The organism is Shinella sp. 20P9.1.1, from assembly GCF_057798995.1.
Window position 1 is genome coordinate 332,659 of sequence record NZ_JBYOLC010000002.1, and the last position, 56,351, is coordinate 389,009.

54 protein-coding genes, 1 tRNA gene and 1 pseudogene (2 of these 56 only partly in view) are annotated in these 56,351 nt (G+C 63.4%); 40 read left to right on the top strand and 16 right to left on the bottom strand.

What is annotated here, in order from left to right:
• Positions 1-74 carry the end of a lytic murein transglycosylase gene (locus AC27VQ_RS05210; protein WP_488715571.1) on the top strand. Its footprint begins 1,174 nt before the window's first position, so 74 of the gene's 1,248 nt are visible here — the last part of the coding sequence; the start codon falls outside the window, past its left edge; it ends in the stop codon at positions 72-74.
• 15 nt (positions 75-89) lie between these two features.
• Here AC27VQ_RS05210 and AC27VQ_RS05215 read toward each other — a convergent pair whose 3' ends face one another.
• Entirely contained in the window at positions 90-1,718 is a 1,629-nt protein-coding gene (locus AC27VQ_RS05215; protein WP_421594231.1) for an MFS transporter, read from the bottom strand.
• 247 nt (positions 1,719-1,965) lie between these two features.
• On the opposite strand from AC27VQ_RS05215, the gene rimP reads away from it, so the two are divergent.
• From rimP to AC27VQ_RS05275, 12 genes are all read left to right on the top strand, one after another.
• Entirely contained in the window at positions 1,966-2,583 is a 618-nt protein-coding gene (rimP, locus tag AC27VQ_RS05220) for a ribosome maturation factor RimP (RefSeq protein WP_488715478.1), read from the top strand.
• A gap of 116 nt (positions 2,584-2,699) precedes the next feature.
• Positions 2,700-4,298, top strand: coding sequence for a transcription termination factor NusA (gene nusA, locus AC27VQ_RS05225; protein ID WP_421594233.1), 1,599 nt, complete (start codon positions 2,700-2,702; stop codon positions 4,296-4,298).
• Positions 4,299-4,434: 136 nt separating this feature from the next.
• Positions 4,435-5,091: an RNA-binding protein gene (locus AC27VQ_RS05230; protein WP_488715479.1), complete on the top strand. Its 657-nt coding sequence runs from the start codon at positions 4,435-4,437 to the stop codon at positions 5,089-5,091.
• A gap of 104 nt (positions 5,092-5,195) precedes the next feature.
• Entirely contained in the window at positions 5,196-7,886 is a 2,691-nt protein-coding gene (gene infB, locus AC27VQ_RS05235; protein ID WP_488715480.1) for a translation initiation factor IF-2, read from the top strand.
• A gap of 72 nt (positions 7,887-7,958) precedes the next feature.
• Positions 7,959-8,360: a 30S ribosome-binding factor RbfA gene (rbfA, locus tag AC27VQ_RS05240; RefSeq protein WP_488715481.1), complete on the top strand. Its 402-nt coding sequence runs from the start codon at positions 7,959-7,961 to the stop codon at positions 8,358-8,360.
• 12 nt (positions 8,361-8,372) lie between these two features.
• Positions 8,373-9,305 carry a tRNA pseudouridine(55) synthase TruB gene (truB, locus tag AC27VQ_RS05245; RefSeq protein WP_488715482.1) on the top strand — a complete coding sequence of 311 codons (933 nt, stop codon included), beginning with the start codon at positions 8,373-8,375 and terminating at the stop codon, positions 9,303-9,305.
• A gap of 188 nt (positions 9,306-9,493) precedes the next feature.
• Positions 9,494-11,176 carry a sensor histidine kinase gene (locus AC27VQ_RS05250; protein WP_488715483.1) on the top strand — a complete coding sequence of 561 codons (1,683 nt, stop codon included), beginning with the start codon at positions 9,494-9,496 and terminating at the stop codon, positions 11,174-11,176.
• A gap of 34 nt (positions 11,177-11,210) precedes the next feature.
• Positions 11,211-11,531 (top strand): SH3 domain-containing protein, encoded by a 321-nt coding sequence (locus tag AC27VQ_RS05255; protein WP_313528915.1) that lies wholly within the window; start codon positions 11,211-11,213, stop codon positions 11,529-11,531.
• Positions 11,532-11,673: 142 nt separating this feature from the next.
• Positions 11,674-11,943, top strand: a complete 270-nt coding sequence (gene rpsO, locus AC27VQ_RS05260) for a 30S ribosomal protein S15 (RefSeq protein WP_230807809.1) — start codon at positions 11,674-11,676, stop codon at positions 11,941-11,943.
• Positions 11,944-12,259: 316 nt separating this feature from the next.
• Entirely contained in the window at positions 12,260-14,401 is a 2,142-nt protein-coding gene (gene pnp / locus AC27VQ_RS05265) for a polyribonucleotide nucleotidyltransferase (RefSeq protein ID WP_488715484.1), read from the top strand.
• Positions 14,402-14,494: 93 nt separating this feature from the next.
• Positions 14,495-15,511: a class I SAM-dependent methyltransferase gene (locus AC27VQ_RS05270; RefSeq protein WP_488715485.1), complete on the top strand. Its 1,017-nt coding sequence runs from the start codon at positions 14,495-14,497 to the stop codon at positions 15,509-15,511.
• 113 nt (positions 15,512-15,624) lie between these two features.
• A complete protein-coding gene (locus tag AC27VQ_RS05275) occupies positions 15,625-15,855 on the top strand; it encodes a hypothetical protein (protein WP_488715486.1) in 231 nt (76 codons plus the stop codon).
• A 41-nt stretch (positions 15,856-15,896) separates the two neighbouring features.
• On the opposite strand, the gene fabI is transcribed toward AC27VQ_RS05275, so the two are convergent.
• The 3 genes from fabI to fabA all read right to left on the bottom strand — a co-directional run bounded on the left by fabI (position 15,897) and on the right by fabA (position 18,528).
• Positions 15,897-16,703 carry an enoyl-ACP reductase FabI gene (fabI, locus tag AC27VQ_RS05280; protein ID WP_488715487.1) on the bottom strand — a complete coding sequence of 269 codons (807 nt, stop codon included), beginning with the start codon at positions 16,701-16,703 and terminating at the stop codon, positions 15,897-15,899.
• 5 nt (positions 16,704-16,708) lie between these two features.
• On the bottom strand, positions 16,709-17,932 hold the full coding sequence (gene fabB / locus AC27VQ_RS05285; RefSeq protein WP_488715488.1) for a beta-ketoacyl-ACP synthase I: 1,224 nt from the start codon (positions 17,930-17,932) through the stop codon (positions 16,709-16,711).
• Positions 17,933-18,012: 80 nt separating this feature from the next.
• Positions 18,013-18,528, bottom strand: a complete 516-nt coding sequence (gene fabA / locus AC27VQ_RS05290; protein ID WP_298103844.1) for a 3-hydroxyacyl-[acyl-carrier-protein] dehydratase FabA — start codon at positions 18,526-18,528, stop codon at positions 18,013-18,015.
• Between the two features lie 318 nt (positions 18,529-18,846).
• On the opposite strand from fabA, the gene irrA reads away from it, so the two are divergent.
• A complete protein-coding gene (irrA, locus tag AC27VQ_RS05295) occupies positions 18,847-19,269 on the top strand; it encodes an iron response transcriptional regulator IrrA (protein ID WP_421594247.1) in 423 nt (140 codons plus the stop codon).
• A 6-nt stretch (positions 19,270-19,275) separates the two neighbouring features.
• On the opposite strand, the gene AC27VQ_RS05300 is transcribed toward irrA, so the two are convergent.
• On the bottom strand, positions 19,276-19,911 hold the full coding sequence (locus tag AC27VQ_RS05300) for a trimeric intracellular cation channel family protein (RefSeq protein WP_313528895.1): 636 nt from the start codon (positions 19,909-19,911) through the stop codon (positions 19,276-19,278).
• A gap of 137 nt (positions 19,912-20,048) precedes the next feature.
• Between AC27VQ_RS05300 and AC27VQ_RS05305 the strand changes: the two genes are divergently transcribed.
• Positions 20,049-20,510, top strand: coding sequence for a hypothetical protein (locus AC27VQ_RS05305; protein ID WP_488715489.1), 462 nt, complete (start codon positions 20,049-20,051; stop codon positions 20,508-20,510).
• Between the two features lie 5 nt (positions 20,511-20,515).
• Here AC27VQ_RS05305 and AC27VQ_RS05310 read toward each other — a convergent pair whose 3' ends face one another.
• Both AC27VQ_RS05310 and AC27VQ_RS05315 read right to left on the bottom strand, forming a co-directional pair.
• On the bottom strand, positions 20,516-21,307 hold the full coding sequence (locus AC27VQ_RS05310; RefSeq protein WP_488715490.1) for a YdcF family protein: 792 nt from the start codon (positions 21,305-21,307) through the stop codon (positions 20,516-20,518).
• A gap of 16 nt (positions 21,308-21,323) precedes the next feature.
• Complete coding sequence (locus tag AC27VQ_RS05315) at positions 21,324-22,511, bottom strand: TMEM43 family protein (RefSeq protein ID WP_488715491.1); 1,188 nt, start codon at positions 22,509-22,511, stop codon at positions 21,324-21,326.
• A 173-nt stretch (positions 22,512-22,684) separates the two neighbouring features.
• Between AC27VQ_RS05315 and AC27VQ_RS05320 the strand changes: the two are divergent.
• Positions 22,685-22,945, top strand: a pseudogene (locus AC27VQ_RS05320) (DUF2934 domain-containing protein); the annotation flags it as partial.
• Between the two features lie 52 nt (positions 22,946-22,997).
• Here the strand turns inward: AC27VQ_RS05320 and AC27VQ_RS05325 are convergent.
• Both AC27VQ_RS05325 and AC27VQ_RS05330 read right to left on the bottom strand, forming a co-directional pair.
• Positions 22,998-23,073: transfer RNA gene (locus AC27VQ_RS05325), tRNA-Ala, on the bottom strand.
• Positions 23,074-23,220: 147 nt separating this feature from the next.
• Complete coding sequence (locus tag AC27VQ_RS05330) at positions 23,221-23,607, bottom strand: TIGR02300 family protein (RefSeq protein ID WP_313528887.1); 387 nt, start codon at positions 23,605-23,607, stop codon at positions 23,221-23,223.
• Positions 23,608-23,875: 268 nt separating this feature from the next.
• Between AC27VQ_RS05330 and aroA the strand changes: the two genes are divergently transcribed.
• From aroA to rpsA, 4 genes are all read left to right on the top strand, one after another.
• The gene (aroA, locus tag AC27VQ_RS05335) at positions 23,876-25,231 is read left to right on the top strand and encodes a 3-phosphoshikimate 1-carboxyvinyltransferase (RefSeq protein WP_488715492.1); all 1,356 of its coding nucleotides are present in this window, start codon (positions 23,876-23,878) and stop codon (positions 25,229-25,231) included.
• Between the two features lie 71 nt (positions 25,232-25,302).
• Positions 25,303-25,917: a hypothetical protein gene (locus AC27VQ_RS05340; protein ID WP_488715493.1), complete on the top strand. Its 615-nt coding sequence runs from the start codon at positions 25,303-25,305 to the stop codon at positions 25,915-25,917.
• An 86-nt stretch (positions 25,918-26,003) separates the two neighbouring features.
• Positions 26,004-26,651 (top strand): (d)CMP kinase, encoded by a 648-nt coding sequence (cmk, locus tag AC27VQ_RS05345; RefSeq protein WP_488715494.1) that lies wholly within the window; start codon positions 26,004-26,006, stop codon positions 26,649-26,651.
• 168 nt (positions 26,652-26,819) lie between these two features.
• Positions 26,820-28,526, top strand: coding sequence for a 30S ribosomal protein S1 (gene rpsA, locus AC27VQ_RS05350; protein ID WP_313528881.1), 1,707 nt, complete (start codon positions 26,820-26,822; stop codon positions 28,524-28,526).
• 79 nt (positions 28,527-28,605) lie between these two features.
• Here rpsA and AC27VQ_RS05355 read toward each other — a convergent pair whose 3' ends face one another.
• Complete coding sequence (locus tag AC27VQ_RS05355; RefSeq protein ID WP_488715495.1) at positions 28,606-30,408, bottom strand: hypothetical protein; 1,803 nt, start codon at positions 30,406-30,408, stop codon at positions 28,606-28,608.
• Positions 30,409-30,748: 340 nt separating this feature from the next.
• On the opposite strand from AC27VQ_RS05355, the gene AC27VQ_RS05360 reads away from it, so the two are divergent.
• Complete coding sequence (locus AC27VQ_RS05360; RefSeq protein ID WP_488715496.1) at positions 30,749-32,131, top strand: nicotinate phosphoribosyltransferase; 1,383 nt, start codon at positions 30,749-30,751, stop codon at positions 32,129-32,131.
• Between the two features lie 55 nt (positions 32,132-32,186).
• Positions 32,187-32,528 (top strand): DUF6665 family protein, encoded by a 342-nt coding sequence (locus AC27VQ_RS05365; protein WP_488715497.1) that lies wholly within the window; start codon positions 32,187-32,189, stop codon positions 32,526-32,528.
• Here the strand turns inward: AC27VQ_RS05365 and AC27VQ_RS05370 are convergent.
• Genes AC27VQ_RS05370 through AC27VQ_RS05380 form a run of 3 tightly spaced genes read right to left on the bottom strand, consistent with a single transcriptional unit; the run spans position 32,525 to position 35,338 of the window.
• Complete coding sequence (locus AC27VQ_RS05370; protein WP_488715498.1) at positions 32,525-33,775, bottom strand: hypothetical protein; 1,251 nt, start codon at positions 33,773-33,775, stop codon at positions 32,525-32,527. The two genes, AC27VQ_RS05365 and AC27VQ_RS05370, sit on opposite strands and share 4 nt — an antisense overlap.
• Positions 33,776-33,830: 55 nt before the next feature.
• Complete coding sequence (locus tag AC27VQ_RS05375) at positions 33,831-34,703, bottom strand: DUF817 domain-containing protein (RefSeq protein ID WP_488715499.1); 873 nt, start codon at positions 34,701-34,703, stop codon at positions 33,831-33,833.
• Between the two features lie 8 nt (positions 34,704-34,711).
• Complete coding sequence (locus AC27VQ_RS05380) at positions 34,712-35,338, bottom strand: ribonuclease D (protein ID WP_298099560.1); 627 nt, start codon at positions 35,336-35,338, stop codon at positions 34,712-34,714.
• 109 nt (positions 35,339-35,447) lie between these two features.
• On the opposite strand from AC27VQ_RS05380, the gene AC27VQ_RS05385 reads away from it, so the two are divergent.
• Both AC27VQ_RS05385 and AC27VQ_RS05390 read left to right on the top strand, forming a co-directional pair.
• Positions 35,448-35,732: a hypothetical protein gene (locus AC27VQ_RS05385; protein ID WP_488715500.1), complete on the top strand. Its 285-nt coding sequence runs from the start codon at positions 35,448-35,450 to the stop codon at positions 35,730-35,732.
• A 111-nt stretch (positions 35,733-35,843) separates the two neighbouring features.
• Positions 35,844-36,875 (top strand): hydroxyacid dehydrogenase, encoded by a 1,032-nt coding sequence (locus AC27VQ_RS05390; protein WP_488715501.1) that lies wholly within the window; start codon positions 35,844-35,846, stop codon positions 36,873-36,875.
• A gap of 58 nt (positions 36,876-36,933) precedes the next feature.
• On the opposite strand, the gene AC27VQ_RS05395 is transcribed toward AC27VQ_RS05390, so the two are convergent.
• The 3 genes from AC27VQ_RS05395 to AC27VQ_RS05405 form a co-directional block, all read right to left on the bottom strand.
• Positions 36,934-37,188 (bottom strand): GlsB/YeaQ/YmgE family stress response membrane protein, encoded by a 255-nt coding sequence (locus AC27VQ_RS05395; RefSeq protein WP_313528864.1) that lies wholly within the window; start codon positions 37,186-37,188, stop codon positions 36,934-36,936.
• Between the two features lie 94 nt (positions 37,189-37,282).
• Positions 37,283-38,572, bottom strand: coding sequence for an L-rhamnose catabolism isomerase (gene rhaI, locus AC27VQ_RS05400; RefSeq protein ID WP_488715502.1), 1,290 nt, complete (start codon positions 38,570-38,572; stop codon positions 37,283-37,285).
• Positions 38,573-38,583: 11 nt separating this feature from the next.
• Positions 38,584-40,683, bottom strand: a complete 2,100-nt coding sequence (locus tag AC27VQ_RS05405; RefSeq protein ID WP_488715503.1) for a bifunctional rhamnulose-1-phosphate aldolase/short-chain dehydrogenase — start codon at positions 40,681-40,683, stop codon at positions 38,584-38,586.
• 199 nt (positions 40,684-40,882) lie between these two features.
• Between AC27VQ_RS05405 and AC27VQ_RS05410 the strand changes: the two genes are divergently transcribed.
• The 16 genes from AC27VQ_RS05410 to cheD all read left to right on the top strand — a co-directional run.
• Entirely contained in the window at positions 40,883-41,695 is an 813-nt protein-coding gene (locus AC27VQ_RS05410) for a DeoR/GlpR family DNA-binding transcription regulator (RefSeq protein ID WP_488715504.1), read from the top strand.
• 36 nt (positions 41,696-41,731) lie between these two features.
• A complete protein-coding gene (gene rhaS / locus AC27VQ_RS05415) occupies positions 41,732-42,718 on the top strand; it encodes a rhamnose ABC transporter substrate-binding protein (protein WP_313528856.1) in 987 nt (328 codons plus the stop codon).
• A 123-nt stretch (positions 42,719-42,841) separates the two neighbouring features.
• A complete protein-coding gene (locus AC27VQ_RS05420) occupies positions 42,842-44,365 on the top strand; it encodes a sugar ABC transporter ATP-binding protein (RefSeq protein WP_488715505.1) in 1,524 nt (507 codons plus the stop codon).
• Positions 44,362-45,348, top strand: coding sequence for an ABC transporter permease (locus AC27VQ_RS05425; RefSeq protein WP_488715506.1), 987 nt, complete (start codon positions 44,362-44,364; stop codon positions 45,346-45,348). The genes AC27VQ_RS05420 and AC27VQ_RS05425 overlap by 4 nt, the downstream gene beginning before the upstream one ends.
• A complete protein-coding gene (locus AC27VQ_RS05430) occupies positions 45,341-46,345 on the top strand; it encodes an ABC transporter permease (RefSeq protein ID WP_488715507.1) in 1,005 nt (334 codons plus the stop codon). Before AC27VQ_RS05425 ends, AC27VQ_RS05430 begins: the two co-directional genes overlap by 8 nt.
• 3 nt (positions 46,346-46,348) lie before the next feature.
• A complete protein-coding gene (rhaM, locus tag AC27VQ_RS05435; protein ID WP_488715508.1) occupies positions 46,349-46,663 on the top strand; it encodes an L-rhamnose mutarotase in 315 nt (104 codons plus the stop codon).
• A 4-nt stretch (positions 46,664-46,667) separates the two neighbouring features.
• A complete protein-coding gene (locus tag AC27VQ_RS05440; RefSeq protein WP_488715509.1) occupies positions 46,668-48,029 on the top strand; it encodes an FGGY-family carbohydrate kinase in 1,362 nt (453 codons plus the stop codon).
• A gap of 542 nt (positions 48,030-48,571) precedes the next feature.
• Positions 48,572-50,149, top strand: a complete 1,578-nt coding sequence (locus AC27VQ_RS05445) for a globin-coupled sensor protein (protein WP_488715510.1) — start codon at positions 48,572-48,574, stop codon at positions 50,147-50,149.
• Between the two features lie 144 nt (positions 50,150-50,293).
• A complete protein-coding gene (locus AC27VQ_RS05450; protein ID WP_313532805.1) occupies positions 50,294-50,593 on the top strand; it encodes an STAS domain-containing protein in 300 nt (99 codons plus the stop codon).
• Positions 50,590-50,955, top strand: coding sequence for a chemotaxis response regulator CheY1 (gene cheY1 / locus AC27VQ_RS05455; RefSeq protein ID WP_117368143.1), 366 nt, complete (start codon positions 50,590-50,592; stop codon positions 50,953-50,955). The genes AC27VQ_RS05450 and cheY1 overlap by 4 nt, the downstream gene beginning before the upstream one ends.
• Positions 50,956-50,978: 23 nt before the next feature.
• Positions 50,979-53,264, top strand: coding sequence for a chemotaxis protein CheA (locus AC27VQ_RS05460; protein ID WP_488715511.1), 2,286 nt, complete (start codon positions 50,979-50,981; stop codon positions 53,262-53,264).
• Positions 53,265-53,271: 7 nt separating this feature from the next.
• Positions 53,272-53,736, top strand: coding sequence for a chemotaxis protein CheW (locus AC27VQ_RS05465; protein WP_313532812.1), 465 nt, complete (start codon positions 53,272-53,274; stop codon positions 53,734-53,736).
• Positions 53,733-54,638, top strand: coding sequence for a protein-glutamate O-methyltransferase CheR (gene cheR, locus AC27VQ_RS05470; protein WP_313532811.1), 906 nt, complete (start codon positions 53,733-53,735; stop codon positions 54,636-54,638). The genes AC27VQ_RS05465 and cheR overlap by 4 nt, the downstream gene beginning before the upstream one ends.
• Positions 54,635-55,690, top strand: coding sequence for a protein-glutamate O-methylesterase CheB (gene cheB / locus AC27VQ_RS05475; RefSeq protein ID WP_421594365.1), 1,056 nt, complete (start codon positions 54,635-54,637; stop codon positions 55,688-55,690). Before cheR ends, cheB begins: the two co-directional genes overlap by 4 nt.
• Entirely contained in the window at positions 55,690-56,079 is a 390-nt protein-coding gene (locus tag AC27VQ_RS05480) for a response regulator (protein ID WP_298099611.1), read from the top strand. The genes cheB and AC27VQ_RS05480 overlap by 1 nt, the downstream gene beginning before the upstream one ends.
• On the top strand, positions 56,076-56,351 hold the start of the coding sequence (gene cheD / locus AC27VQ_RS05485; protein WP_488715512.1) for a chemoreceptor glutamine deamidase CheD. The gene runs 279 nt beyond the window's last position; 276 of the gene's 555 nt are visible here — the first part of the coding sequence; its start codon is at positions 56,076-56,078; the stop codon falls past the right edge of the window. The genes AC27VQ_RS05480 and cheD overlap by 4 nt, the downstream gene beginning before the upstream one ends.

A 56,351-nucleotide genomic window follows, 5' to 3' on the forward strand; every position in this document is an offset into this window, starting at 1 on the left:
GCGACTGGCAGGCGAAGAACGGGCTTGCGCCGACCTGCTATCCGGATGCCTCGCTGAAATCCAAGCTGCGGTAAGGTTCTAGCCTACCTTCAGTGCATATCCACCTGCCGCTTGAACCGCTCGTATTCGTGCGGGACGATGGTCTGCCGCTCGATCATGCGGTGGACGCGCGGGTCTTCCGCGCCGCTGTGCAGCTGGCGAAGCTTCTCGCCATTGGCGGCATCCGCATGGGTGCGGCGCTGGTTGTGGCGGACATATTCCACCCAGGTCGGCACGTGGTAGGTCTCGGTCCATATCGTCGGGTTTTCGAGATCGCGCATCAGCGCCCATTGGCCCGCACCGTCGCGGATACGAATGCGCCGGCGTTCGGTCATCGCCTCCAGAAATTCGGGAATGTCGCCCTCGGCGATCTGGTAGTCGATGAGGATGACGATCGGGCCGCTGCGCGGTTTCAGGTCGAGCGGCAGGTCCGGCTCGCTGAAGCGATTGAGCGGATCGACATTGAGGCTCTGCAATTCGGGCAGCGCATAGCGCAGGCCGAGTGCTGCACCGGCGATCATCGCGACGGCGGAGGCGAGCAGCGCGGTCTGCGCGCCGTGCGTATCGGCGGTCGTGCCCCAGATCCAGCTGCCGGCCGCAATGCCGCCGAAAGTGGTGGTCTGGTAGAGCGACAGCGCGCGGGCGACGACCCAGCGCGGGGTGGAGAGCTGCACCGTCGTATTGAACAGCGAGAGCGCCATGACCCAGGAGAAGCCTGCAATCAAGAGCACGGCGCCGGTGATCGCCGCCGAGGTGCTGGTCGCCGAAACCGTGGCTGCGATGGCGAAGCCGGTGAAGGCCATGCGGGCGATGGCCTCGCTGGTGAATTTTTCGCGCAGCCGCGCATTCATGAAGGCCCCGCCGATGGCGCCGAGGCCGAAACAGCCGAGCAGCACGCCATAGGTCAGCGGCCCGCCGGCCACGAGGTCGCGGGCGATCAGCGGCAGCAGCGAGAGGATGGAGCTGGTCGCCAGGCCGAAGGCGAAGCCGCGCAAGAGAACCTTGCCGATATTCGGCGACATCGACACGTAGCGCAGGCCCGCCGAGATAGCGCGGCCGAAGTCTTCGCGCGGCAAGGCGCGCGGCGAAACGTTCGGCTTCCAGCGGATCAGCGCGTAGAGCAGCGCGAAATAGCTGAGCGCATTGGCGGCGAAGGCGGCCGCCGCACCCGCCGCCGCGACGATCGCGCCGCCGATGGCGGGGCCGACGGAGCGGGTGAGGTTGAAGCCCATGCTGTTGAGCGACACGGCGGCGGGCAGGTCCTCGCGCGGCACCATGTCGCCGACGGAGGCCTGCCAGGCCGGATTGTTGAGCGCCACGCCGCAGCCGAGCAGGAAGGTGAAGGTCAGAAGCAGCCAGGGCGTGATGACGCCGTACCAGGTACAGAGGGTGAGGCCGATCGCGACTGCCAGCATGAAACACTGCGCCGTCAGCATCAGCTTGCGCCGGTCGAAATTGTCGGCGAGCGCGCCGGCGGCGACGGAAAACAGCATGATGGGCAGCGAGGTCGAGGCCTGCACCAGCGCCACCATGTTGGCGGAGGGCGAGATGGAGGCCATCATCCAGGCCGCGCCGACGGACTGGATGAGCCCGCCGAAATTGGAGATCAGGCTCGCCGCCCAGATCAGCCGAAAGGTTTCGTTTCGGAAGGGGGCGAGGGGGGATTTCCGGTCCGGCACGGTGGGGCACTCATTCTCGACGCAGCGTTGGCTAGCAATCTAGTCCAAACAACAAAAGCGGCAACCCGGTGGCGGCAAATACGTCGCCCACAGGCGGGCTTTGCGGCCGACCTTGCATTTATGACGAACCCGGTCTATATCACTCCCAAATTCTTGATCGTCAGATGAAGAGTGGGCCCGCAAGGACCCGCTCTTTTTTGTTGCCGCGATCAGGTGCATGATAACGACCATCCCGGGAGGGCATGTCATGTCCGACACGACCCAGACAGAAACTGTAGCGATCGAGCCGCGCCTGATCGTCGAGACCGGCCTCGACCGCCGCGTTGCCGACATCATCGAGCCGACCATAGAGCAGATCGGCTACCAGTTGGTGCGCGTGCGCCTGTCGGCGCAGAACGGTGCGACGCTGCAGATCATGTGCGAGCGCCCCGACGGCACCATGACGGTCGAGGACTGCGAGAAGGTCTCGATGGCCGTCTCGCCGGTGCTCGACGTTGAGGATCCGATCGACAAGGCGTATCATCTTGAAGTGTCCTCGCCCGGCATCGACCGGCCGATGGTGCGCAAGTCGGACTTTTCGCGCTGGACGGGCCATCTCCTGAAGTGCGAGACCTCGATCCTCGTCGAAAGCCGCAAGCGCTTCCGCGGCAAGATCGTCGCCGCAGACGAAAACGGCTTCACGCTGGAACGTGACCAGCTCGCCGCCGGCGAGGAGCCGACGGTCGTCATTCCCTTCACGGCGCTTGCCGAGGGCCGGCTGATCCTGACCGACGAGCTGATCCGCGACGCGCTGGCCGCCGACAAGAAGGCGAAGGCCGCGCAGGCCGCCAACCAGAACGACGAAGACGGCGACGACGAAGAATAAGTATGTGAGTGCGTTTCGCCCGAGGTGGCGGAACGGAGAGGACGGAACCGGAGCGGCCTGGCCGCTCCCGATTGCCGGGGGCGAAAAACCCGGCTCGACCATGGAGACCTGAGACAATGGCAGTCAGTGCGAACCGGCTTGAGCTTCTGCAGATCGCGGATGCCGTGGCCCGTGAAAAGGTCATCGACCGCGAGATCGTGCTTGCCGCGATGGCCGACGCCATCCAGAAGGCAGCCCGCTCGCGTTACGGCACGGAATCGAACATCCGCGCCGACATCAATTCCAAGACCGGTGAAATCCGCCTCCAGCGCCTGCTCGAGGTCGTCGAGGTTGCCGAAGATTACGGCACCCAGATCCCGCTGGAACTGGCGCGCGACCGCAACCCGGACGCCAAGCTCGGCGATTTTATCGCCGATCCGCTGCCGCCGATGGATTTCGGCCGCATCGCCGCCCAGTCGGCCAAGCAGGTCATCGTGCAGAAGGTGCGCGAAGCCGAGCGTGACCGCCAGTTCGACGAATACAAGGATCGTATCGGCGAGATCGTCAACGGCACGGTCAAGCGCGTCGAATACGGCAACGTCATCGTCGATCTCGGCCGTGGCGAAGGCATCATCCGTCGCGACGAGATGATCCCGCGCGAAAACATGCGCTACGGCGACCGCGTCCGCGCCTTCGTCTACGACGTGCGCCGTGAACAGCGCGGGCCCCAGATCTTCCTGTCGCGTACCCATCCGCAGTTCATGGTGAAGCTCTTCACCATGGAAGTGCCTGAAATCTACGACGGCATCATCCAGATCAAGTCGGTCGCTCGTGACCCCGGTTCGCGTGCGAAAATCGCCGTCATCTCGAACGACTCGTCGATCGATCCGGTCGGCGCCTGCGTCGGTATGCGCGGCTCGCGCGTCCAGGCCGTCGTCGGCGAGCTGCAGGGTGAAAAGATCGACATCATTCCGTGGTCGCAGGATCCGGCGTCGTTCATCGTCAACGCCCTTCAGCCGGCGGAAGTCGCCAAGGTCGTTCTGGATGAAGATGCAGAGCGCATCGAAGTCGTCGTTCCCGACGAGCAGCTGTCGCTGGCCATCGGCCGCCGCGGCCAGAACGTACGCCTCGCTTCGCAGCTGACCGGCTGGGACATCGACATCCTCACGGAAGCCGAAGAGTCCGAGCGTCGCCAGAAGGAATTCAACGAGCGCACCAACCTCTTCATGGAATCGCTCGACGTCGATGAGATGGTCGGTCAGGTTCTGGCGTCCGAAGGCTTCGCTGCCGTTGAGGAACTGGCTTACGTCGATCTCGACGAAATCGCCTCGATCGACGGTTTCGACGAAGACACGGCCCAGGAACTCCAGACCCGCGCCCGCGAACATCTCGACCGCCTCGAAGCGGCGATGGACGCCAAGCGCAAGGAACTCGGCGTGTCCGACGAGCTGCGCCAGATCGACGGCCTGACGAGCCAGATGCTCGTGGCGCTCGGCGAAGACGGCATCAAGACGATGGAAGACTTCGCCGGCTGCGCCGCGGACGATCTCGTCGGTTGGTCGGAACGCAAGGACGGCGAGACGAAGAAGTTCGAGGGCCTGTTCTCGAAGTTCGAGGTCTCCCGCGCCGAAGCCGAAGCCATGGTCGTCCAGGCCCGTCTTGCGGCCGGCTGGATCACCGAAGAGGACCTGGTTAAGGAAGAGCCGGTCGTCGAGGGCGGCGAACAGGACGCCTGATCGGCGTCCTCCAGAGCATGTCTCCCGAAAGTGGCTTCCGGTTTCGGGATAAAGACATGCTTGAAACGCTTTAGAATTGGACATGTCGCCCGCTGATTTTGCACAGCGGTTTGCGTTGGCAAGAGCGGAAACCTATATGGGCAAGAAGGACGAGGACGGCGTGAACGACCGCATGTGCATCGTGACGCGCGAAAAGGGCGAGGCGGATGATCTGATCCGCTTCGTCGCAGGTCCCGACGGCAGCGTCGTGCCGGACCTGAAGCGTCAACTCCCCGGACGCGGATGCTGGGTAAAGGCCGAACGGGCGATCGTCGACAAGGCGGTCGCCAAGAAGCTTTTCGGGCGTGCGCTGAAGGCGGAGGCGAAGGCGGCTCCCGACCTCGGCGCCGAGGTGGACCGGCTGATCGCCGCCCAGCTCGGCGGCATGATGAACATGGCGCGCAAGGCGGGCCAGTTCATCACCGGCTCCTCGAAGGTCGATCAGGCCGTGCGTGCACTTGCTGCCCTTGCCGTCTTCCATTCGACGGATGCGGCGGCGGACGGTGTCCGGAAAATAGACCAGGCGCGGAAGGCTGCAAGCTTTCTCACCGAGGACGAAACGGAAATACCCTCCTTCAAGCTCTTTTCGGAGAGCGAATTGGAGGGCCTTTTGGGAAGTAATGCTTTTATCCATGCCGCAGCGCTTGCAGGGCAGGCGGGTGAGGGTGTAGTGAAGCGCGCAATCATGCTCGAGAAATACCGGGGCGACAGCCAAATGATGGCAAAAGGTGGCGCTGGCCAGACAAACCAATGACGCGGTTACCGGCATTCGGCCGGCCGAAATCGCATTGGATGAACACATTTGAACGACAGAGTCTGGTGATACGCATCCGGCTCTGATCTTAGGAACGGAACGGAATGACCGACAACGAAGACGACAAGACGATCAATGTGGCTGGCAAGAAGACCCTTAGCCTGAAGCCCTCGGGGGTTCAGCAGGGAACCGTGCGCCAGGACATGGGTCGTGGCCGCACCAAGGCCGTTGTGGTCGAGACCCGCACGAAGCGCCACTTCAGCCGTCCGGGCGAAGAACGCCAGGCATCGGCACCCGCAGCACCCGTGCAGCAGCGCCAGCCGGAGCCGCAACAGACGCGCCCCGCGCCGCAGCCTTCGCGCCCCGTACAGCAGCAGCCGTCGCGCCCGATGCATCAGCAGCCCTCCCGACCGGGCGAGCAGAACCGCCCGCGCGGCGTGGTGCTGAACCAGCTTTCGCCTGACGAAGTCGAGGCCCGTCGCCGCGCGCTTGCAGAAGCGCAGATCCGCGACGCCGCCGAAGCCCGCCAGCGCGCCGAGGACGAAGCCCGCCGCAAGGTCGAGGACGAGGCCCGCCGCGTTGCCGAGGAAGAAGCCCGCATCGTCCGCGAGAAGGAAGAGGCGGAACGCCGCGCCGCAGAGGCCGCCGCTCCCGCGCCCGTCGTGGAAGAGGTTGTCGCGCAGCCGGTCGCAAGACCTGCGCCTGCCGCTGCCGAAACCCGCCCGCAGCCCGGCCGCACGCCGGCTCCTGGCCCGGTTGCCACGCCGGTCGCCGGCCGCCGTCGCGAAAACGAAGAGGACGACGACAAGCGTCCGCGCGGTGGCGCGCCTGCAAACCGCGGCGCCGTCAAGCGTCCGGAACCGGCAAAGGTTCCGGCCCGCCCGAAGGCCGATGACGGCCGTCGCCAGGGCAAGCTAACGCTGACCACGGCCTCGACCGATGAGGACGCGACACAGCGCGGCCGCTCGCTCTCGGCCATGCGCCGCCGCCAGGAGAAATTCCGGCGCAGCCAGATGCAGGAGACGCGCGAAAAGGTCATGCGCGAAGTCATCCTGCCGGAAACCATCACCATTCAGGAACTGTCGCAGCGTATGTCCGAACGCGCCGTCGACGTCATCAAGTACCTGATGAAGGAAGGGCAGATGATGAAGCCCGGCGATCTGATCGACGCCGACCTGGCTGAAATCATTGCCGGCGAATTCGGCCACACCGTCAAGCGCGTTTCGGAATCCGACGTCGAAGAGGGCATCTTCAACGTCACCGACGATGCCGGCGATCTGGAGAGCCGTCCGCCGATCGTGACCATCATGGGCCACGTCGACCACGGCAAGACCTCGCTGCTCGACGCCATCCGCAAGGCCAACGTTGTTGCCGGCGAAGCCGGTGGCATCACGCAGCATATCGGTGCCTACCAGGTCGAGCATAACGGTCACAAGATCACCTTCATCGACACCCCCGGCCACGCGGCGTTCACCGCCATGCGTGCCCGCGGTGCGCAGGCGACGGACATCGCGATCCTCGTGGTTGCGGCCGACGACAGCGTGATGCCGCAGACGATCGAGTCCATCAATCACGCCAAGGCGGCGGGTGTTCCGATCATCGTGGCGATCAACAAGATCGACAAGCACGAAGCCGACCCGCAGAAGGTGCGCAACCAGCTCCTCCAGCACGAGGTCTTCGTCGAAACCATGGGCGGTGAAACGCTCGACGTGGAAGTGTCGGCCAAGAACCGCCTCAACCTCGATAAGCTGCTCGAAGCCGTTCTGCTGCAGGCCGAAATCCTCGACCTCAAGGCGAACCCGGACCGCACGGCAGAGGGCGTCGTCGTCGAAGCCCAGCTCGACCGTGGCCGCGGCGCCGTCGCCACCGTTCTCGTGCAGACGGGTACCCTGAAGCCCGGCCAGATCATCGTGGCCGGCGATCAGTGGGGCCGTGTGCGTGCGCTCGTCAACGACAAGGGCGAACACGTCAAGGAAGCCAGCCCCTCCATGCCGGTCGAGATCCTCGGCTTGTCGGGCACGCCGGCCGCCGGCGACAAGTTCGCCGTCGTCGAGAACGAAAGCCGCGCCCGCGAAATCTCGGAATACCGCCAGCGTCTCGCCCGCGAAAAGCAGGTGGCACGCCAGGCCGGTTCGCGCGGTTCGCTCGAGCAGATGATGAGCCAGCTGCAGAACTCCGGTCTCAAAGAGTTCCCGCTGCTCATCAAGGGCGATGTGCAGGGCTCGATCGAAGCCATTGCCGGTGCCCTCGAAAAGCTCGGCACGGACGAAGTCCGCGCCCGCATCGTTCACTCCGGTGCCGGTGGTATCACGGAGTCCGATATCTCGCTGGCCGAAGCCTCGAACGCCGCCATCATCGGCTTCAACGTTCGTGCCAACGCCCAGGCCCGCACGGCCGCCGAGCGCGCCGGTCTCGAAATCCGCTACTACAACATCATCTACGATCTGGTGGATGACGTGAAGGCGGCGATGTCGGGCCTGCTCTCGCCGGAGCGTCGCGAAACCTTCCTCGGCAATGCCGAAATCCTCGAGGTGTTCAACATCACGAAGGTCGGCAAGGTCGCGGGTTGCCGCGTCATCGAAGGCAAGGTCGAGCGTGGTGCGGGTGTCCGCCTCGTGCGCGACAACGTCGTCATCCACGAAGGCAAGCTCAAGACGCTCAAGCGCTTCAAGGACGAAGTTGCCGAAGTGCCGATGGGCCAGGAATGCGGTATGGCCTTCGAGAATTACGAAGACATCCGCGCCGGCGACACGATCGAGTGCTTCCGCGTGGAGCACATCACCCGCACGCTGTAAGCGTCCGGCGATCCAAACATCGTGCGAGCGCCGGACCGTTTCGGCGCTCGTATTTTTTTGAAGGTGACGACCATGGTAAGAGCAACAACCTCAGCACCGTCGCAACGCATGCTGCGCGTGGGCGAGCAGGTGCGCGCGGCGATCACCCAGGTTCTCCAGCGCGGCGAAGTGCGCGATCCGCTGATCGAAACGACGGTGATTTCCATCTCGGAAGTCCGCATGTCGCCGGACCTCAAGCATGCGACGGCCTATGTGACGCCGCTCGGCGTGAAGGATCACGACGCCGTCATCGAGGCGCTGAACCGCAATGCGAAATACATCCGCGGCCGCATGGGCTCGCAGCTGCGGCAGATGAAATATATGCCGGATGTCCGCTTCCGCGACGACACCAGCTTCGACAATTACAAGAAGATCGACGAACTCCTGCGCTCGCCGGAAGTCTTGCGCGATCTCTCCGGCGAAGACGACAAATAATCCAGGATACAGATGTCCAGACCCCGCAAACCCAAGGGCCGGCCGGTTTCCGGCTGGCTGATCCTCGACAAGCCCTTCGATTTCGGCTCGACCGAGGCCGTTTCCAAGATCAAGTGGCTGTTCAAGGCGCAGAAGGCCGGCCATGCCGGCACGCTCGATCCGCTCGCCTCCGGCATGTTGCCCATCGCGCTTGGCGATGCGACCAAGACAGTTCCCTATGTGATGGACGGCCGCAAGATCTATGAATTCACCGTGACCTGGGGCGAGGAGCGCACGACCGACGACCTCGAAGGCGAGGTGACCGAGAGCGCCGACAAGCGCCCGACGGCGGAAGAGATCCAGGCGATCCTCGGCGAATATACCGGTGTCATTCAGCAGATCCCGCCGCAGTTCTCGGCCATCAAAATTGCCGGCGAGCGCGCCTATGACCTGGCCCGCGAAGGCGAGGTTGTCGAAATCCCGTCGCGCGAAGTGGAAATCCACAGGCTGACGCTTGTTGGTTCGGACGAGAACACCGCCCAGTTCGAGGTCGAATGCGGCAAAGGCACCTATGTGCGTGCGCTCGCCCGCGATTTCGGCCGCCAGCTCGGCTGCTACGGCCATATCTCCGCGCTGCGCCGCACCTTCGTCGCGCCCTTCGGCGAAGACGACATGGTGCCGCTCGCCGACCTCGTCGCACTCGAGAAGATCGAGGACGAAGCCGAACGGTTGGCAGCCCTCGATGCGTTCCTGATCGATACCGGCGAAGCGCTGTCCAGCCTGCCGCAGATCGTCATCAACGACGATCAGGCGCACCGCCTGCGCATGGGCAACCCCATCATCGTGCGCGGCCGCGATGCGCCGGTTTCGGCTGACGAAGCCTATGCTTCTGCGCGTGGCAAGTTGGTGGCGATCGGTGAGATCGCGGGCGGCGAATTCCGTCCGAAGCGGGTCTTCCAGGGCTAATAATCGGGGGGCGGAACCAACGGCCCCCGACTTGATTTCACCACAAGCTACAGGCTTTATGAGCCGGCGAGGTTCGCTTCATGGCGGGTTGGGCGGCGCTTTGCCGTTTCGGTCTTCCTGGGGAGAAGAGTGGAAAGGGCTGGCCGTTGACGATGTCGCCGACTGACAGATCGGTATCTGCTGGGGATGTGGACGCAAAGCCCGCCGAGGCCCGCCGGCGCATGCATTACCCGGTTGCCTTCTACCTCGTCTGCCTCATCCTCGTCATCGTCATCCCTGCCTTTCTATTCTCCATCGTCGTGCTGAAGCGCACGAACGAAGCACAGGAGCGTATCTTCGAATCGCTGCTGCGCACCTCGACGACCGCCGTGAACCGCGCCGTCGAGCGCGAGATTTCCGGCATGTTCTCCACGCTGAATTTCCTCTCGACGTCGGAAAACCTGCAAAACGGCGACTATGCGGATCTGCATGCGCAGGCTGTGAAGACGCTTGAGGGCACGGACATCAATTTCCTGATCATCGATCAGACGATGCGCCAGCTCCTCAACACGCGCGTTCCCTATGGCACGGCGCTCAGCGCCGCTTCCGACCCGGTGTCTGCCGGCATGGCGCTGGCGCGTGGCGAGCGCATGGTGTCCGATCTGTTCTTCGGTAAGACGGCGCAGCAATGGGTGTTCAACGTCTACCAGCCGATGCGGCTTCCAAACGGCGAACATGTTCTGCTGACGCTGACAAAAAACGCCGACGCGCTGCGGCGCGCGGTCAATCCGGACGTCCTTTCCCCCGGCTGGAATGCCGCCGTGCTCGATAGCCGCGGCACGATCATCGCCTCGACGGACGAGAAGCAGGAGACCGGCAAGCCGTTCTTTCTGCGCGTGGTGCCGGCGCTCCGGCTCGGCGTCAGCACGATGGGACAGGATGGCGTCAATTATCAGGTCGTGACGGAGTTCTCCTCGCTCGCCGGCTGGCGCATGATCGCCTGGGCGAAATCCGCCGATGTGCAGGCGCCCGCCGTGTCGTCGTTCCTTTGGCTGGCCGTCGGCGGCCTGGTCTTTGCGCTTCTTGCCGCCGTCAGCGCGATCGGCATTGCGCGCCTCCTGTCGCGCGATGTGCGCCTGCTCGCTGCCGATGCCCGTCGGCTTGGGCATGGCGAGCGGATTGCGGCGCGCCCCTACGCCATTTCCGAGTTGGAGACCGTCTCGCGCGCCCTGTCTGAAGCGGCAGATGCCCGCGTCAAATCGGAAAACGAGGTGCGCTTCCTGATGCGTGAGGTGGCGCATCGCTCGAAGAACCAGCTCACCGTCATCCAGGCCATGCTGAACCAGTCGGCGACCGGCGCGGAAAATGCCGCGGATTTCGCCGAAACCTTCCGCAGGCGCGTGTCCGGTCTCGCTCGCTCCACAGACCTGATGATCGCCAACGCGACCGACGGCATCAACTTGGTGGAGCTTGCAAAAAACCAGCTGAAACCCTTCACGCCCGCCGATGCATCGCGCGTGCGCATTGCCGGCCCCGCCGTGCTGCTTGATCCGCAGGCATCCCAGACGCTCGGCATGGCGCTGCACGAACTTTCGACCAATGCCACGAAATACGGCGCACTCACCAACGACAAGGGTATCGTCTCGTTGAGCTGGGTGACATCAGGCGAAAACCTTGCCCTCGTCTGGCGCGAAAGCAAGGCGTCGATCGACCGGGAGGCCGTCACCACCCGCCGCAAGGGCTTCGGCAGTGTGGTGCTGGAGCGCATGCTCGGCATGGCTCTCGATGCCAAGCTGGAATTCCTCGTGCACGACGACGGCATCGAGTGGCGGGTGACGATCCCGCTCGCCCGTCTGCGCGACGAGGATGCGCAGCAAGGGGCCGGATATTGACGAAGCCCGCATTTTCCCTTCGCAGGATGATTTCATGACGGTTCTTTTGCGTGCTGCTTTTCTTGCCGGCCTTTTCGCCGCAACACCTGCCTTCGCCGCCGACGAATGCCTAGTAGACGACCCCACGGGAACGCCGCTCAATGTGCGCGCCGAGCCGAATGGCGCGATCCTGACGACATTGCAGAACGGCATGAGCGTCACCGTGATCGAGGAACGGAAGCTCGGTACGAAACGCTGGCTTCTCGTTTCGCTGGAGGGCCGGCAGCTCGGCTGGATCTTCGGCGCCTATGTCGTCTGCCCCAAGGCCGGCGGCGCGGTGGAGGCGGCCCCCCGCCAGCCGGCGGAGCAGCGTTAGAACACCCTTCCCTTTCATGAGGGAATGGTTTATAGGCACCGCCAGCAATGCGGGGCTTTGGCCTCCTTGCCTTCACGGCCATCGCTGGACGACATCCCGGCTTTTGGCGACCCTTAGTTCTCCATTCATGAAAGGACATACGATGTCGATCACTGCTGAGCGCAAGGCTGCGCTGATCAAGGAATACGCAACCGTCGAAGGCGACACCGGTTCTCCGGAAGTCCAGGTTGCGATCCTGACGGAGCGCATCAACAACCTCACCGGTCACTTCAAGGACCACAAGAAGGACAACCACTCGCGTCGTGGCCTTCTGACGATGGTTTCCAGCCGCCGCTCGCTTCTTGACTACCTCAAGAAGAAGGACGAAGCCCGTTACAGCAAGCTGATTGCTGCTCTCGGTATTCGCCGCTAAGCACTTTCGGCGGGCGTTCTTGCGAGCGCCCGCCGCTTTCATTTCCGGGGCGAAAGCCTCGACGTACCGTTTCGCCTGTGCCGGTCGAGGCCGCCTCGTGAAACGGATCCTCCAGCAGGCCGGATGCGCCGGCCCTGCGGAACCAACCGATGACCTGTCATGGGGCAGGATTGCAGGACGCTTCGGGCACGCGCCTTTGAGATTGCGTGCCACTCTCCGGAAGCCTCCCGCTGTCTTGCCCATGATGCGTCATAAATCGGATAGACCACCTGCGCCTTCAGGCGGCGGTGCGCGTATCCGTCAAGAAGGACAAGACATGTTCGATACCCATACGGTTGAAATCGAATGGGCGGGCCGTCCGCTCAAGCTGGAAACCGGCAAGATCGCCCGTCAGGCTGACGGCGCGGTTCTCGCGACCTACGGCGAAACCGTCGTTCTCGCCACCGTCGTTTCCGCCAAGGCGCCGAAGCCGGGCCAGGATTTCTTCCCGCTGACCGTCAACTACCAGGAAAAGACCTACGCCGCCGGCAAGATCCCGGGTGGCTACTTCAAGCGCGAAGGCCGCCCGTCGGAAAAGGAAACGCTGGTTTCCCGCCTGATCGACCGCCCGATCCGCCCGCTCTTCCCGGAAGGCTACAAGAACGACACGCAGGTCGTCGTCACCGTCGTCCAGCATGACCTCGAAAACGATCCCGACGTCCTGTCGATGGTTGCCGCTTCCGCAGCGCTCACGATCTCCGGCGTTCCCTTCATGGGCCCGGTCGGTGCAGCGCGCGTCGGCTACATCAACGGCGAATACGTTCTCAACCCGCATCTCGACGAGATGGATGAATCGGTTCTCGACCTCGTCGTCGCCGGCACGCAGGACGCCGTCCTGATGGTCGAGTCCGAAGCCAAGGAACTGAACGAAGACGTCATGCTCGGCGCCGTCATGTTCGGCCACAAGGGCTTCCAGCCGGTCATCGACGCGATCATCAAGCTCGCCGAAGTGGCTGCCAAGGAACCGCGCGATTTCTCGCCGGAAGACCATTCCGCTCTCGAAGCCGAAATGCTCGGCATCGCGGAAACCGAACTGCGCGCCGCCTACAAGATCACCCAGAAGGCTGATCGCTACGCCGCCGTCGACGCCGTCAAGGCTAAGGTGAAGGCACACTTCTTCCCTGAGGGCGCCGAGCCGAAGTACAGCGCCGAAGTCATCGGCGCCGTCTTCAAGCACCTGCAGGCCAAGATCGTTCGCTGGAACATCCTCGACACCAAGAGCCGCATCGACGGCCGCGATCTCGAAACCGTTCGCGCCATCGTTTCGGAAGTCGGCATCTTGCCGCGCACGCACGGCTCGGCTCTCTTCACCCGCGGTGAAACCCAGGCTGTGGTCGTTGCCACGCTCGGCACCGGCGAAGACGAGCAGTATGTCGACAGCCTGACCGGCATGTACAAGGAACGCTTCCTGCTGCATTACAACTTCCCGCCCTACTCGGTCGGTGAAACGGGCCGCATGGGCTCGCCGGGCCGCCGCGAAATCGGCCACGGCAAGCTTGCATGGCGCGCCATCCGCCCGATGCTGCCGACGGCGGAGCAGTTCCCCTACACGCTGCGCGTCGTTTCCGAGATCACCGAGTCGAACGGCTCGTCCTCGATGGCCACGGTTTGCGGCACCTCGCTCGCTCTGATGGACGCCGGCGTTCCGCTCGCCAAGCCGGTTGCCGGTATCGCCATGGGCCTGATCCTGGAAGGCGATCGCTTCGCAGTCCTCTCCGACATCCTCGGTGACGAAGACCACCTCGGCGACATGGATTTCAAGGTCGCCGGCACCGCCGACGGCATCACATCGCTGCAGATGGACATCAAGATCGCCGGTATTACCGAAGAGATCATGAAGGTCGCGCTCAGCCAGGCGCAGGGCGGCCGCAAGCACATCCTCGGCGAGATGGCCAATGCCATCACCGAAGGCCGCTCGCAGCTCGGCGAATTCGCACCGCGCATCGAAGTCATGAACATCCCGGTCGACAAGATCCGTGAAGTCATCGGCACGGGCGGCAAGGTCATCCGCGAAATCGTCGAAAAGACCGGCGCCAAGATCAACATCGAAGACGACGGCACGATCAAGATCGCATCGTCCTCCGGCAAGGAAATCGAAGCGGCCCGCAAGTGGATCCACTCGATCGTCGCGGAACCGGAAGTAGGCCAGATCTACGAAGGCACGGTCGTCAAGACCGCCGACTTCGGCGCCTTCGTCAACTTCTTCGGCCCGCGTGACGGCCTCGTGCACATCTCGCAGCTCGCTCAGGAGCGTGTTGCCAAGACCTCCGACGTCGTCAAGGAAGGCGACAAGGTCTGGGTCAAGCTGATGGGCTTCGACGAGCGCGGCAAGGTTCGCCTCTCCATGAAGGTTGTCGACCAGGCAACCGGCAAGGAAGTCGCCGCCGAGAAGAAGGGCGACGGCGAAGCCGCCGAGTAATCGTACCTGACCGTATCAAGGGGGCGCGGAGCGGCACGTTCCGCGCCCCTTTTCCTTTGACCAACCCGTTGTCCCGTCCGCCGAAAGCCCGCTATGACCCGCGAAGCCCTGAAGACCCTGTTCCATCCCTTTGCCGCCGGCACGCTCGGCATGCCCGGCGAGGACGAACGTTACCTCTTTCTCGGTGCGGAGGCCGGCCAACGCCCGCCGGAGGGCTTTGGCGCCGCGCTGGAGGCCGTGCAGCCGCTGCGCCCGCTCTATCGTGGGCTGGAAGCCGTTCGCGCACCGGTGAAGCCGGTGATCGAGGGCGATGACTTCGACGGCGCGCTCATCCTGATGACCAAGCACAAGGGTGAAAACGAAAACCGTATCGCTGAGGCGCTGCGTCTCGTGCGCACGGGCGGCCTGATCGTCGTTGCCGGCAGCAAGGAAGACGGCGTGCAGTCCATGCGCAAGCGTCTCGACCAGCTGGGCCTTACCGGCGACTACATGCCGAAATATCACGGCCTCGCCATCTGGTTCGCCCGCCCGGAAGACCCGGCCGATGCGATCGCCAAGCTGGCGGCCAAGCCGGTGCGCATCGTCGGCCGGTTCACGGCAGCCCCGGGCATGTTCTCGCATGACCGCATCGACGAGGGCTCCGAACTGCTCGCCACCCGCATCCCGGAGGATTTCCACGGCCATGCCGCCGATTTTGGCGCGGGCTGGGGCTATCTTTCCGTCATGCTCGGCGGCCGCGCGCCGCAGGTAAAGGGCATCGATATCTTCGAGGCGCATTACGAGGCGCTGGAAGCGGCCAAGGAGAACATGGCGGAGAACTGCCCGAACATCCCGGCGCGCTTCTTCTGGTTCGACCTGACGGCGGAAACGCCGCGCGACCACTATGACCTCATCGTCATGAACCCGCCCTTCCACGAGGGCCATGCCGCCGACCATTCGCTGGGTGCGGGCATGATCCGCATGGCGGCGAAGTCGCTCAAATCAGGCGGCCGCCTGCTGATGGTCGCCAACCGCGGCCTGCCCTACGAGCCGGTGCTAAAGGAAGCCTTCAAGGAAAGCGGCGAAGTCTGCCGCAACGCGCGCTTCAAGGTGCTGTGGGGCAAGCGCTGATAGCAGCGCTTTGACAGGCGTCAGCCCGTGCTGACGCCGATTGCCGCAGCCGATTGCCATTTTTCCGAAACGGGTCCACCATCGACGGACCGTACCCGTTCAGGAGATCCGTAATGGCTTTTGGACCTGCCAGGCCGCCGATCACGGAAGATGTGGCGGATGTTATCGCGAAAGATGTGAAGCAAGGGGAGGGGCACACGCCGACCTCCGAGGTGCCGCTCGCCTTTTTAAGGCGCAACTCCGATGGCAAGCCGCTGGAAATGAACAGCCGCGTGAGGATCGTGTTCTTCGCCATTCTGGCGGCGCTGATCCTGCTTATCGTGGTGCTGATGCTGCGCTCGTAAAAGGAAAACGGCGCGAAGTCCGAGAACTCCGCGCCGTTCTGTTACTCGCTGTCGGCCTTGGCCAGCCGCTCCAGCGTCGGCATGGAGGTGATGTTGTAACCGGAATCCACATAGTGGATCTCGCCGGTGACGCCGCTCGACATGTCGGAGAGCAGGTAGAGCGCCGAATTGCCGACATCCTCGATGGTGACGGTGCGGCGCAGCGGCGCGTTCTTCTGCTGCCACGAGAGCATGGCACGGGCGTCCGAGATGCCGGCACCCGCCAGCGTGCGGATCGGGCCGGCCGAGATCGCGTTGACGCGTATGCCCTGCGGACCGTAGTCGCCGGCAAGGTAGCGCACGGAGGCTTCCAGGGCCGCCTTGGCGACGCCCATGACGTTGTAGTTCGGCATGAGGCGCGTGGAGCCGCCATAGGTCAGCGTCAGCATCGCGCCGCCGTCGGTCATCAAGTCCGCGGCGCGCTTGGCGATTTCCGTAAACGAGAAGCACGAGATCACCATGGTGCGCGAAAAGTTGTCGCGCGAGGTGTCGGCATAGAGGCCCTTCAGCTCGTTCTTGTCGGAAAAGCCGATGGCATGCACGACGAAATCGAGCTTGCCCCATTTTTCCTTGATCGCCGCGATCGTCGCATCCACCGAGGCGATGTCCTCGACATCGCAGGGAATGACGAAGTCCGAGCCGAGCTCGCCGGCTAGCGGCTTCACGCGCTTGCCGAGCGCTTCGCCCTGATAGGTGAAGGCGAGTTCGGCACCTGCACCGGCTAGCTTCTGCGCGATGCCCCAGGCGATAGAGTGGTTGTTCGCGACCCCCATGATGAGGCCGCGCTTGCCGTTCATGATCCCCGTCATGCCAGTCATCCGTTGTGGCGCTGGAAGACCAGCGTGGCGTTGGTGCCGCCGAAGCCGAAGGAGTTCGAGAGAACGGTATCGATCTTGGCATTGTCGATGCGCTTGCGCACGATCGGCACGCCGTCGAATTCCGGGTCCAGCTCGGTAATATGCGCGCTTTCGCCGATGAAGCCGGCCTGCATCATCAGGAGGCCGTAGATCGATTCCTGCACGCCGGCAGCGCCCAGCGAGTGGCCGGTCAGCGACTTGGTCGACTGGATGTGCGGGATTTTGTCGCCGAAGACTTCGCGGATCGCGCCGATTTCCTTCGAATCGCCGACGGGCGTCGAGGTGCCGTGTGTATTGATGTAGTCGACATCGCCCTTCACGGTAGCAAGCGCCTGGCGCATGCAGCGCGCAGCACCTTCGCCCGACGGGGCCACCATGTCGTAGCCGTCGGAGGTCGCGCCGTAGCCGACGATTTCCGCATAGATCTTCGCGCCGCGGGCCTTGGCGTGTTCCAGCTCTTCGAGAACCAGAACACCGGCGCCGCCGGCAATGACGAAGCCGTCGCGGCTGACGTCATAGGCGCGCGAGGCCGTGGCCGGCGTGTCGTTGTACTTGGAGGACATGGCGCCCATGGCGTCGAAGAGGTTCGACATGGTCCAGTCGAGATCTTCGTGGCCGCCGGCGAACATGATGTCCTGCTTGCCCCACTGGATCATCTCGGCGGCATTGCCGATGCAATGTGCCGACGTCGAGCAGGCCGAGGAGATGGAATAGTTGACACCGTGGATTTTGAACCAGGTCGCGAGCGTTGCCGATGCCGTCGAGGACATCGCCTTCGGCACGGCGAACGGGCCGATGCGCTTGGGCGAATTGTTCTTGAGCGTGATTTCGGCCGCTTCGATCAGGGTGCGGGTGGACGGACCGCCCGAACCCATGATGATGCCGGCGCGCGGATTGGCCGCGTAATCGGCTTCTTCCAGGCCGGAATCGGCGATCGCCTGCTTCATGGCGACGTGGTTCCACGAGCCGCCCTGCGAGAGGAAGCGTGCCGCACGGCGGTCGACGAGCTCGGTCGTGTCGATATTGGGCGAACCCCAGACCTGGCACTTGAAGCCGTGGTCGGCGAAATCCTGGCTGAAGCTGATGCCGGAGCGCGCATCGCGCAGCGATGCCGTCACTTCGTCCGCGTTGTTCCCGATGGAGGATACGATCCCCAGACCCGTGACAACTACCCGTCTCATATTCCTGCCCTTTTCTAGAACGTCTTGTTGTGAAGGCGGCTCAGGCGCCGCCCTCAGGCTTTCGACAGCTTGCGCCGCCTTTAAGCGTCTTTGTCCTTCGACAGGCCGACGCGCAGGTCGGTCGCCTGATAGATGGTCTCGCCATCGGCCTTCAGCCAGCCGTCCGCCGTGCCGAGCACGAGGCGGCCGCGCATGACGCGCTTGAAGTCGATGCCGTATTCGAGAAGCTTGGTGTCCGGACGGACCATGCCCTTGAACTTCACTTCGCCGGTGGAAAGCGCCATGCCGCGGCCGGGCTCGCCGAGCCAGCCGAGGAAGAAGCCGGTGAGCTGCCACATGCCGTCGAGGCCGAGGCAGCCCGGCATGATCGGGTTGCCCTGGAAGTGGCAGGGGAAGTACCAGTCATCGGGCTTCACGTCATAGGCCGCGCGGATATAGCCCTTGTCGAAGGCGCCGCCGGTTTCGGAAATGTCGGTGATGCGGTGGACCATCAGCATCGGGGGCAGAGGAAGCTGCGCATTGCCGGGACCGAAAAGCTCGCCGCGGCCGCAGGACAGAATTTCCTCATAGTTGTAGCTGGATTGCCTGGTCGTCATCTGAATGTCTCATCCCCGGTCGTGTTCACGCTTGTTCAGCGTTAGATTTAGCGGAGGACGGATGCGATTTGAAGCATCTCGGCCGCCTCGTTTTTTCTGCCCCATCCTTTGCGGATGAGACGTCCATTCAGCTGTCCGCATACATGATGCCAGCGGTCACAGCCAGTGCAAAGTGGCGGAGGCCAAGCAAAGGCCCCGGTTTTTCCGCATGTTGCGCGCCTTGCGGATGCCGCATTCCTATTGAATCCCGCTTCCGCTAAAGTTATATCGAAAGTTCAAGATTGTTATTCAAGGCTAAGCCGAGCGGACCCGTCGCCCATGACGCATGCACACGAGATGCCCATCGAAACGCGCCTGCGCCATTCCGGCCTGCGCCCGACGCGCCAGCGCGTGGCACTCGCCGACCTGCTTTTCGCCAAGGGTGACCGCCACCTGACCGTCGAGGAACTGCACGAGGAGGCGGTGACCGCCGGCGTGCCCGTGTCGCTGGCGACCGTCTACAATACGCTGCACCAGTTTACCGAGGCGGGCCTCATCCGCGTTCTCGCGGTGGAAAGCTCGAAGACCTATTTCGACACGAACGTCTCGGATCACCACCATTTCTTCGTCGAGGGTGAAAACCGCGTTCTCGACATTCCCGTCAGCAACATCGCGATCGACAACCTGCCGGAGCCCCCGGAAGGCATGGAAATCGCCAATGTCGACGTGATCATCCGCCTGCGTCCCTGCAGGAAGGACTGAGACCCTTCACATCACATCGTCGGGATGCCGCCCCGGCCGGGGCCGGTAAATCGGGAAACGCCAGCCGAAGCGCAGCGCGCCGCCGCGCACCGCGAAGGCTGCGGCAATGCCGATGGCCGAGGCGAGCCAGAGCGGTGCGCCGGCAACCGTCGCAGCCGTGAAGCCGGCCGCGCCGATCAGCGCCGCCGTCACATAGACCTCCGGCCGCAGCAGCACGGACGGTTCGTTCGCCAGGAGGTCCCGGATGATGCCGCCGAAGCTTGCGGTCAGCACGCCCGTGGTGATGGCGACCGTCGGCGAGTTCGTCGCCGCATAGCCCTTGGCAGCCCCCATCACGCAATAGGCCGAGACGCCCATGGCATCGAGCCAGAGCAGCAGGCGATAGCGCGACTCGATACGGTGGGCGAGCACGAAGACGAGAAGGGCGACGGCGACGCAGACGATAAGATAGGTCGGGTTGACCACCCAGAAGACCGGTGTCGCGCCAAGAATGACATCGCGGAACGTGCCGCCGCCGATGCCGGTGGCTGCCGCCAGGAACAGGAAGCCGATGATATCGAGCTGTTTGCGCGAGGCCGAAAGCGCGCCGGTAGCCGCAAAGACCGCGACGCCGGTATAGTCGAGCAGTTCCAGGATCGTCACGCGTTTCTCCCCTCCGGCCAAGCTTCGCGACAGCTTGGCAACGGTAAAGTCGCGCGCGACAGAATCAATTCGTGCGCCCCGCAGCGCATAATGACCGAATCGCCTGCCATGGAAAGGTTTGAGAGATGGCCATCCGCATGAGAATCCTGGCAATCGTCTCCGCCGCGCTGCTTTCGACCGGCGGGCCGGCCCGTGCTGCCGAGATTGTGCAGGATCCGCTGGCGACGGTGCAGGCCGAAGTGGCCACGCGCTGCAAGACGCCGATCTATGGCGAGGATTTCGCCGACAATATCGATTTCAACAACGACACGCTGGTCGATGCGATCTTCAATCTCGGCGCTGTCAATTGCGACGGCGTGCCCGGCGGCCTCTGCGGCGATGTCGGCTGCCCGCACCAGTTCTACATTCATGTCGCGGAAGGCGGATATTTCCTCGCCGCCAATGCCGATCTCTATGGCTACGAGATGAAGAAGCGTTTTGGAAACATGGTGTTCGAGCTCAAGGCCAATGCCGCAAGCTGCGGCCGCGACGACAGCGAATACTGCACGATGACGGTGCGCGTGCGCGGCGCCGATTTCGAGACGATTTCCAAGAAATAAACCGCTTACTGCGGGAAGAATGCCTGCGTGCGGCCGGCGAGATAGTTGAACAGCAGGCCCGTCCATTCGCGGACGGCCGTCGTCATCAACTGGGTATTGACCGAAGGCTGCGTGAAGTCGAGCCCGAGGCTCGCCTTGCCCGTCGTGCGATAATCCGTCGGCCAGGGCAGCACGGTAAGGCCGAGCTCGCGGAAGAGGCCCATGGAACGCGGCATGTGAAAGGCCGAGGTGACCAGCAGGCAGTTTTCCAGCCCGTTCGATGCGAGCAGCGTTTCCGTGTTGGCCGCATTCTCGAAAGTATCGCGTGATTCTGTCTCGCGGATCAGCCGGTCGGCGGGAATGCCGAAGGCGGCGAAGAAACGTTCGGCGATGACGGCATCCCCCTCATAGGCGCCGCTCAGCGAGCCATCGCCGCCGGAAACGAGAATGCGCGCCGCTGGGAAATCCCGCGCCAGCCGGAGCGTCTCCACGAAGCGGTCGCCGGCCTGTGTCATCTCGAAACCGCCGCGCGCGGTCACGACCTCCGATTCGAAGCCGCCGCCGAGCGTGATGATGCAGGTCGGCCCGCCCTCTGGGAGATCGGCGCGGGCAAAACGGTTCTCCAGTTGTTGCAGCAGCACGGCGCCGGTCGAGGTGAAGAGCGTCACGAAAAGGACGAGGGCGGCGGCAACGTTCGCCCAGGTCCGGCTGCGGGTCCACTTCAACAGCCCCGCGAAGAGGCCGATGACGAGGAGCAGGAGGGCAAGCGAGAGCGGCTGGGCGACGAGCCAGAAAATCTTCGAGATATAAAAGGTCACCCGTCGCCCGCTCCTGTCACTGTTGCCTGCCAAGCGCCCCCGTCGTAACCGGTGCGGAAGCCGCCTTGCCCTTGCGCAGGTAAAGGATGCCGGCCGCCAGCGCAACGCCGATCACGAGAACCGCGATGGCGACAAACGGGCGGTAGGCGATCCAGGCGATGGCGATCACCGTGGGGCCGATCAGCAGTGTCAGGATCAGCGCGATGATGGACGTGCCGAAATTGACGATGGAACCGATGAACGGCACGACATCGCCGATCACGCCGAGGATCGAGAAGATGAAGGCAAAGCCGATGAAAAGGCCGACGAGCCCGCCCACGCGCACCGCCCAGGTGATGATCGTGTTCTCGCTCTGCGCGGTCTCGAACATCGCCGCCGCATCATGGATGCCGGCTTCGCTCAGCAGAAGCTCGCGCCCGTTGGTCGTCTTGTAGGGCGTGATGCCCGTGCCGCGCTGCGCGCCGACGAAGCTCGCCTCGGCCAGATCCGACCGCTTGAAGGAAATCCTGATATCGCCGATCTGCGGGTTCTGCGGATCGAAGGAGAAGACGGCCTGGCCGCCAAGCGCGGAGACCGGCTTGCCGAGCGTTGCCGCCTCGCCGACGCGGGTTGCGTCGAGGGCGGTCAGGGGGATGGGCCTGTCGTCGCCGAGATTGGCCGCCGTGCGGCCATCGACGCTGAAGGCACCGATATTGACCGAATCGACCGGGAAGCTCGCATCGTCGATCGGCTTTTGCGGGTTGTCATGGCCCGACTGGCGGAAGCTGCCGGAGCTGATTTCGCGGTGGTTCCATTCCTTGCGGTAGGAATAGGTGGTGACAGTTTCCTCGCTGCCGCCGAGCTGCTTGCGCGTCTCTGACTTGGATTCCTCGACCCACTGATACATCTCGACCACGCGGTCGAGGCCGACGGCGCCCTCGGCCGAAATGCCGAGCTGGTTGTCTTCCGGCACGCCGACCGGCTTGACCGGCCCCGATATGTGCACGAGCTTGCCCTCGTTTGCCGGATCGACATTGCCATTGTCGACGGAAACGACAAGGCCGGCGCCCTCGACGAGCGAGCGATAGGTCTTGACCGAGCGGCCCTCGTTCCAGAAGAGAAGCCAGATGCAGGCGATGAGAAGGATGAAGCCGACCACGATCTTGATCAGCGCCCCCTTCAGCCTGGAAAACCAGGAGGTGGTCGTCGTTTCCGTAAAGCTCATGATGTCCCCCGACAAAGCTGGCGTCGGTCCCTAGACGCTCGGTGGATCATGCTTATTCTTGCTCCATGAATGACGCAAGCAAAGTCGTTCCGACAGAGGGGCAGGAAGGGAACATCCTGCCCCGCCTGCCGTTGTCCATCACCATGTGAAGGGAGCTCGTCATGACCGAAGACCGCGAAGAAAAAATCCGCAAGCGTGCGCATGAACTCTGGCTGCTGGAAGGCCAGCCGGAGGGGAAGCCGGATGATCATTGGTTGCAGGCCGAGCACGAGATCGATCACGGCGGCACCGGCGAAATCGAAGGTGACGACATCCCCAATCTCGCCGCCCTGCGCGAAGCCGCCCGCCAGCACACCGATGCCTATATCGTGAAAACGGATCTCGAAGACGCCGACCAGCGCGAGGCGACACCGGGCATGCGCGAGCAGCCGTGAAGGCGGAAATATGCCTGAAGCACTACGGGATGTATTTGTCTTAGGGGAGGTTTGGTGGAGCTAAGCGGGATCGAACCGCTGACCTCTTGCATGCCATGCAAGCGCTCTCCCAGCTGAGCTATAGCCCCATAACGGGTCCGGCAGAGCCGGTTTCCGGGAACCGAAGCGGCGCTGCCGTTCGGTGTGGCGGCTTATTACTTCCCGTCTGGAAGGATGGCAAGCCGAAAAATGAAAACCGGCCGATTTTTTTTAAAACCGGCCGGTAAATCAAAATCTTACGCTTCGTCGTCGTCGCCGCCGACACCGATGATGCCGGTCATGTCGTCATCGTCGTCTTCTTCCTGTTCCAGGAAGGTGTCGTCGTCGTCGCCATCGATCTCGACGTCGTCGTCGCCGAGATCAGGCAGATCGTCGCCGGCCGCTGCATCGTCGTCGGCATCCTCGAGCGAAACGAGTTCGACTTCGGTGTTCTCCGTATCGACTTCGCTGGCGTCCTCGTCTTCTTCCTTCTCAAGGACTGCAACCGCAGCCGTCTCCTCGAAGTAGGACAGCGGGTAGGACTTGCCCGTGTAGGGGGAAACGATCGGGTCGCGATTGAGGTCGTAGAACTTCTTGCCCGTTTCCGGGTCGATGCGTTTGGTTCCGAGTTCCGCTTTTGCCACAGTCAAAGCCTTCTGAGTGCCGAATGTTTCCGGCGGGGCCGGTTGTCCGGCGCGTTGAACGGTAAATTGATTAGCCGGTCCCCTTAATCGTCTTGCGCAATCCTGTCAAAGCCTAACTTTGGGGCCAGACTCCGGGTGGAGCGGGCGAGCGCCGCGCGACGATTGTTTTATGGGAGGAGGATGACGGTTTAAATCGTTTGTGATAGCTAGCCCGCGTTCTCCCCGGCACTCTTTCCGGGAAGCCTTCTATCGATCAAGGAAGACGCCCATGTCGCACGGCGCCCATGCCCGGCCCGCAACCGCCCGCAAATCCTCCGGCCTCACCGGAACCGTTCGCATTCCCGGCGACAAGTCGATCTCCCATCGTTCCTTCATGTTCGGCGGCCTGGCCAGCGGCGAGACCCGCATCACCGGTCTGCTCGAAGGCGAAGACGTCATCAATACCGGCAAGGCCATGCAGGCCATGGGCGCCAGGATCCGCAAGGAAGGCGACACCTGGATCATCAACGGCGTGGGCAATGGCGGCCTGCTGGCCCCTGAAGCGCCGCTCGACTTCGGCAATGCCGGCACGGGCTGCCGTCTGACCATGGGCCTCGTCGGTGTCTATGATTTTGACAGCACCTTCATCGGCGACGCCTCGCTCACCAAGCGTCCGATGGGCCGCGTGCTGAACCCGCTGCGCGAAATGGGCGTGCAGGTGAAATCGGAGGACGGAGACCGTCTTCCCGTGACCTTGCGTGGCCCGAAGACGCCGACGCCGATCACCTACCGCGTACCGATGGCCTCAGCGCAGGTGAAGTCCGCCGTGCTGCTCGCCGGCCTCAACACGCCCGGCATCACGACGGTCATCGAGCCGATCATGACTCGCGACCATACCGAAAAGATGCTGCAGGGCTTTGGCGCCAACCTCACCGTCGAGACGGATGCCGATGGCGTACGCACGATCCGGCTGGAAGGCCGCGGCAAGCTCACCGGCCAGGTGATCGATGTGCCGGGCGACCCGTCCTCGACGGCCTTCCCGCTGGTTGCCGCCCTGCTCGTTCCGGGCTCCGACGTCACTATTCTCAACGTGCTGATGAACCCGACCCGCACCGGTCTCATCCTGACGCTGCAAGAAATGGGCGCCGATATCGAGGTCATCAACCCGCGCCTTGCCGGCGGCGAGGACGTGGCGGATCTGCGCGTCCATTCCTCCGCGCTCAAGGGCGTCACGGTGCCGGAAGACCGCGCCCCGTCGATGATCGACGAATACCCTGTTCTCGCCGTCGCCGCCGCTTTTGCCCAAGGCGCGACCGTGATGAACGGCCTGGAGGAACTGCGCGTCAAGGAAAGCGACCGCCTCTCGGCCGTCGCCAACGGCCTCAAGCTCAACGGCGTGGACTGCGACGAGGGTGAAACCTCGCTCGTGGTGCGCGGCCGCCCGGATGGCAAGGGCCTCGGCAACGCCTCGGGTGCGGCCGTCGCCACCCATCTCGACCACCGCATCGCCATGAGCTTCCTCGTCATGGGCCTCGTCTCGGAAAACCCCGTGACGGTGGACGATGCGACGATGATTGCCACGAGCTTCCCGGAATTCATGGACCTGATGGCGGGGCTGGGCGCGAAGATCGAGCTTGGCGCGTAAAATTTCGACTTTGTCGGGAATAGGCTGTTAAGTGCTGTCGCCTAGGTTTCGTCGGAAGCCCGGGAGACAGCATGACTCGTACTCATCAACGCGTAGTTCGCCAACTTGACGAAGAGCATGTGGTTTATCGCTTGCATCTGCGAGCGAAAGCCGTGGTTTTGAATCAAGTCGAATATGAGCTGGTTGAAAAACTCTTTTTGCGCCGATTGTTGATTGGCGTAATGTCTGCCTTAGCAATTATTCTCGGGCTTCTTTTATCGTTCCATTTGTACCGCCGCGATGTTTTTCCTTTGGCTGTGTTCATTTGCATTGTTGCGGTCCTGATGTGGTTCGCAACAGTCTTGGACAAGAAGCTCATGGTGCGTACTAGCGCCATACTCGATGCCGCTCCAATCTCGGCAGAGGACAACAACGAGAGAGTGCCATCGCGGTTGGAAGCGTATCGATTGGCCTTGACCAGCGAGCTTCACAATGCGTCTTCCAACGCAATATGGCACATGATCATACATTCGGCGCTGATTTTGTTTGCTTGCCTTTTCATTCTTGCGAAGCAGATGCAGGGAACGGATCCAACAGTGCCAGATACGCATCCCGTCATTCTCGTAATGGGCGCGAGCATATCCGGGCTCTTTCTGCATATCGTCCTTAGAGAACGTCGAAGGCGTAGCATGCACGATCCTGAATGAAATAGCGCGTGCCAATCAAGAATTGGCGCTGCCCAGCCCCTTGGCATAGCCCCCATTCTTCCGCTAACACGCTTGATGAAAAGCATATGACACACGGATACGCCATGAAGACGATCGCCATCGACGGTCCCGCCGCTGCGGGCAAGGGCACGCTCTCGCGCCGCATCGCGGAGGTCTATGGCTTTCATCATCTCGATACCGGCCTGACATATCGCGCCACCGCAAAGGCATTGCTGGACCGCGGTCTGCCGCTCGATGACGAGGCGGTCGCCGCCGATGTCGCCCGCAACCTTGATCTCGCCGGGCTCGACCGTTCCGTGCTGTCGGCCCATGCCATCGGTGAAGCGGCCTCGAAGATCGCGGTCATGCCTTCGGTGCGCCGCGCGCTGGTCGAGGCGCAGCGCACATTTGCGGTACGCGCGCCGGGGACGGTGCTGGATGGGCGCGATATCGGTACGGTCGTCTGCCCGGATGCGCCGGTGAAGCTTTATGTCACCGCCTCGCCGGAGGTGCGCGCCAGGCGCCGCCATGACGAGATTCTCGCCAGCGGTGGGGTGGCCGATTATGAGACGGTCCTCGACGATATCCGCCGTCGTGACGAGCGCGATATGGGCCGGGCGGACAGTCCGTTGAAGCCCGCGGACGATGCGCACTTGCTTGATACCTCGGAAATGAGTATAGAGGCGGCGTTTTCTGCGGCACGGTCGATCATCGACGCTGCATTTAAGCAATAGCAATTCCAGGAAAAGTGCCCAGGCGGTTTTCCGTCCGGAATTGCGCACATAAGAGCAAAGCCTGTCCCCGCGCCGGATTTGCTGCCTTTCAAGGCAGCGGGCATCGTTTTGTTCCTCATCAACGCTAACCCCCGGCGCCCGTGCCCCACAGGCACACCAGGAGTTTCAATGTCTCAAGCAAACCCCACGCGCGAAGATTTCGCAGCCCTTCTGCAGGAATCCTTCGCGTCTAACGATCTCGCCGAAGGCTATGTTGCCAAGGGTATCGTTACGGCCATCGAGAAGGACGTCGCCATCGTCGACGTCGGCCTCAAGGTCGAAGGTCGCGTACCGCTCAAGGAATTCGGTGCCAAGTCCAAGGACGGCACGCTGAAGGTCGGCGACGAAGTCGAAGTTTACGTCGAGCGCATCGAAAACGCGCTGGGCGAAGCTGTTCTGTCGCGCGAAAAGGCTCGCCGCGAAGAAAGCTGGGCCAAGCTCGAAGTCAAGTTCGAAGCTGGCGAGCGCGTCGAAGGCGTCATCTTCAACCAGGTCAAGGGTGGCTTCACCGTCGATCTCGACGGCGCCGTTGCCTTCCTGCCGCGTTCGCAGGTCGACATCCGTCCGATCCGCGACGTCACGCCGCTCATGCACAACCCGCAGCCCTTCGAAATCCTCAAGATGGACAAGCGTCGCGGCAACATCGTCGTCTCGCGCCGCACGGTTCTCGAAGAGTCGCGCGCCGAGCAGCGTTCTGAAATCGTTCAGAACCTCGAAGAAGGCCAGGTTGTTGACGGCGTCGTCAAGAACATCACCGATTACGGTGCGTTCGTTGACCTCGGCGGAATCGACGGCCTGCTGCACGTCACCGACATGGCCTGGCGCCGCGTCAACCATCCGTCGGAGATCCTGTCCATCGGCCAGCAGGTCAAGGTTCAGATCATCCGCATCAACCAGGAAACCCACCGCATCTCGCTCGGCATGAAGCAGCTCGAGTCGGATCCGTGGGATGGCATCGGCACCAAGTACCCGACCGGCAAGAAGATTTCCGGTACGGTCACGAACATCACCGACTACGGTGCGTTCGTCGAGCTGGAGCCGGGCATCGAAGGCCTGATCCACATCTCCGAAATGTCCTGGACGAAGAAGAACGTTCACCCCGGCAAGATCCTGTCCACGAGCCAGGAAGTTGACGTGGTCGTTCTCGAAGTCGACCCGACGAAGCGCCGCATCTCGCTCGGTCTCAAGCAGACCCTCGAGAACCCGTGGCAGGCCTTCGCGCACAGCCACCCGGCTGGCACGGAAGTCGAAGGCGAAGTCAAGAACAAGACCGAATTCGGCCTGTTCATCGGCCTCGACGGCGACGTGGACGGCATGGTTCACCTGTCGGACCTCGACTGGAACCGTCCGGGCGAGCAGGTCATCGAAGAGTTCAACAAGGGCGACGTCGTCAAGGCAGTCGTTCTGGATGTTGACGTCGACAAGGAGCGCATCTCGCTCGGCATCAAGCAGCTCGGCAAGGACGCTGTTGGCGACGCCGCCACGTCCGGCGACCTGCGCAAGAACGCCGTCGTTTCGGCTGAAGTCATCGCGATCAACGATGGCGGCATCGAAGTGAAGCTCGTCAACCACGAAGACCTCACCTCGTTCATCCGTCGTGGCGATCTCTCGCGTGACCGTGACGAACAGCGTCCGGAGCGTTTCTCGGTCGGCCAGACCGTCGATGCCCGCGTCCTGAACTTCTCGAAGAAGGATCGCAAGATCCAGCTTTCGATCAAGGCTCTGGAAATCGCTGAAGAGAAGGAAGCCGTCGCACAGTTCGGTTCGTCCGACTCAGGCGCTTCGCTCGGCGACATCCTCGGCGCGGCTCTGAAGAACCGCAACAACGCCGAGTAAGCCTTCGCTTACGAAATAGAGAGCCCGCGGAGAGCGATCTCCGCGGGCTTTTTCGTTTGGCTGGACGCTATGGAGACGTTCAGGTCCAGTAGTCGCCGAGCTTCTGGTAGAAGACGAGGCCTGGTTCGATGACGCCGACCATCTCGGCCGTCTTTTCGCGCCGACGGGCCATATCCGGCGTTTCCGGTTCGTCGCCATCCTCGGCCGTATCGTCCGCATTCTTCTCGCCGCCGTCATGCTCGCCGGCAGCGCCGTCCTCGTCGGTGGCTTCATCCTCTTCCGCTTCGCGCGTTTGCGACCATTCGAGGTCTTCCTCCGCCGGCAGGTAGGGCACGAAGGCGAGCGGAATCCCCTCGCGGGCGACCGCGGCCGGCAGGGCAAGATCGGGCTGGGCGGCGACCTGCGCCTGGGCAGCGCCGTTTTCCGCAAGACGTTGGGCTGGGCGGGCCTCCTCCGCAAGAACCGGCGCCTGGCGGGCCGGCACGGATGCCGTCTGGGCCGGGTCGGGCCGCAGGCGCGCCGTTTCCTCTGATATGTCGGCGCTCGCCATGTCCGCCTCCTGCTCGGCCGTGGCGACAGCCTCCGCCTCCGGATCAACGATTGGCGGCAGCCCGGTCTCTTTCAATTCGACGTCCGGCGGCAGGACGACGTCGAGCGGACGTTCGAGAAGCGTGCGCAGGAACGTCGCCTCCTCGGGCGAGAGGTTTTCGACGAGATGAATGACCGCTTCCGTCAGAAGGGCAGGCGGCAGGTCGCGGGCCACGGCTTGCAGCACACTGCGCGCCAAGGCTTGGCCTGTGGTGTTGGTGAGCGGCTGTCGAGCCGAGGGTTCCTCGCGTCTGGCGGTCGCCGAAGTGTTGTCCTCGGGCTCCTGCGCATCGGCATGCTGGGGTTTGACGTTCTCGATGGCTTCCACCAGCGGGTGGTCGTCTGCAAGCGCCAGGACAGGCGCAGTCGCGACCGGGCGCGCTTCAGCCATCCGTTGAAGCGCGGGCGTCTCGTTCGGCTGGCGGACCGCGCCTGTAAGCTCGGCCCGCGCCGTCGTCGTTCCGCGCGTTTCGGCCTTGCCGGCCGCTTCCGCCTTTGCTCCGGTCGTTTCCGTTTTCACTGTGCTTTCGGCTTGTGTGACCGTTGCCGCTTTTTCCGCCGTTCCGGCGGTTTGCACCGGCTGAGCGGTCGCGGCGCGTGGCTTCGAGCCGCCGTCGAAGTCGAAGACACGCTTCAACATTGCCTGCAGGGTGCGGGCATCGCCGCTGAGCAGCTGCGCCATCTGGGCGGCCTGCTGCAGGCTGTGACGGCCGACGACGGCGAGTTGCTGCGCCGTCAGGGCGGCGGGCTTCTGGGCGCTGGCGGTGTGGCCTTCCGCAGCGTGGCGGTCTTCGGTCGTCAGGTTCGTGGCCAGCAGGGTGGCGAGTTTCTGCGCCTCCGGGCCGTTCGGGTTGCGTACGATCTCCACCAGCGTGCGTGTCGGCACGGCCGACAGGACGGTGCTGATCAGCTTTTCCACGGCCGGGCGCATTTCGGGCGGCAGCTTGGCGATGAGGTCGGCGAGCTTGCGGCCGCTTTCGCCTTCCCGGCCGGGCAGGGTCTTCAGGACGGTCAGCAACGTTTCGAGAAGGTCGCGGTTGGGGCTCGCCTCGCCGGTGCGCGGCATGTGCTTCAGCAGCGTCTCGATGAGGCGCAGCACGACTTCGGCGCGCAGATTGGCAAGGGCGGCGGCGGAAAGCGGGGGCTTGGCGGCGGCATCGACCGATGCCCCGGCCGCAAGGGCAGGGGTGGGCTGGGTCGTCCCGGTCGTTGGTGCCACGCGCGGCAGCATGCCCGCCTCCTGTTCGCCGCCTTGCCGATGCGCCGCATCCGCAAGGTCTTGCCAATGTTCCATCGTTCGTCGGATGGCGCATCATGCGCGACGCTGCGAGGGGATGCTTCGGCCCGGACGAACCGGGCTCTTTACGCGGAGGCGACGGGTAAACCTGAAGGCACTGAACCGCTTGACTGTGCCGGACGGGTGTTCCCGAGCTTCCGAACAACTACTGGCCCTTACATTTGGCATTTTATGGTTAACGAATTCCTAACGCATGCCAAAGAGCTTCGCAGATGCAGCAAACGTCCCCGGATTGTCCCGCTCGACGGCTCTTGCCCCTTATGCTCAGCTCAAGTAAATCTTGCCCGCACTGTTGGCCGCCGGTGAAGCGGGCCGCGGATGCGGCGGAGACTTTTTGATGAACCTCACCAACCTCATCCTCAACACCGACAGCTACAAGTTCAGCCACTACCTGCAATATCCCCCGGAAACCCGTGCCATCTCGTCCTATGTCGAGGCGCGTGGCCATTCGGACCATGCGGAAGTGCTGTTCTTCGGCCTCCAGATGTTCCTCAAGGAGTATCTGTCGAAACCGGTGACGATGCAGGACCTCGATGAGGCTGAAGGGATCGTCTTGGCGCATGGCTTGCCGTTCAACCGCGAGGGCTGGACGCATATCGTCAACAAACACGGCGGCTACCTGCCGCTGCTCATCGAGGCCCTGCCGGAGGGCACGCTGGTGCGGCGCGGCGTGCCGGTCGCCCAGGTCGTCAATACGGACCCGGCCTGCTACTGGCTGACCTCCTATATCGAGACGGCCTTCCTGCGCGCCATCTGGTATCCGAGCACGGTCGCCTCCAATTCGCGCAAGGTGAAGCAGGTCATCCAGCCGTTCCTGGAGAAGACCTGCGACGATCCGGCGAGCGTGCTGCCCTTCCGCCTGCATGATTTTGGCGCGCGCGGTACGACGAGTTTCGAGCAGGCCGGCATCGGCGGTGCTGCGCATCTCGTCAATTTCATGGGTACGGATACCGTCAGCGCCGTGCTCTATGCGCGCCGCTACTATGGTGCCGACATGGCCGGCTATTCCATTCCCGCCTCCGAGCATTCGACCATGACCTCCTGGGGTCAGGAGCATGAGGCCGAGGCCTATGGCAACATGATCGACAAGTTCGGCGGCAAGGGCCTCTATGCCGTCGTCTCCGACAGCTACGACATCAACAACGCGGTGTCGGAAATCTGGGGCAAGCAGCTGAAGGATCGCGTGCAGGCGGCCGGTGGCACGCTCGTCGTGCGGCCCGACAGCGGCGACCCGGTGGAAACCCCTGTGCAGGTGCTGCGCCAGCTTGCCTATGCCTTCGGCACGCATCTGAACGGCAAGGGCTACAAGGTGCTCGATAACAGCGTGCGCGTCATCCAGGGCGATGGCATCTCGCCCGCCGATATCGGCCTCATACTCGGCCGGCTGGAGGCCTTCGGCTTCTCGGCTGAGAACATCGCCTTCGGCATGGGCGCGGGCCTGCTCCAGCGCGTCAACCGCGACACCTATTCCTTCGCCATGAAAGCCAATGCACGGCAGGATACTGCCGGCGTCTGGCACGACGTCTACAAGCGTCCGGCGACGATGAACCTGAAAGCCTCCAAGGCCGGCCGCCAGGCGGTGGTCGAGGGTTATATCGGTTTGGAAGGCGCGCGCGTCGACCAGCTCGCCGGCCGCCGCAATCTTTTGCAGCCGGTCTGGCGCGACGGCAAGCTGCTCGTCGACTGGCATTTCGAAGAGGTCCGTGCCCGCGCGGTGTGAGGTCTTGCCGTCGGTGCTGCGCCGCGCCATCTTGAAGTCCTGACGGAGACGAACGATGACGGTACGCCCGCCGCAGGCGCTCGCCCCTTCCTTCACCAAGGAGACGGGGCTCAATATCCTCGAATACGAACTGATGTCGGAGCGGGCGGATTCGCTTGGCCGGCATGGGCTGAAGGTCGAGAAGGCGATCGCGCTGCTCTCGGAGCGTCTTGCTGCCGGCTGCGGCGAGGCGGAGCGTGAGGACCTGCTGAACGATGCGGCCGACAAGGTCTGGGCCTTCTTCATCCAGCGCGAAATGTGCGGCCTGCGCAGCCAGAAGGACGCGATCCGCCGCTACGGCATTCCGCCGGAGGTGATCGCGAGGCTCGGTATCGTCAGGAAGAAACCGGAAACCTAGGCGACGAGCTGGCGCGTGATCAGGTCGTAGATCCCGTTGTCGTCGATGCGCAGCGCAAAGATTTCCTTCCTGGCGTCCTCCCGCTCGTCCTTCTCCTTCGTGCCGGCGGCATCAAGATTGCGCACGGCCTCGCCCGTCGTTTCCGCAGGCGCGTCCTTGTGCTGGAGAAGCGTGTCGTCGGGCTTCGCCGATGCCTTTTCAACCGCCTTGGTTGCCTCGGCGCCGGAGGCGAGAAGCTGGATCGTGTCGACGGCATTCTGTGACGGTCCGGTCCCGGATTTGCCGTCCGTCTTGCCCTTGGCTGCCTCTTCATGGGCGCGGCCCACGGCCTCCTGAAGATCCTTGATGTCTTCGAGCTTTTCGCCAGCGTCGAGCTTGCGGATCGTCTCCTCGCGCTCCTTGCGCGTTTCAGCATCCTCGACGCGGGTCGGGTCGCGCCTGGTGCGCTCGAGCTTCAGTTCCTCAATCGTCTTGGGGTTCGCGGCGTCTTCCAGACGCGCGAGAACCTTCTGCATTTCCGGCGTCAGCGCCTTTTCGTCCTTGGCCTTTTCCGCCAGCGCATCCTTCACGCGCCCGGCTTCCTCGCCATAGGGATTGCGGATCGCCGCCACGAGATCGCTGGCGCGCAGGCCGAGGTCGGTGAGGCCGGTCTTTTTCTCGATCGTCGCCGTATCGGCCGGCAGCTCGCCGCGCTGGCGGGTCAGCATGGCCGAGAGGCGTTGCTGGTAGTCGGCGTCGGCCTCGCCATCGCCCTGCGCGGCACCGGTCGCAAGCGCCAGGCGTGCGACGAGATTGGCGCCGGTATCGTCCGAGGGGCCGCTCATCGCCTGCTTGACGGCATCGAGCGTCGTGCCGAGTGCCCGCAGCGAAACATTGAGCTCGCTGCCCTTCGAGGGAAGCCCGACGGCATCGACGAGGGTCAACTGGTCCGCAAGGCGCTGTGCGAAGTTGCGGGCGGATTCGCCCTCCTGCTGGGTTATGCCGAGCGCATCGGAAAAGCGGGAGATCAGCTTGGCGAGCGTGTCGCCGTCCTGGATACTGTTGCCGAAGAAATGTTCGTTGATGCGGGCATTGGCCTGGCGCGCGGCATCGTCCGGGCGCAGATGCGCCTGTTGGATGAGGTCGTCCTTCTTGCGGCCGCTGGCCTTTTCCGCTTCCTCGCGCTGGCGGTCCTCGATCGTCGTGACGATCGATTGCAGCGCCGAAACGGCCGCGGTGGACTGCGCGCTCTGCAGGGGTGTCAACATGATGGCAACCTCCAGAATCGACCTGAAGGATAGCCGTTCGCTCGTTAACCGGGCGTTAAGCCTGCGCCTGTCGGATTTGAGGGGTCGCGGGCGCCTGGGGCCGGCAGACGATCGTCACCAGCACGAAGCTGACATAGAGCAGCAGATACCACGAGCCGAGCTTGCTGAACGACACCATGTGCCAGGCATGCTGGCCGGGATAGAGCCAGACGCCCGTCGCCGTGCCGATGTTTTCGGCGATCCAGAGGAAGATGCTGGTGAGGAAGGCGGCCAGCACCAGCGGCATCCAGCGCGGCTTCGTCTCCACCGTATAGTAGATGCGCACCCGCCCGAAGAGCAGCACGGTGGCGGCAAAGAGCAGGATGCGGATATCGGGCAGGTAGTGGTGCGCGTAGAAATTGGCGTAGATGGCGATCGCCAGCACCGCCGTCATCCAGAACGGCGGATAGTGCGTGAAGCGCATGTCGAAGATGCGGATGGCGCGCGCCATGTAGCTGCCGACCGAGGCATACATGAAGCCGGAAAACAGCGGCACGCCGCCGATACGGATCAGCGCCGCCTCGGGATAGGTCCAGGAGCCCATATGGACCTTGAAGATCTCCATGACAGTGCCGACGACATGGTAGATGAGGATGACCTTCGCTTCCTCCAGCGTCTCCATCTTCAAGAGCAGGAACGTGATCTGAATGGCGAGCGCCATCAGGAAAAGCGCGTCGTAACGATGGAGCGGCCAGTCCGGCTGCCAGACGAGCTTGGTGAGGATGATCAGCCCGAGCATCAGCCCGCCGAACAGGCAGGCCCACGCCTGTTTCAAGCCGAACAGGATGAATTCGGAAAGGCCCGGCGGCAAGGCGGCGAGCCGGCCGCGAATGAGCCGGCGCAGAGGCTCCAGCGTCGGGCCGGTCTGGTGCTGCTGTCCGTTCTGCACGGCAAGCCTCAGCTATGGGCGAAGATGTCGGTCTCTTCCCAACCGATGAGATCGAGCTTGGCGCGCGTCGGCAGGAAGGTGAAGCAGGCTTCGGCATGGGCAAGCCGGCCGTCGCGGACGAGGCGGGCCATGAGCTTGTCGCGCAGGGCATGGAGATGCAGCACGTCGGAGGCGGCATATTCGAGTTGCGCCTGTGACAAGGTCTCGGCGGCCCAGTCGGACGACTGCTGCTGCTTGGAAATGTCGACGTCGAGCATCTCCTTGAGGTTTTCCTTCAGGCCGTGGCGGTCGGTATAGGTGCGCGTCAGGCGCGAGGCGATCTTGGTGCAGAAGACCGGCGTCGTGGTAACGCCGAAGGTGTGGAACAGCACCGCGATGTCGAAACGGCCATAATGGAAGATCTTTTGGCGGCTCGGGTCTTCCAGCATGGCGACGAGATTGGGGGCTTCCTTCTGGCCGGCGGCGATGCGGATGACATCGGCGGAGCCGTCACCGGAGGAAAGCTGGACGACGCAGAGCCGGTCGCGGCGCGGAATAAGGCCGAGCGTTTCCGTATCGATGGCGATCGCCCCGGTATAGCGGGCCGCATCGGCCGCCGAGATGTCACCTTCGTGATACCGGATTGCACTTGCCATGAAAAACCCCATCTAACCAATTGGAATGCTCGCAGGCCTATAGCGCATGTCGCCGGCCGGCGGTATCTCTTTGTGGATTGCGAAAGGCCGGCTTCAGCCGGATGGAAAGATGAAGACACGAGCCACCCTTGCCCTTCTGGGCCTCCTCCTGTCCGCCGCCGGCAGTCAGGCACAGGTGTTCAAGGACCTGCCCGGCGTGACGCCGAGCGACGCCACCGATGAATACAAGAGCAAGGGGCAGGTGGCGTGCGAGCCGACGGTAGGGTATGCGCGTGATCGCGATTTCCGCTGGATGCCGCGCAACATGTATGTCTGCGAACAGAACGGCATAACCGCAAGCGGCACGGCGCTGCCACCGTCCAGCGTGCGTGCCCTGCGCGGTCTGGGGTACTAAGCAATCCAGCAAAAGTGCGCAGCGGTTTTGCGTCCGGAATTGCGGGAGCACCCAGGTCGCACGCTTCTCACGCCCGTGCTACCACAGCGTGGACGCATATCCGGAGGAGCCATGACCGACAACACAATGCCGCTGGTGATCAGCGCGCCCGAGCCGCGCACGCTCGATCTCATCTTCACGCCACAGACAGAAGCGGAACTGCGCCGCACCTATCGCATCGTCGAGGCCGATCCCGATGATATTGCCGGGCTCGGCGATGCCGTACTGTCAGAGGCACGCTATATCATCGGCCAGCCGCCGCTTTCGGCGGAAACGCTCGGCCGCATGCCCAATCTGCGCGCCATCCTGAATGTCGAGAGCAATCTCCTCAACAACATGCCCTACGATATCCTGTTTGCGCGCGGCATCCACGTCGTGACGACGGGGCAGGTCTTCGCCGAGCCGGTCGCCGAACTCGGCCTTGCCATGGCGCTGAACCTTGCGCGCGGCGTGATCGATGCCGATGTCGCCTTCCGCGAGGGCCGTGAATTGTGGGGCGGCGAGGGCAATGCCTCGGCCCGTCTTTTATCCGGCTCGGAGATAGGCATTGTCGGCTTCGGCGATCTCGGCCGGGCGCTGAATCGTGTTCTCTCGGGCTTCCGTGCGAGAATCCGCGTCTTCGATCCCTGGCTGCCGCCGTCGATCCTGCGCGAGGCGGGCGTCGAGCCGGCCTCGCTTTCCGAGGTGCTGGGAATGAGCGATTTCGTCTTCGTCGTCGCCTCGGTGACGAGCGAGAACAGGGGCTTTCTCGATGCTGAAGCGTTTGCGTCCATGCGCAAGGGCGCGGCCTTCATCCTGCTCAGCCGGGCGGATGTGGTCGATTTCCCGGCGCTGGTGGCTGCGGTGCAGCGCGGTCATATCGTTGCGGCGAGCGATGTTTATCCGGAAGAACCGCTGCCGGCCGATCATCCGGTGCGAAAACTCTCCGGCTTCGTCCGCTCGGCCCATCGCGCCGGCGCGCTCGACAGCGCCTTCAAGAAGATGGGCGAAATGGTGCTGGAGGATATGGCGCTGATGGATCGCGGCCTGCCGCCGATGCGCTGCAAGCGGGCCGAGCGCGAGACGGTCTCGCGCATGCGCTCCAAGCCGGTGAGCGTCAACTGAAACGAAAAAGGCCGTGGCGCGAGATCGCCACGGCCTTGTCGGTTTCACGCGCGTGGGATCAGGCGCGTTTGATGACCTTGATGAGCACGAGCAGGATCACCGCGCCGATCGTGGCGTTGATGATTGCAGCCAGTATGCCGCCGCCGATCGAGAAGCCGAGCCGGGGAAAAAGGAACCCTGCAATAAAGGCGCCGACGATGCCGACGACGATGTTACCGATGAGGCCGTAGCCGAAACCCGAGACGATAAGGCCCGCAAGCCAGCCCGCAATGGCGCCGACAAGGAGAAAAATAAGAATGCTTTCAATGCCCATGGAGTGCTCCCTTTGACAGTATCATTCTGTCACCGCCCAATCTGGCAGCGGTTTTCCGGAAAGCAAGAGGCTTTGAAAACTTCTCTTACGCCGCTCACACGATGCCGCCGCCGCCGCTTGCAACTGCCGGTCGCTCGCTCGCAACTTTCGCCCGGTAGCCGGCAGCCCGGTAGGTCGCGACCGGGTCGATCGCCCCGCCGGATTCCAGCCGTGCCATGGCGAGGATCGGCTCGACATCGGTGCGGAAGCCGACCTTCAGCGTTTCGGACGCCATCAGCGCGTCATTGCCGTCCTGATAGCCGGCCAATGCTGCGCGGTCGACGATGAGGCCCTGCGCATAGGCGCGGCAGACTTCGGTGGCGCTGCGCATCAGGCTTTCGATCGGGTCCGTCACATTGTGGCTCTGGTCCAGCATATGCGCCGGCGCAAAGCCTTCGGCCTTGCGCACTTCCGCATCGACCAGTTCGTTGAAGACGAGGAACAGACGGTATGGATCGATGGAACCGGTATCGAGGTCGTCGTCGCCATATTTCGAATCGTTGAAATGGAAGCCGCCGAGTTTCTTGAACTGGATGAGGCGCGCGACGATCATCTCGATATTGACGTTCGGCGCATGGTGGCCGAGATCGACGAGGCAATAGGCCTTGGGGCCGAGTTCCTGCGCGATCAGGTAATTGGTGCCCCAGTCCTGCACGACCGTCGAATAGAAGGCCGGTTCGTACATCTTGTGTTCGGTGAAGAGCCGCCAGTCGTCGGGCAGGCCTTTGTAGATCGCCTTCATCGCATCGAGATAGCGCTCGAAGCTCTTGGTGAAATTCGCCTGGCCCGGAAAGTTGGTGCCGTCGCCGATCCACACCGTCAGCGCCTTGGAGCCGAGCGCATTGCCGATGGCGATGCATTCCAGATTGTGCTCCACGGCCTGCTGGCGCGTGCCGGCGTTTGCATGGGAGAGCGAACCGTATTTGTAGGAATGCTCCTGCTGCGGCGCATCGGAGAAGGTGTTGGAGTTCATCGCGTCGAAGCCGAGGCCAAGCGCCGCGCCGCGTTCCTTCAACTCCTTCAGGTCCGAAACCTTGTCCCAGGGAATATGCAGCGAGACGGTCGGCGTCGCGCGCGTCAGTTCCTGAATGACGGCGCAGTCCTCCAGCTTGTCATAGATATTGCGCGGCTCGCCGTCGCCGGGGAAGCGGGCAAAGCGCGTGCCGCCGGTGCCGACGCCCCAGGAGGGCACGGCGACAGCATAGGCCGCGACCTTGTTCTTCACCGCATCGATATCGATGCCCCGGCGGGCAAGCTGCGCGCCGAGATGGTCATAGTCACTTCTCAGGTCGGCGAGACGCTTGTCGTTCTCGCGCGCCACCACATCCTCGGAAATCATCGTCATCGAAAAAATCCTCAGCGGGTGAACGACTGGGCATTGCCCGCGTCGACATTGACGATATTGCCGGTCGATTTCGCCGACATGTCTGAGGTGAGGAAGTAGATGGCCTCAGCGATATCCTCCGGGAAGACAGAGAGTTTGAGCATGGAGCGCTCGCGGTAAAGCGCCTCCAGACCTTCCGTGTCGGTCTTGTAGATCGCCGCGCGCTGTTCCTTCCACTCGCCGGACCAGATCTTCGAGCCGCGCAGCACGGCATCCGGGTTCACCACGTTGACGCGGATCTGCTCGGAGGCGCCTTCGAGCGCGAGGCAGCGGGCGAGATGGATTTCGGCGGCCTTCGCCGTGCAATAGGCCGAGGCGCCGGGGGAGGCGGCAAGGCCGTTCTTGGAGGCGACGAAGACGACGTTGCCGCCCGCCTTCTGCCGGCGGAAGATGCGGAAGGCTTCGCGCGAGACGAGGAAGTAGCCTGTCGCGAGAATGCCGATATTCTTGTTCCACAGTTCGAGCGTCGTGTCCTCGATGACGGCGGAGGAGGCGAGGCCCGCATTGGAAACGAGAATGTCGAGGCCGCCGAATTCGACCAGCGTATCGGCAAAGCTTTTGGCGACCAGCGCCTCGTCGGTGACGTTCATGGTGACCGAGCGCACGACATCCTTGCCGTAGCGGCCGGCAAGCTCGCTCTGCGCTTCGGCAAGAGCGGTCTCGTCGATATCGGCCAGCACCACGCAGGCGCCCTCCGCCATCAGCCGGTTCGCCGTCGCCTTGCCGATGCCGCCGGCGCCGCCGGTGACCAGCGCGATGCGGCCGGCGAGGCTCTTGGGCTTCGGCATGCGCTGGAGTTTTGCTTCCTCCAGCAGCCAGTATTCGATGTCGAAGGCTTCCTGTTCCGGCAGGCCGACATAGTCCGAGACACCGGACGCGCCGCGCATCACGTTGATGGCGTTGACGTAGAACTCGCCGGAAATGCGCGCCGTCGCCTTGTCCTTGGCAAAGGTGATCATGCCGACGCCGGGCACGAGATAGACGACCGCATTGGGGTCGCGCATGGCGGGGCTGTTGGCGCGCTTGCAGCGCTCGTAATAGGCGGCATAGTCGGCGCGGTAGACGGCGACGGCATCGTCCAGACCGGCCAGCGTCTTGTCGATATCAGGATTGGCCGGATCGAAATCGACGACGAGCGGCCGGATTTTCGTGCGCAAAAAGTGGTCCGGGCAGCTGGTGCCAAGCGCCGCGAGCGGGGCGAGGTCCTTTGCCGTGACGAAGTCGAGCACGGCGCTGCTGTCGTCGAAATGGCCGACCTTCTTTTCGTCCTTGCTGATCATGCCGCGAATGACCGGCATCAGCTTTTCGGCGACCGCGCGGCGTTCGGCCGGCGCCAGAACCGGCTTCACCGCGCCGCCGAAGGCAGGGGCCGTGTTGTTCGCCTCGAACCAGGCGATCGCCTTGTTGATGATCTCGACCGTCGTCTCGTAGCATTCCCTAGCCGTATCGCCCCAGGTGAAGAGGCCGTGGCTTTCCAGCACGAGGCCGCGCGCATTGGGGTTTTCCAGGCAGAATCTTTCGAGCCACAGGCCCAGTTCGTAGCCGGGGCGCTTCCAGGGCAGCCAGCCGATATCGTCGCCGAAGATTTTTTGGGTCAGCTCGCGCGAATTCTTCGCGGCGGCGATGGCGATGATCGCGTCGGGATGCATGTGGTCGACATGCTTCCTCGGCACATAGGCATGCAGCGGCGTGTCGATGGAGGCGGCGCGCGGGTTGAGGTTGAAGGTGCAGTGGGGAAGATAGCCCACCATCTCGTCTTCATGCTCGAGGCCGCGATAGAGGCCCTTGAGCGCGTTCAGCTTGTCCATGTAGAGCGTGGCAAAACCGTCCATCTTGATCGTGCCGACATCGCCGCCCGAGCCCTTGACCCAGAGCACCTCGACATTGCCGGCGCCGAGCGGATCCTTCTCGATGACCTTCGCCGAGGTGTTGCCGCCGCCGTAATTGGTGATGCGCTTGTCGGAGCCGAGCAGGTTGGAGCGATAGAGCAGACGCTCGGGCTCGCTCATGGCCGACGCCTTGGCGTCATCCCACAGGTTTGCAAGGCGTGCGCCCTGGTTCTTTTCCAGCATCGGCATTTCCTCCCGGTATTTCTCGTGGCGCACCTATCGCGGCGCTCGACGGCATGCTTTCAGATCACACGGGATTTTTGCCGATGTCAATCATAAACGATCAAAAACAATCATATTGCACTGCACAATGAAAAAATATGATTGATTGTGATTGACAATGCGCGATCCTGATGGAAGCATTGCGAGCACTGGAGGAGCCATGCACGAGAAGGAAAGACATCGGATCATTCTGTCCGCGGTTCAGGAGAAGCCGGTCGTGACCGTGCCCGAGCTTGTGGACCTGACCGACAGTTCCGAGGCGACGATCCGGCGCGACATCGCGGCATTGCACGTGCAGAAGAAGCTGCGCCGGGTGCGCGGCGGGGCGGAAGCCCTGCATCCCCCGCAGTTCGTCGGTCTTGCCGGCCGGCCCTTCACGGTCAACGAGACGCTGAACACCCGCCAGAAGCAGGCGATCGCTAAGGAGGCGGTGGCGCTCTGCGAAGACGGCGATCCGATCATCATCAATGGTGGCACGACCACCTTCCAGATGGTGCATTTCCTGACCAACCGCCGCATGCAGGTCTTCACCAACTCGTTCAACATCGCCGAACACCTGCTGAAGCATTCGAAGAACACGATCATGCTGTCCGGCGGCACGATCTATCGCGAGCAGAACATCGTGCTCAGCCCCTTCGACAATGACGTGACGCGCAATTTCTATGCGCGCCGCATGTTCATGGGTGCGCAGGGCATCGGCCCGCTCGGCCTTATGGAGGCCGATCCGCTGCTCATCCAGGCCGAGCAGAAGCTGATCGATCAGGCCGACGAGCTCGTCGTGCTGGTCGATTCCACCAAGTTCCGCAAGCGCTCCAGCCTCATCCTGTGCGGCCTGAAGCGCATTGCCACCATCATCACGGATTCGGGCATCGAGGACAGGGATGCCGCGATGCTGGAGGAGGCCGGTGTCAACCTGATCGTCGCGAACGTTCAGGCAAGCGCCAAATCGGAGACTGCATCCTCATCGGCATGAGGCCGGAGGGTTGATTTTTCACTGGGAGGAAATGACGTGAAAATTCTGAAAACCTTACTCGTGACGGCGGCCGTTTCGGTCGCGATGATGGCGACCGCGCAGGCGGAAACCAAGAAGATCGCGCTTGTCGTGAAGGCGCTCGGCATCGGCTTCTTCGAAGCCGCCAACAAGGGCGCGCAGGAAGCCGCCAAGGAACTCGGCGATGTCGAGGTCATCTATACCGGCCCGACGACGACGACCGCCGAAGGTCAGATCGAGGTGATCAATTCGCTGATCGCCCAGAAGGTCGACGCCATCGCCGTTTCGGCAAACGACACCAACGCGCTGGTACCGGCCCTCAAGAAGGCCATGGACCGCGGCATCAAGGTCATCTCCTGGGATTCCGGCGTCGCCCCTGAAGGCCGCCTGATGCACCTCAACCCGTCGTCGAACCCGCTGATCGGCAACATGATCATCAAGCTCGCCGCCGACAACCTGCCCGAGGGCGGCGACGTTGCGGTGCTCTCGGCCACGGCCACCTCGACGAACCAGAACGTCTGGATCGAGGAAATGAACAAGGTGCTGCCGAACTACAAGGGCATCAATGTCGTGGCGACTGTCTATGGCGACGACCTTGCCGACAAGTCCTATCGTGAGACGCAGGGCCTCATCCAGTCGCATCCGAACCTGAAGGCGATCATCGCGCCGACCTCGGTGGGCATCGTCGCGGCCGCCCAGGCCGTCACCGACGCCGGCAAGATCGGCCAGATCAACGTCACAGGCCTCGGCCTTCCCTCGGAAATGGCCGGTCACGTGAAGTCGGGCGCCTCCAAGTCCTTCGCGATCTGGAACCCGATCGACCTCGGCTATTCCGCAACGATGATCGCCAACGACCTGATCGGCGGCGCGGAAGCCAAGCCCGGCGCGGAGCTGAAGATGGGCCGCATGGGCACCGTAAAGCTCGACGACAAGAACGAAGGCGCGATGGCCGATCCGTTCATCTATGACGCCAAGAACGTCGAGGAATTCGCCAAGATCTTCTGATCTTGCGAGAAATCCGCCCCTTCCCCTCTGGGGGAGGGGCATTCTCCGTGACATGCTGATCCTGCCCGAACCGGCCATGCCGGTGGCCGGGCGATTGTAACCGAAATTCCGGTGGACCGAGACTTGCTGCAGGACACGACCATATCGCGGACCAGGCCCGCCGTCGCGCTCGAGGGGATCTCGAAATCCTTTCCCGGCGTGCGCGCGCTGTCGGACGTTTCGCTCTCGCTCTATCCCGGCTCGGTGACGGCGCTGGTCGGCGAGAACGGGGCCGGCAAGTCGACGCTGGTGAAAATCCTCACCGGCATCTATCAGCCCGACGAGGGCACCATCCGTGTTGATGGCGCAGAGACCCAATTCCCGACCGCCAATGCTGCCGCCAAAGCCGGCGTGACGGCGATCCATCAGGAGACCGTGCTGTTCGACGAGCTGTCGGTCGCGGAAAACATTTTTCTCGGCCATGCCCCGCGCAACGGCTTCGGCCTCATCGACTGGAAAAAGATGAATGCGGATGCGCGCGCGCTGCTGTCGCGCGTCGGTGCCGATCTCGACCCGTCGATCCGCCTGCGCGACCTCGGCATCGCCAACAAGCACCTCGTCGCCATCGCGCGTGCGCTCTCCATCGATGCGCGCGTCGTCATCATGGACGAGCCGACGGCGGCGTTGTCGCACAAGGAAATCCACGAGCTTTACGAGCTGGTCGACCGGCTGAAGGCCGACGGCAAGGCGATCCTCTTCATCAGCCACAAGTTCGACGAGATCTTGCGCATCGCCGACCGCTATACCGTCTTCCGCGACGGGCGCATGGTGGGCGAGGGGCTGATATCGGAAACGACGCAGGACGAGTTGGTGCGCCTGATGGTCGGCCGCGATGTGGGGCAGGTGTTCCCCAAGCAGGAGGTCGCCATCGGCGAGCCGGTGCTCACCGTCTCCGGCTATCGTCACCCGACGGAATTCGAGGACATCAATTTCGAGCTGCGCCGCGGCGAAATCCTCGGCTTCTACGGTCTCGTCGGCGCCGGCCGCTCGGAATTCATGCAGTCGCTGATCGGCATCACCAGGCCGTCGGCCGGCGCGATCCGGCTGGATGGCGAGATCAAGGTCATCCGCTCGCCGGCCGAAGCCATCGAAGCCGGCATCGTCTATGTGCCGGAAGAACGTGGCCGGCAGGGCGCGATCATCGGCCTGCCGATCTTCCAGAACGTCACGCTGCCCTCGCTGTCGCGCACCTCGCGCTCGGGATTTTTGCGCATGGCGGAGGAATTTGCCCTGGCGCGGGAATATACGGCGCGGCTCGATCTGCGCGCCGCATCGCTCGATCAGGATGTCGGCACGCTTTCGGGCGGCAACCAGCAGAAGGTCGTCATCGCCAAGTGGCTGGCGACGCGGCCAAAGGTCATCATCCTCGACGAGCCGACCAAGGGCATCGACATTGGCTCCAAGGCCGCCGTGCATGCTTTCATGAGCGAGCTTGCCGCCTCCGGCCTCAGCGTCATCATGGTCTCCTCGGAAATCCCCGAAATCATGGGCATGGCCGACCGCGTCATCGTGATGCGCGAGGGCCGCATCGCCGGCCGTTTCGAGCGCGCGGAGCTGACGGCCGAAAAACTCGTGCGCGCCGCCGCCGGCATTCAGGAGGCCGCGTGATGAAGCTTCTCCTCAAAAACCGCGAAATGCTGCTGGTCGTCGCCATCATCGCGCTGCTCGTGCTGATCGCCATCCGCTTCCCGCCCTTCGTGGCGCCGGCCAATCTTGCCAATGTCTATAATGACACGTCGATCCTGATCATTCTGGCGCTCGGCCAGATGGCCGTCATCCTGACACGTTGCATCGACCTCTCGATGGCCGCCAACCTTGCCCTGTCGGGGATGGCGGCGGCCATGCTGAACGCGGCATTCCCCGGCCTACCGGTGCCGCTGATCATCCTTGCTGCGGTCGCGCTCGGGGCGTTTCTCGGTTCGATCAACGGCCTGCTCGTCTGGAAGCTCGACATTCCGCCGATCGTCGTCACGCTCGGCACGCTCACCATCTATCGCGGCCTGATCTTCCTTCTCTCCGGCGGCGCTTGGATCAATGCGCACCAGATGAGCGATGCCTTCAAGGCATTGCCGCGTGCCACTTTGCTCGGTTTCCCGCTGCTCTCCTGGCTGTCGCTGGTCATCATCGCCATCATGCTCGTCGTGATGCGCCGCACACCGCTCGGCCGCGCCTTCTTCGCGCTCGGCGGCAACCCGCATGCGGCCGTCTATACCGGCATCGATGTCGGCCGCACGCGCTTCCTCGCCTATTGTCTGTCGGGCACGCTAGCCGGCCTTTCGGGTTATCTCTGGGTGTCGCGCTACGCCGTCGCCTATGTCGATATCGCCGCCGGTTTCGAGCTCGATATCATCGCGGCTTGCGTCATCGGCGGCGTGTCGATTGCCGGCGGCATCGGCTCGGTCGGCGGCGCGGTGCTCGGCGCGCTGTTCCTCGGCGTCATCAAGAATGCGCTGCCGGTCATCAACATCTCGCCCTTCGCCCAGATGGCGATATCAGGCACGGTCATCATCATCGCCGTCGCCGTCAATGCGCGTGCCGAAAAGCGCAAGGGCCGGGTCATTCTCAGGAAAGCGGAGGCCGTCCATGGCTGACGTCCAGACGATCGCACGCCACATTCCCGACCGGCTGGAAAGCCGTGGCGCGCGCCTCATCAAAAGCTGGGAGACGCTGCTGGTCGCCGTGGCGCTGGCGATCTTCCTCGTGAACTCCTTCGCCTCGCCCTATTTCCTCGATCCGTGGAACCTGTCGGACGCGACCTTCAACTTCACCGAAAAGGCGATGATCGCCTTCGCCATGGCGCTGGTCATCATTTCAGGCGAAATCGACCTCTCCGTCGCCTCGATCATCGCGCTGACCTCGACGGTGATGGGCTACGCCGTGCAGCTCGGTTTCGATACGCCCGCGCTCGTTATGATCGGTCTTGCCACCGGCCTCCTCTGCGGCGCCTTCAACGGCCTGCTCGTCACCGGCCTCGGCCTGCCCTCCATCGTCGTCACCATCGGCACGATGAGCCTCTTCCGGGGCCTGTCCTTCCTCATCCTCGGCGATCAGGCTTTTACCGGTTATCCCGCCAGCTTCTCCTGGTTCGGCCAGGGCTATGTCTGGTGGGTCTTCTCGTTCGAGTTCTGCCTCTTCGTTGCGCTTGCCGTCATCTACGGCGTGGTGCTGCACAAGACGAATTTCGGCCGCGCCGTCTATGCCATCGGCAACAACCAGACGGCCGCCCTCTTCTCCGGCGTGCGCGTCGGCCGGGTGAAATTCGTGCTCTTCCTGCTGACCGGCCTGATGGCCGCCATCGCCTCGATCTGCCTGACGGCCCGCCTCGGCTCGACGCGCCCCTCCATCGCACTCGGCTGGGAGCTGGAAGTGGTGACGATGGTCGTGCTCGGCGGCGTCAACATCCTCGGCGGCTCCGGCACCATTCCCGGCGTCGTGCTGGCGGCCCTCATCATGGGTATGGTGACTTTCGGCTTCGGCCTGCTCAACGTGCCCGGCATCGTCATGTCGATCTTCATCGGCCTGCTGCTGATTTCGGTGATCGCGCTGCCGATCCTCTATCGCCGTTTCCGTGGCCGCAGGAGCCATTGAGCCATGGAGAAATATGCGTTTCGCATGCGGCTCAATCCCGGCATGCAAGATGAATATAAAGCGCGGCACGATGCGATCTGGCCGGAATTGTCTGCGCTCCTCAAAGAGGCGGGCGTCTCCGATTACTCCATCCATCTCGACGAGGAGACGAACCTGCTCTTCGGCGTGCTCTGGCGGCGCGATGATCACACCATGGCGGACCTGCCGAACCATCCCGTCATGAAGCGCTGGTGGGCCCACATGGCCGACATCATGCAGACGAAGCCGGATAACGAGCCCGTCGCCGTTCCGCTCGTCACCGTCTTCCATATGGACTGAGCCGATGAAGACCATCGCCGTCGTCGATATCGGCAAGACGAATGCCAAGGTCGTGCTGGTCGATGGCATGAGCTTTCGCGAGGTCGCCGCCCGCACCATGCCGAACGGCGTGGTCAACGCCGCGCCCTATCCGCATTTCGATACGGAAAAACTCTGGGCTTTCATCGTCGAGAGCCTTGCCGCGTTGAACCGCGAACGCCCGATCGACGCCATCTCCATCACGACGCATGGTGCGACCGCTGCCTTGGTCGAGGAGGATGGCCACCTTGTCCTGCCGGTCTTGGACTATGAGCACGAAGGCCCGCAGGAGGCTGCGGAGGTCTATCGGAAAATCCGCCCGCCCTTCGCCGAGAGCGGGACGCCGATGATGCCAATGGGCCTCAATGCCGGCCTGCAGATTTATTGGCAGTCGACGCGTTTCCCCGAAGCCTTCGCCAGAACGCGCCATATCCTGATGTATGCGCAATACTGGTCCTTCCGCCTGACCGGCATCGCCGCCAGCGAGGTCACCTCGCTTGGCTGCCATGCCGACCTCTGGGAACCGCGCAACGGTTGCTTCTCCAGCCTTGTCAAAGACGAGGGCTGGACGGAGCTGATGCCGCCGGTGCGCAAGGCAGGCGATACGCTCGGGCCGATCCTACCCGAAATCGCGGCGGCGGCGGGTCTCAGGCCTGACGTGCCAGTTCATTGCGGCATCCACGATTCGAATGCCTCGCTGTTGCCCTACGTGCTGACGCGAAAGGCGCCCTATGCGGTCGTCTCCACCGGCACCTGGGTCGTGGTCATGGCGATCGGCGGAAAACAGGTCGTTTTGGACGAGGCACGCGACACGCTGATCAATGTCAACGCGCTCGGCGATCCTGTGCCGTCCTCGCGCTTCATGGGCGGCCGGGCCTTTTCGACGCTGGGCGGCAAGTCCGGCGACCTTCCGGCCTCCGCCATCGCCGCCGTGCTGGACCGCGATGCCATGCTGCTGCCGTCGATGCCGGAGGAGTCCGGACCCTATCCCGGCCGCAAAGCGCGCTGGACCGTTCCGCGCGACGCCCTTAGCGACGATGAGGCGCAGGCCGTGATCGCCTTCCACCTCGCGCTGATGACGGCGACCTGCCTCGACCTCATCGGCGCCGATGGCTCCGTCATCGTCGAGGGACCGTTTGCCGCCAACCGGGCCTTCCTGATGATGCTGGGGGTGGCGACGGGCCGGGACGTGCTGGCCGGTGGCAGCGCCACGGGCACGAGCATCGGCGCCGCCTGCCTTGCGGCGGGAAGCGCACCGGAGCCGACGCTGGTCTCGGTCGCGCAAGATCTGCCGCCGGGCGCGGCGGACTATGCGGCGCGCTGGCGCGCTCTTGCCGACGAGGCTTGAGTGTGATCGCCGGCGGGGTTTAGAAAACCCGGGCCTTGGCCGGGGCGCGGCCGGCGTCGATATCGAGAAGAAGCGTGATGGCGGCCAGCGTTGCCGCTGCAATCACCGTGGCGCCCAATGCCAGAACAATCATTGTCCGTTCCTCCTGACATCATTGTCAGTTCATAAGGACACCCTACGCGCGCGAGCTTGCGTGTAGCTGACGTTACGGCGGTGTGTTTAATTTTAGCGATCCGCGAAGCAAGGCATAAAGCATTAACCTTCAGGCAAGGAATTAACCATAAACATGGTTCTACGCGTCGGAATGGGAAATTCGCCATTTCTCACCCAGGCATGATGCCGACCGCCGTACCGGATCAAAGCCGGTATTCGAGTTTCACAGAATTTGATCATGGATCGACGGGTGCCCCGTGCTTTGAGAGCACGTTTGGTTTGCAACCTTTCCGCCATGCGAGAATTCGGTCGGTTCGCTCACAAGCGCAACCGGGCATCGTTGGTTTGGGAGCATACTGGTGCAGGAAATGCCGGCAGAAAACGCTCGAATGGGACAGGCAGCCAGCCTGCGCGACCGTTTGCGCTTTGCCGGCGTCGAAGCAGCCCAGGGCGAAACGCTCCGCCGCCACCGCCAGACGCTCGAACGGCATGTCGAAACCGCGCTTCGCGATCTCTTCCAGCGTTTCCAGACCTTTCCCGATGCCGCCCGCCACTTCCAGAGCGAGCGCCAGATCGACCGTCTGCACGACCTCCAGAGCTCCCACTGGAGTGTTTTGACCGACGGACGCTTCGATGGCCTCTATGCCGAGCGGGTAAAAGTTCTTTCCGACAGCGAAAGCCAGATGGGTCTCGACCCGCGCTGGCGCATTGCCGGCCATTCGGTCGTGCTCGAAACGGTCGTCTCCGGCCTGATCGAGGAATACTGGCCGAAATCCATCCTGCCCGGCGCCGGCAAGGCCCGCCGCAAGGAGCTGACCGAGCTTGTCTCCGCCTTCATCCGCACCGCCATGGTGGATGCGGAAATCGGCGTTTCGCTGCGTTTCAACGAGCTGCGCCACGCTCACGGCCGCGCCCTTGCCGACCAGCGTCGCGAGGACCGCGCCGAACTCGACCGCGTTTTCGGCGAGACGATCCGCAGCCTCTCCGCCCTCGATTTTTCCGCCCGCGTCTCCGGCGAGATGCCCGAGGCGTGGCGCGACATGGCCGACACGCTGAACGGCGCGCTGGATGAGATCCAGAAGCACCTTGCCTCCGCCGCCGACCGCGCCACCGAAAGCGACCGCCTCGTCGGTGCGCTTGCTTCCGGTGCTGGCAGCCTTTCGGCCCGCTCCGCCGAGCAGTCGGCAAGCCTGATCGAAACCGCCAATGCGCTCGGCGCCATCGTCGGGCGCGTGCGCCAGACGCTGGATGAAACCCGCAAGGCTCAGTCCGCTGCGCTCGCAACGCAGGATTCGGTGACCAAGAGCGGCAACATCGTCGGCGAGGCCATGTCGGCGATGGCCGATATCGAGGCCTCGGCGGAAAAGATCGGCCAGATCATCGGCGTGATCGACGAGATCGCTTTCCAGACCAACCTCCTGGCGCTGAACGCCGGTATCGAGGCGGCCCGCGCCGGCGACAGCGGTCGCGGCTTCGCTGTCGTCGCGCAGGAAGTCCGCGCGCTCGCCCAGCGCTCCGCCGACGCGGCGCGCGAGATCAAGCAGCTCGTCACCAGCACCAAGTCGCAGGTCGAGACCGGCGTCGAGCATGTTCACCGCACGCAGGATGCAATCGGCAACATCGTGCGTCAGGTCGAGGGCATCAACGATGCCATTACCGGCATCGTGCGCGAAAGCGCCGTCGATGCCGAAGGGCTCGACGGCGTGACCGCCGATATCGGCCGCACCAGCCGCGCGCTGGAAGCGGATGCCTCGGACGCCGGCCGTATCGGTTCCGAAGGCCGCGATCTTCATACCGTCATCCTCGAACTCGGCCGCACGATCCGCGAATTCCGCGTTTCCGCGCAGCGCGAGGCCCGCCCGGTTCGCACCGCCCCGCCGGCGCCGCGTGTCGTTGCGGAACAAGTGGCGACGGATGCCGCTCCCCTCGATTTCCTGACGGCACGCGCCGTCGGCTTTGGAGGGTGAGATGGCGAAGCGGCAACCCAGGCACTGGTTCTCCACGACGCGCAGCCAGACTTCGGAAGAAGGCCTGCCGCCCGCGCCGAACGGGGGAACGATGACCTCAGACAGACGCAGCCCGAGAAACTGGCTCATACAAGGAACCCGGTAATGGCGAGCAAGAAAGCCGCTCAGAAAAGTTTAAGCCTTGCCCCCGTGCTCGATCTCAACGAGGCGACGGCACTGCACCAGCAGCTCATGGGCCTCAAGGGCAATCCGCTCCTCATCGACGCCTCGGCGGTCGAGCGGGTCGGCGCGCTCTGTGTCCAGGTTCTGATGGCCGGCGCCAAGAGCTGGGAGGAGGAAGGCAAGCCTTTCACCTTCGGCAAGGTTTCCGACCCTTTCATGAAGACAATGCAACTTATCGGCGTGAATATTGATCACTTGCTGGCACAGGAGGCTGGGCAATGAAGAAAAAAGTTTTGACCGTGGATGATTCCAGGACAATCCGGAACATGCTTCTCGTGACCCTCAACAATGCGGGTTTCGAGACCATCCAGGCGGAAGACGGCGTCGAGGGCCTTGAAGTCCTCGAGAATGCCAATCCCGACGTCATCGTCACCGACATCAACATGCCGCGCCTCGATGGCTTCGGCTTCATCGAAGGCGTGCGCCGCAACGAGAAGTTCCGAGCGATCCCGATCCTCGTTCTGACCACCGAAAGCGATGCCGAGAAGAAGAACCGCGCCCGTCAGGCCGGTGCGACGGGCTGGATCGTCAAGCCCTTCGATCCGACCAAGCTGATCGACGCAATCGAGCGCGTTACCGCCTAATCCCTCAGCCAGGATTACTCCCGATGGATATGAACGAAATCAAAGAGATCTTTTTCCAGGAATGCGAGGAGCAGCTCGCCGAACTGGAATCCGGTCTCTTGAAGCTGAATGACGGGGATCGCGATCCGGAAACGGTCAACGCCGTGTTTCGTGCCGTGCATTCGATCAAGGGCGGTGCCGGTGCATTCGGCCTCGATGACCTCGTCTCCTTCGCCCATGTGTTCGAGACGACACTGGATTGCGTTCGATCCAACAAGCTGGAGCCGACCCAGGATGTCCTGAAGGTCATGCTCAAATCGGCCGACGTCCTGGCGGACCTGACGAATGCGGCGCGCGACGGCGGAAGCGTCGATGAAGCGCGCAGCCGCACCCTGATCCGTGAACTGGAAGCGCTCGCTCATGGCGAGGTTCCGGCCGCGGCCGAAGCCCCGGCCCCGAAGCCCGCAGCCGCTGCTCCCAAGGCGGCCGCCCCGGCGCCGGTGGTTGTCGAAAAACCGCCGGTCAACGACGAGGGCTTCCAGCCTATCCCGTTCACCTTCGGTGATTTCGACGAGGAGCCGGTCGGCCACTATATGCCGACCGTCCAGATCGCCTTCAAGCCGAAGAAGGACCTCTACGCCAAGGGCAACGAAGCGGTTCTCCTGCTGCGCGACGTCTCCCGCCTCGGCGAGATGAGCGTCTATTGCGATATGGACGCCCTTCCGACGCTCGACAAGATGAATCCGGAGGAAGCCTATTTCTCCTGGAAGATCTCGGTCACCACCGAAAAGGGCGAGGACGGCGTACGTTCCGTCTTCGAATTCGCCGAGTGGGATTGCGATCTCGATATCCAGACCATCGAGGAAGACGTCGTTGGCGAGGTGACGGAAAACGAAGAACAGCCGATGCAGCCGGTGCCCTTCGACCTGTCGATGCTCGACGAAGGTGGCTCTGCCGCCGGTGACGAGCCGGCCGTCATGGAAAGCGACGCGGCCGCCGCCGTCGCTGCCGCAGAAACCGCCACCAAGGTCGCGCAGGCCGCAAGCCGCGCTGCCGACAACAAGGCAGCCTCCGCTGCCGCATCGGCCGCCAGTGCCGCCCAGGCCAGCCAGGCCGCTGCCGCAGGCCAGACGATCCGCGTCGATCTCGACCGCGTCGATCGCCTGATCAACCTCGTCGGCGAACTCGTGATCAACCAGGCGATGCTCTCGCAGAGCGTCGTCGAGAACGACGCCAACGGCACGTCCTCGATCAATATGGGTCTCGAAGAGCTGCAGCAGCTCACCCGCGAGATCCAGGATTCGGTCATGGCCATCCGCGCGCAGCCGGTGAAGCCGGTCTTCCAGCGCATGGCCCGTACCGTCCGCGAAATCGCCGATATAACCGGCAAGTCGGTCCGCCTCATCACCGAAGGCGAGAACACCGAAGTCGACAAGACCGTCATCGACAAGCTCGCCGAGCCGCTGACGCACATGATCCGCAACGCGGTCGACCACGGCCTCGAAATGCCCGAGAAGCGCGAAGCCCTCGGCAAGAACCCGGAAGGCACGGTTCGCCTGACGGCAAAACACCGTTCGGGCCGGATTGTCATCGAGCTAGCCGACGACGGCGCCGGCATCAACCGCGAGAAGGTGCGCCAGAAGGCCATCGACAACGACCTGATCGCGGCCGACGCCAACCTGTCGGACGAGGAAATCGACAACCTGATCTTCCACGCAGGCTTCTCGACTGCCGACAAGGTGTCTGACTTGTCCGGCCGCGGCGTCGGCATGGATGTCGTCAAGCGCTCGATCCAGGCGCTTGGCGGCCGCATCTCGATCTCCTCGAAGCCCGGCCAGGGCTCGGTCTTCACCATGAGCCTGCCGTTGACGCTCGCCGTTCTCGACGGCATGGTGGTCACGGTCGCCGGCCAGACGCTCGTCGTGCCGCTGACGGCCATCGTCGAGACGCTGCAGCCGGAAGCCTCCGCCATCCATTCCTTCGGTGCCTCGCAGCGGCTCATCTCGATCCGCAACTCGTTCTGCCCGCTGGTGGATGTCGGCCGGATCCTCAATTTCCGCGCCACGCAGGCCAATCCGATCGAGGGCGTCGCCCTGCTCGTCGAATCGGAAGGCGGCGGCCAGCGCGCCCTTATGGTCGATGCGATCCAGGGCCAGCGTCAGGTCGTCATCAAGAGCCTGGAAGCCAACTACACCCACGTGCCGGGCATCGCCGCCGCGACCATTCTCGGCGACGGCCGCGTGGCTCTCATCCTGGACGTCGACGCGGTGGTTGCCGCTTCGCGCGGCCAGTCCCTGAAACAAGACGTCTCGCTCGCTGCCACGGGTTGATCATCCAATGTCGTATGCGGTCAACAATCATAGTCACGGACGCGAACTGATCGCCTTCAGGATCGGCGATCAGGAGTTCTGCGTGAACATCATGTCGGTCCGGGAGATCCGTGGCTGGACGCCCGCGACGTCGATGCCGCATGCCCCCTCCTACGTGCTCGGCATCATCAACCTGCGCGGCGCCGTGCTGCCGATCGTCGATCTGTCGCTGCGGCTCGGCATGAAGCCGGCCGAGCCGACGGTGCGCCACGTCATCATCGTCGCCCAGGTGGGGCCGAAAGTGGTGGGCCTGCTGGTTGATGCGGTGTCCGACATCCTGACCGTGACCGACGACAACATGCAGCCGACGCCCGACATCGCCAACGAGGCGGCCAAGGCCTATGCGCGCGGTATCTTCGCCCTCGAAGGGCGGATGATCTGCAATATCGAACTCGATGCCCTGTTCCCGCATTCCGAAAGCGAAGCTGCATGACCCATCCGGCCTTCGATACCAGACAGTCTCCGGACGAGTGCCTTGCCAGCGGCGAATACCCGCTGACCCGCAGGGACCTGTCCGAGATTGCGGCCATGATCTATGCGGATGCCGGCATCTATCTCAACGAGACCAAGGCCTCGCTGGTCTATTCGCGCCTGTCGAAGCATATCCGCCAGCTCGGCCTGAAGGGTTTTCGCGAATACTGCGCGCTCGTCTCCTCGCCGGCCGGTGCAGGCCCGCGCAAGGAGATGCTGTCGCATCTTACGACGAACTTCACGCGCTTCTTCCGCGAGAACCATCACTTCGACCATCTGAAAAGCGACGTCCTGCCGGAGCTTCTGGCGCGGGCCCGCAACGGCGGTCGCGTGCGCATCTGGTCGGCCGCCTGTTCGGACGGGCAGGAGCCCTATTCGATCGCGCTCACCGTTCTCTCGATGATGCCGAACGCGGCGGACTATGACTTCCGCATTCTCGCGACGGATATCGACCCGAAGATCCTGGCGATCGCCCGCGCCGGCGCCTATGACGCCAATGCGCTGGAAACCGTCAATCCGGCGATGCGCAAGCAGTTCTTCCGCGAAGTCGATGCCGGCGGCGGCCGCCAGAAGTGGCAGGTCGACGACCGGGTGAAGAAGCTCATCACCTACAACGAATTGAACCTGATGGCCCAGTGGCCGTTCAAGGGGCCGTTCGACGTCATCTTCTGCCGCAACGTCGTCATCTATTTCGACGAGCCGACGCAGATGAAGATCTGGTCGCGCTTCGCCGGCATGCTCGGCGACAACGGCCATCTCTATATCGGCCATTCCGAGCGCGTCTCCGGCGAGGCGAAGAACCAGTTCGACAATATCGGCATCACGACCTACCGCTACACCGGCAAGTATAGGAGGGGCGCATAATGGCACCAGCGCGCGTACTCGTCGTCGACGATTCTCCGACCATGCGCGGTCTCATCACGGCCGTGCTCAATTCCGATCCCGACGTCAACGTCATCGGCCAGGCCGGCGACGCCATGGAAGCCCGCAACGCGATCAAGCAACTCAATCCAGACGTCGTGACGCTGGATATCGAGATGCCGAACATGAACGGGCTCGAATTCCTCGACAAGATCATGAAGCTCCGGCCCATGCCGGTCATCATGGTCTCGACGCTCACCCATCGCGGCGCCGAGGCATCGCTGATGGCGCTGGAAATCGGCGCCTTCGATTGCGTCGGCAAGCCGCAGCCGGGGGACGCCCGCCCGTTCGGCGACCTCGCCGAAAAGGTGAAGGCCGCCGCCCGTTCGCAGCGCCGCTTCCACGCCGAACCGCCGCCGCTGGCGCCGACCTCGGCCAACGTCAATCCGGCCGCCGCCTACCGGCCCGGCCGCCGTGTCGTCGCCATCGGCTCGTCGACGGGCGGCGTCGAGGCGCTGATCGCGGTCTTGCAGAAATTCCCGGTCAACTGCCCGCCGACCGTCATCACGCAGCATATGCCGCCGACCTTCACCAAGAGCTTTGCCGAGCGGTTGAACCGCCTCTGCGCGCCCGTGGTGCAGGAGGCGACCGACGGTGCGCGGCTCGAGATCGGCAAGATCTATCTGGCGCCGGGAGGTGACCGCCATCTCCAGATCGCCAATCCGCATGCGCCATGCTGCCGGTTGATCGAGCGCGATCCGGTCAACGGCCATCGTCCTTCGGTGGATGTGCTGTTCGATTCGGTGGCCGAGCTTGCCGGCCGCAACGCCGTCGGTGTCATCCTGACCGGCATGGGCCGGGACGGGGCGAGCGGCCTTCTGAAAATGCGCCATGCAGGGGCGCGGACCATCGGTCAGAACGAAAAAACCTGCGTCGTCTATGGAATGCCGAGAGTGGCTTTCGAATTGGGTGCAGTCGAACACCAGTTTCCACTTTCCTCCATCGGGGAGGAAATCTTGAAGATCACTGCCGCCCGCAGAGAAGGGAGCGAATAATGTCTATCGCTGAAAAAATCAAAGTCCTCATCGTCGATGATCAGGTGACCAGTCGCCTGTTGCTGGGTGATGCCCTGCAACAGCTCGGCTTCAAGCAGATCACGGCAGCCGGTGACGGTGCGCAGGGCATGGCCATCATGTCCCAGCAGCCGCACCATCTTGTCATCTCCGACTTCAACATGCCGAAGATGGACGGGATCGAATTCCTCCAGGCGGTGCGGTCGAACCCCAACACCAAGAAGGCGGCCTTCATCATCCTCACCGCGCAGGGCGACCGTGCGCTGGTGCAGAAGGCGGCAGCCCTCGGTGCCAACAACGTTCTCGCCAAGCCGTTCACCATCGAGAAGATGAAGGCGGCCATCGAAGCCGTGTTCGGGGCATTGAAATGATAACAGACGCCGGGACGCGCCGCGTCCATGTCATTCAGGGCGAATATAAGGTCATCAACGACCCGAATGTGGTGCTCACCACCATTCTCGGATCTTGCGTGGCCGCCTGCATGCGCGACCCGGTCATTGGCGTCGGCGGCATGAACCACTTCCTGCTGCCGGGCTCCGCGGAGGCCTTGGCCTCGGGCGGCGACGCCACGCGCTACGGCGTGCATCTGATGGAACTTCTGATCAACGGCCTCCTGAAGCAGGGCGCGCGGCGCGACCGGCTG

Excerpts from the sequence above, each read along its gene's own strand:
- AC27VQ_RS05340 (WP_488715493.1), top strand. The coding sequence starts at position 25,303 with ATGACTCGTACTCATCAACGCGTAGTTCGCCAACTTGACGAAGAGCAT.
- AC27VQ_RS05430 (WP_488715507.1), top strand. The coding sequence starts at position 45,341 with ATGGCTGACGTCCAGACGATCGCACGCCACATTCCCGACCGGCTGGAA.
- cheY1 (WP_117368143.1), top strand. The coding sequence starts at position 50,590 with ATGAAGAAAAAAGTTTTGACCGTGGATGATTCCAGGACAATCCGGAAC.
- AC27VQ_RS05395 (WP_313528864.1), bottom strand. The coding sequence starts at position 37,188 with ATGGGCATTGAAAGCATTCTTATTTTTCTCCTTGTCGGCGCCATTGCG.
- fabI (WP_488715487.1), bottom strand. The coding sequence starts at position 16,703 with ATGACGGGGATCATGAACGGCAAGCGCGGCCTCATCATGGGGGTCGCG.
- fabB (WP_488715488.1), bottom strand. The coding sequence starts at position 17,932 with ATGAGACGGGTAGTTGTCACGGGTCTGGGGATCGTATCCTCCATCGGG.
- AC27VQ_RS05315 (WP_488715491.1), bottom strand. The coding sequence starts at position 22,511 with ATGAGCTTTACGGAAACGACGACCACCTCCTGGTTTTCCAGGCTGAAG.
- truB (WP_488715482.1), top strand. The coding sequence starts at position 8,373 with ATGTCCAGACCCCGCAAACCCAAGGGCCGGCCGGTTTCCGGCTGGCTG.
- AC27VQ_RS05380 (WP_298099560.1), bottom strand. The coding sequence starts at position 35,338 with ATGGCAAGTGCAATCCGGTATCACGAAGGTGACATCTCGGCGGCCGAT.
- rhaM (WP_488715508.1), top strand. The coding sequence starts at position 46,349 with ATGGAGAAATATGCGTTTCGCATGCGGCTCAATCCCGGCATGCAAGAT.
- AC27VQ_RS05460 (WP_488715511.1), top strand. The coding sequence starts at position 50,979 with ATGGATATGAACGAAATCAAAGAGATCTTTTTCCAGGAATGCGAGGAG.
- AC27VQ_RS05255 (WP_313528915.1), top strand. The coding sequence starts at position 11,211 with ATGACGGTTCTTTTGCGTGCTGCTTTTCTTGCCGGCCTTTTCGCCGCA.
- cmk (WP_488715494.1), top strand. The coding sequence starts at position 26,004 with ATGACACACGGATACGCCATGAAGACGATCGCCATCGACGGTCCCGCC.
- rhaI (WP_488715502.1), bottom strand. The coding sequence starts at position 38,572 with ATGACGATGATTTCCGAGGATGTGGTGGCGCGCGAGAACGACAAGCGT.
- AC27VQ_RS05465 (WP_313532812.1), top strand. The coding sequence starts at position 53,272 with ATGTCGTATGCGGTCAACAATCATAGTCACGGACGCGAACTGATCGCC.
- nusA (WP_421594233.1), top strand. The coding sequence starts at position 2,700 with ATGGCAGTCAGTGCGAACCGGCTTGAGCTTCTGCAGATCGCGGATGCC.
- infB (WP_488715480.1), top strand. The coding sequence starts at position 5,196 with ATGACCGACAACGAAGACGACAAGACGATCAATGTGGCTGGCAAGAAG.
- AC27VQ_RS05390 (WP_488715501.1), top strand. The coding sequence starts at position 35,844 with ATGACCGACAACACAATGCCGCTGGTGATCAGCGCGCCCGAGCCGCGC.
- AC27VQ_RS05365 (WP_488715497.1), top strand. The coding sequence starts at position 32,187 with ATGACGGTACGCCCGCCGCAGGCGCTCGCCCCTTCCTTCACCAAGGAG.
- irrA (WP_421594247.1), top strand. The coding sequence starts at position 18,847 with ATGACGCATGCACACGAGATGCCCATCGAAACGCGCCTGCGCCATTCC.
- AC27VQ_RS05385 (WP_488715500.1), top strand. The coding sequence starts at position 35,448 with ATGAAGACACGAGCCACCCTTGCCCTTCTGGGCCTCCTCCTGTCCGCC.
- AC27VQ_RS05270 (WP_488715485.1), top strand. The coding sequence starts at position 14,495 with ATGACCCGCGAAGCCCTGAAGACCCTGTTCCATCCCTTTGCCGCCGGC.
- rpsO (WP_230807809.1), top strand. The coding sequence starts at position 11,674 with ATGTCGATCACTGCTGAGCGCAAGGCTGCGCTGATCAAGGAATACGCA.
- AC27VQ_RS05405 (WP_488715503.1), bottom strand. The coding sequence starts at position 40,683 with ATGCTGGAAAAGAACCAGGGCGCACGCCTTGCAAACCTGTGGGATGAC.
- AC27VQ_RS05275 (WP_488715486.1), top strand. The coding sequence starts at position 15,625 with ATGGCTTTTGGACCTGCCAGGCCGCCGATCACGGAAGATGTGGCGGAT.
- rimP (WP_488715478.1), top strand. The coding sequence starts at position 1,966 with ATGTCCGACACGACCCAGACAGAAACTGTAGCGATCGAGCCGCGCCTG.
- AC27VQ_RS05450 (WP_313532805.1), top strand. The coding sequence starts at position 50,294 with ATGGCGAGCAAGAAAGCCGCTCAGAAAAGTTTAAGCCTTGCCCCCGTG.
- aroA (WP_488715492.1), top strand. The coding sequence starts at position 23,876 with ATGTCGCACGGCGCCCATGCCCGGCCCGCAACCGCCCGCAAATCCTCC.
- rpsA (WP_313528881.1), top strand. The coding sequence starts at position 26,820 with ATGTCTCAAGCAAACCCCACGCGCGAAGATTTCGCAGCCCTTCTGCAG.
- AC27VQ_RS05410 (WP_488715504.1), top strand. The coding sequence starts at position 40,883 with ATGCACGAGAAGGAAAGACATCGGATCATTCTGTCCGCGGTTCAGGAG.
- pnp (WP_488715484.1), top strand. The coding sequence starts at position 12,260 with ATGTTCGATACCCATACGGTTGAAATCGAATGGGCGGGCCGTCCGCTC.
- AC27VQ_RS05230 (WP_488715479.1), top strand. The coding sequence starts at position 4,435 with ATGGGCAAGAAGGACGAGGACGGCGTGAACGACCGCATGTGCATCGTG.
- AC27VQ_RS05305 (WP_488715489.1), top strand. The coding sequence starts at position 20,049 with ATGAGAATCCTGGCAATCGTCTCCGCCGCGCTGCTTTCGACCGGCGGG.
- AC27VQ_RS05445 (WP_488715510.1), top strand. The coding sequence starts at position 48,572 with ATGGGACAGGCAGCCAGCCTGCGCGACCGTTTGCGCTTTGCCGGCGTC.
- fabA (WP_298103844.1), bottom strand. The coding sequence starts at position 18,528 with ATGACGACCAGGCAATCCAGCTACAACTATGAGGAAATTCTGTCCTGC.
- AC27VQ_RS05440 (WP_488715509.1), top strand. The coding sequence starts at position 46,668 with ATGAAGACCATCGCCGTCGTCGATATCGGCAAGACGAATGCCAAGGTC.
- AC27VQ_RS05355 (WP_488715495.1), bottom strand. The coding sequence starts at position 30,408 with ATGGAACATTGGCAAGACCTTGCGGATGCGGCGCATCGGCAAGGCGGC.
- AC27VQ_RS05370 (WP_488715498.1), bottom strand. The coding sequence starts at position 33,775 with ATGTTGACACCCCTGCAGAGCGCGCAGTCCACCGCGGCCGTTTCGGCG.
- cheR (WP_313532811.1), top strand. The coding sequence starts at position 53,733 with ATGACCCATCCGGCCTTCGATACCAGACAGTCTCCGGACGAGTGCCTT.
- AC27VQ_RS05360 (WP_488715496.1), top strand. The coding sequence starts at position 30,749 with ATGAACCTCACCAACCTCATCCTCAACACCGACAGCTACAAGTTCAGC.
- rbfA (WP_488715481.1), top strand. The coding sequence starts at position 7,959 with ATGGTAAGAGCAACAACCTCAGCACCGTCGCAACGCATGCTGCGCGTG.
- AC27VQ_RS05480 (WP_298099611.1), top strand. The coding sequence starts at position 55,690 with ATGTCTATCGCTGAAAAAATCAAAGTCCTCATCGTCGATGATCAGGTG.